Annotated in this window: 49 protein-coding genes and 1 pseudogene (2 of these 50 cut by a window edge); 18 read left to right on the plus strand and 32 right to left on the minus strand. The window is 66.8% G+C overall.

What is annotated here, in order from left to right:
• Positions 1–1,000, plus strand: the 3' end of a protein-coding gene (locus QSJ18_RS00240; RefSeq protein ID WP_286324162.1) for a M13 family metallopeptidase. It extends 1,007 nt beyond the left edge of the window; only the last 1,000 of its 2,007 coding nucleotides appear in the window; its start codon lies off the left edge, out of view; it ends in the stop codon at positions 998–1,000.
• Between the two features lie 9 nt (positions 1,001–1,009).
• The gene (locus QSJ18_RS00245) at positions 1,010–1,564 is read left to right on the plus strand and encodes a potassium channel family protein (protein WP_286324163.1); all 555 of its coding nucleotides are present in this window, start codon (positions 1,010–1,012) and stop codon (positions 1,562–1,564) included.
• Positions 1,565–1,594: 30 nt separating this feature from the next.
• On the opposite strand, the gene QSJ18_RS00250 is transcribed toward QSJ18_RS00245, so the two are convergent.
• Positions 1,595–2,722 (minus strand): NDMA-dependent alcohol dehydrogenase, encoded by a 1,128-nt coding sequence (locus tag QSJ18_RS00250; protein WP_286324164.1) that lies wholly within the window; start codon positions 2,720–2,722, stop codon positions 1,595–1,597.
• Positions 2,723–2,886: 164 nt separating this feature from the next.
• Here QSJ18_RS00250 and QSJ18_RS00255 point away from each other — a divergent pair, with 164 nt between their 5' ends.
• From QSJ18_RS00255 to QSJ18_RS00265, 3 genes are all read left to right on the plus strand, one after another.
• The gene (locus QSJ18_RS00255; RefSeq protein ID WP_462475949.1) at positions 2,887–5,079 is read left to right on the plus strand and encodes an MMPL family transporter; all 2,193 of its coding nucleotides are present in this window, start codon (positions 2,887–2,889) and stop codon (positions 5,077–5,079) included.
• 85 nt (positions 5,080–5,164) lie between these two features.
• The gene (locus QSJ18_RS00260; RefSeq protein ID WP_286324165.1) at positions 5,165–6,115 is read left to right on the plus strand and encodes a R2-like ligand-binding oxidase; all 951 of its coding nucleotides are present in this window, start codon (positions 5,165–5,167) and stop codon (positions 6,113–6,115) included.
• Between the two features lie 45 nt (positions 6,116–6,160).
• Entirely contained in the window at positions 6,161–7,018 is an 858-nt protein-coding gene (locus QSJ18_RS00265; RefSeq protein WP_286324166.1) for an alpha/beta fold hydrolase, read from the plus strand.
• A 77-nt stretch (positions 7,019–7,095) separates the two neighbouring features.
• On the opposite strand, the gene QSJ18_RS00270 is transcribed toward QSJ18_RS00265, so the two are convergent.
• From QSJ18_RS00270 to QSJ18_RS00295, 6 genes and pseudogenes are all read right to left on the minus strand, one after another.
• Complete coding sequence (locus QSJ18_RS00270; protein WP_286324167.1) at positions 7,096–7,776, minus strand: slipin family protein; 681 nt, start codon at positions 7,774–7,776, stop codon at positions 7,096–7,098.
• A gap of 502 nt (positions 7,777–8,278) precedes the next feature.
• Positions 8,279–8,773: a hypothetical protein gene (locus tag QSJ18_RS00275; RefSeq protein WP_286324168.1), complete on the minus strand. Its 495-nt coding sequence runs from the start codon at positions 8,771–8,773 to the stop codon at positions 8,279–8,281.
• Between the two features lie 76 nt (positions 8,774–8,849).
• Complete coding sequence (locus tag QSJ18_RS00280; protein WP_286324169.1) at positions 8,850–10,373, minus strand: HNH endonuclease signature motif containing protein; 1,524 nt, start codon at positions 10,371–10,373, stop codon at positions 8,850–8,852.
• 311 nt (positions 10,374–10,684) lie between these two features.
• Positions 10,685–10,962: pseudogene (locus tag QSJ18_RS00285) on the minus strand (transposase); the annotation flags it as partial.
• A 198-nt stretch (positions 10,963–11,160) separates the two neighbouring features.
• Positions 11,161–13,362, minus strand: coding sequence for a 3-hydroxyacyl-CoA dehydrogenase NAD-binding domain-containing protein (locus QSJ18_RS00290; protein WP_286324171.1), 2,202 nt, complete (start codon positions 13,360–13,362; stop codon positions 11,161–11,163).
• Positions 13,363–13,399: 37 nt separating this feature from the next.
• Positions 13,400–14,611, minus strand: a complete 1,212-nt coding sequence (locus QSJ18_RS00295) for an acetyl-CoA C-acetyltransferase (protein ID WP_286324172.1) — start codon at positions 14,609–14,611, stop codon at positions 13,400–13,402.
• A 129-nt stretch (positions 14,612–14,740) separates the two neighbouring features.
• Between QSJ18_RS00295 and QSJ18_RS00300 the strand changes: the two genes are divergently transcribed.
• Positions 14,741–15,916 (plus strand): TetR/AcrR family transcriptional regulator, encoded by a 1,176-nt coding sequence (locus QSJ18_RS00300; protein ID WP_286324173.1) that lies wholly within the window; start codon positions 14,741–14,743, stop codon positions 15,914–15,916.
• A complete protein-coding gene (locus tag QSJ18_RS00305) occupies positions 15,909–16,850 on the plus strand; it encodes an adenylate/guanylate cyclase domain-containing protein (protein WP_286324174.1) in 942 nt (313 codons plus the stop codon). Before QSJ18_RS00300 ends, QSJ18_RS00305 begins: the two co-directional genes overlap by 8 nt.
• Before the next feature lie 63 nt (positions 16,851–16,913).
• Here the strand turns inward: QSJ18_RS00305 and QSJ18_RS00310 are convergent, their stop codons facing one another.
• From QSJ18_RS00310 to QSJ18_RS00325, 4 genes are read right to left on the minus strand one after another with little or no spacing between them, the layout of a single operon-like run.
• The gene (locus tag QSJ18_RS00310; RefSeq protein ID WP_286324175.1) at positions 16,914–18,014 is read right to left on the minus strand and encodes a sulfate/molybdate ABC transporter ATP-binding protein; all 1,101 of its coding nucleotides are present in this window, start codon (positions 18,012–18,014) and stop codon (positions 16,914–16,916) included.
• Positions 18,011–18,793 carry an ABC transporter permease gene (locus QSJ18_RS00315; protein ID WP_286324176.1) on the minus strand — a complete coding sequence of 261 codons (783 nt, stop codon included), beginning with the start codon at positions 18,791–18,793 and terminating at the stop codon, positions 18,011–18,013. Before QSJ18_RS00315 ends, QSJ18_RS00310 begins: the two co-directional genes overlap by 4 nt.
• Before the next feature lie 10 nt (positions 18,794–18,803).
• Positions 18,804–19,559, minus strand: a complete 756-nt coding sequence (gene modA / locus QSJ18_RS00320) for a molybdate ABC transporter substrate-binding protein (protein WP_286324447.1) — start codon at positions 19,557–19,559, stop codon at positions 18,804–18,806.
• Positions 19,560–19,600: 41 nt separating this feature from the next.
• The gene (locus tag QSJ18_RS00325) at positions 19,601–20,002 is read right to left on the minus strand and encodes a TOBE domain-containing protein (RefSeq protein ID WP_286324177.1); all 402 of its coding nucleotides are present in this window, start codon (positions 20,000–20,002) and stop codon (positions 19,601–19,603) included.
• A 227-nt stretch (positions 20,003–20,229) separates the two neighbouring features.
• On the opposite strand from QSJ18_RS00325, the gene QSJ18_RS00330 reads away from it, so the two are divergent.
• Together QSJ18_RS00330 and QSJ18_RS00335 are read left to right on the plus strand one after the other, a co-directional pair.
• Positions 20,230–21,306 carry an ATP-binding cassette domain-containing protein gene (locus QSJ18_RS00330; RefSeq protein WP_286324178.1) on the plus strand — a complete coding sequence of 359 codons (1,077 nt, stop codon included), beginning with the start codon at positions 20,230–20,232 and terminating at the stop codon, positions 21,304–21,306.
• A complete protein-coding gene (locus tag QSJ18_RS00335; RefSeq protein WP_286324179.1) occupies positions 21,303–22,145 on the plus strand; it encodes an ABC transporter permease in 843 nt (280 codons plus the stop codon). The genes QSJ18_RS00330 and QSJ18_RS00335 overlap by 4 nt, the downstream gene beginning before the upstream one ends.
• 8 nt (positions 22,146–22,153) lie before the next feature.
• Here the strand turns inward: QSJ18_RS00335 and QSJ18_RS00340 are convergent, their stop codons facing one another.
• Positions 22,154–23,332 (minus strand): ROK family transcriptional regulator, encoded by a 1,179-nt coding sequence (locus QSJ18_RS00340; protein WP_286324448.1) that lies wholly within the window; start codon positions 23,330–23,332, stop codon positions 22,154–22,156.
• Positions 23,333–24,005: 673 nt separating this feature from the next.
• Here QSJ18_RS00340 and QSJ18_RS00345 point away from each other — a divergent pair.
• Positions 24,006–25,052: a sigma-70 family RNA polymerase sigma factor gene (locus QSJ18_RS00345; protein ID WP_286324180.1), complete on the plus strand. Its 1,047-nt coding sequence runs from the start codon at positions 24,006–24,008 to the stop codon at positions 25,050–25,052.
• On the opposite strand, the gene QSJ18_RS00350 is transcribed toward QSJ18_RS00345, so the two are convergent.
• Positions 25,022–25,456, minus strand: a complete 435-nt coding sequence (locus QSJ18_RS00350; protein WP_286324181.1) for a VOC family protein — start codon at positions 25,454–25,456, stop codon at positions 25,022–25,024. The two genes, QSJ18_RS00345 and QSJ18_RS00350, sit on opposite strands and share 31 nt — an antisense overlap.
• A 92-nt stretch (positions 25,457–25,548) precedes the next feature.
• Between QSJ18_RS00350 and QSJ18_RS00355 the strand changes: the two genes are divergently transcribed.
• Positions 25,549–26,244: a histidine phosphatase family protein gene (locus QSJ18_RS00355; protein WP_286324182.1), complete on the plus strand. Its 696-nt coding sequence runs from the start codon at positions 25,549–25,551 to the stop codon at positions 26,242–26,244.
• A 27-nt stretch (positions 26,245–26,271) separates the two neighbouring features.
• Here the strand turns inward: QSJ18_RS00355 and QSJ18_RS00360 are convergent, their stop codons facing one another.
• The 5 genes from QSJ18_RS00360 to QSJ18_RS00380 form a co-directional block, all read right to left on the minus strand.
• Entirely contained in the window at positions 26,272–27,015 is a 744-nt protein-coding gene (locus tag QSJ18_RS00360; RefSeq protein WP_286324183.1) for an SDR family NAD(P)-dependent oxidoreductase, read from the minus strand.
• A gap of 2 nt (positions 27,016–27,017) precedes the next feature.
• Entirely contained in the window at positions 27,018–28,058 is a 1,041-nt protein-coding gene (locus QSJ18_RS00365; RefSeq protein ID WP_286324184.1) for a phosphotransferase family protein, read from the minus strand.
• Positions 28,055–29,287, minus strand: coding sequence for an acyl-CoA dehydrogenase family protein (locus QSJ18_RS00370; protein ID WP_286324185.1), 1,233 nt, complete (start codon positions 29,285–29,287; stop codon positions 28,055–28,057). Before QSJ18_RS00370 ends, QSJ18_RS00365 begins: the two co-directional genes overlap by 4 nt.
• A gap of 155 nt (positions 29,288–29,442) precedes the next feature.
• On the minus strand, positions 29,443–30,135 hold the full coding sequence (locus QSJ18_RS00375) for a TetR/AcrR family transcriptional regulator (protein WP_286324187.1): 693 nt from the start codon (positions 30,133–30,135) through the stop codon (positions 29,443–29,445).
• A 19-nt stretch (positions 30,136–30,154) separates the two neighbouring features.
• Positions 30,155–30,889, minus strand: a complete 735-nt coding sequence (locus QSJ18_RS00380; protein ID WP_286324188.1) for a TetR/AcrR family transcriptional regulator — start codon at positions 30,887–30,889, stop codon at positions 30,155–30,157.
• Between the two features lie 162 nt (positions 30,890–31,051).
• Here QSJ18_RS00380 and QSJ18_RS00385 point away from each other — a divergent pair, with 162 nt between their 5' ends.
• Entirely contained in the window at positions 31,052–31,963 is a 912-nt protein-coding gene (locus tag QSJ18_RS00385; protein WP_286324449.1) for an oxygenase MpaB family protein, read from the plus strand.
• 18 nt (positions 31,964–31,981) lie between these two features.
• On the opposite strand, the gene QSJ18_RS00390 is transcribed toward QSJ18_RS00385, so the two are convergent.
• Entirely contained in the window at positions 31,982–33,265 is a 1,284-nt protein-coding gene (locus QSJ18_RS00390) for an alpha-hydroxy-acid oxidizing protein (RefSeq protein ID WP_286324189.1), read from the minus strand.
• 42 nt (positions 33,266–33,307) lie between these two features.
• Positions 33,308–33,922 carry a LysE/ArgO family amino acid transporter gene (locus QSJ18_RS00395; protein ID WP_286324190.1) on the minus strand — a complete coding sequence of 205 codons (615 nt, stop codon included), beginning with the start codon at positions 33,920–33,922 and terminating at the stop codon, positions 33,308–33,310.
• 70 nt (positions 33,923–33,992) lie between these two features.
• On the opposite strand from QSJ18_RS00395, the gene QSJ18_RS00400 reads away from it, so the two are divergent.
• Positions 33,993–34,901 carry a LysR family transcriptional regulator ArgP gene (locus tag QSJ18_RS00400; RefSeq protein ID WP_286324191.1) on the plus strand — a complete coding sequence of 303 codons (909 nt, stop codon included), beginning with the start codon at positions 33,993–33,995 and terminating at the stop codon, positions 34,899–34,901.
• On the opposite strand, the gene QSJ18_RS00405 is transcribed toward QSJ18_RS00400, so the two are convergent.
• Positions 34,839–36,251 (minus strand): MFS transporter, encoded by a 1,413-nt coding sequence (locus QSJ18_RS00405; protein WP_286324192.1) that lies wholly within the window; start codon positions 36,249–36,251, stop codon positions 34,839–34,841. The genes QSJ18_RS00400 and QSJ18_RS00405 overlap by 63 nt on opposite strands.
• A 106-nt stretch (positions 36,252–36,357) precedes the next feature.
• A complete protein-coding gene (ku, locus tag QSJ18_RS00410; RefSeq protein WP_462475950.1) occupies positions 36,358–37,374 on the minus strand; it encodes a non-homologous end joining protein Ku in 1,017 nt (338 codons plus the stop codon).
• Positions 37,375–37,444: 70 nt separating this feature from the next.
• Between ku and QSJ18_RS00415 the strand changes: the two genes are divergently transcribed.
• The 3 genes from QSJ18_RS00415 (at position 37,445) to QSJ18_RS00425 (ending at position 41,519) form a co-directional block, all read left to right on the plus strand.
• Positions 37,445–39,895, plus strand: coding sequence for an ATP-dependent DNA ligase (locus tag QSJ18_RS00415; protein WP_286324195.1), 2,451 nt, complete (start codon positions 37,445–37,447; stop codon positions 39,893–39,895).
• Between the two features lie 28 nt (positions 39,896–39,923).
• Positions 39,924–40,688 (plus strand): dienelactone hydrolase family protein, encoded by a 765-nt coding sequence (locus QSJ18_RS00420; RefSeq protein WP_286324196.1) that lies wholly within the window; start codon positions 39,924–39,926, stop codon positions 40,686–40,688.
• Positions 40,689–40,781: 93 nt separating this feature from the next.
• Complete coding sequence (locus tag QSJ18_RS00425; protein ID WP_286324197.1) at positions 40,782–41,519, plus strand: metallophosphoesterase; 738 nt, start codon at positions 40,782–40,784, stop codon at positions 41,517–41,519.
• 105 nt (positions 41,520–41,624) lie between these two features.
• On the opposite strand, the gene QSJ18_RS00430 is transcribed toward QSJ18_RS00425, so the two are convergent.
• On the minus strand, positions 41,625–43,868 hold the full coding sequence (locus QSJ18_RS00430; protein WP_286324199.1) for a bifunctional SulP family inorganic anion transporter/carbonic anhydrase: 2,244 nt from the start codon (positions 43,866–43,868) through the stop codon (positions 41,625–41,627).
• A 224-nt stretch (positions 43,869–44,092) separates the two neighbouring features.
• Here QSJ18_RS00430 and QSJ18_RS00435 point away from each other — a divergent pair, with 224 nt between their 5' ends.
• Positions 44,093–45,010 (plus strand): alpha/beta hydrolase, encoded by a 918-nt coding sequence (locus QSJ18_RS00435; RefSeq protein WP_462475951.1) that lies wholly within the window; start codon positions 44,093–44,095, stop codon positions 45,008–45,010.
• A 17-nt stretch (positions 45,011–45,027) separates the two neighbouring features.
• Here the strand turns inward: QSJ18_RS00435 and QSJ18_RS00440 are convergent, their stop codons facing one another.
• Positions 45,028–46,017: a YdcF family protein gene (locus tag QSJ18_RS00440; RefSeq protein ID WP_286324451.1), complete on the minus strand. Its 990-nt coding sequence runs from the start codon at positions 46,015–46,017 to the stop codon at positions 45,028–45,030.
• Between the two features lie 128 nt (positions 46,018–46,145).
• The gene (locus QSJ18_RS00445; protein WP_286324200.1) at positions 46,146–46,709 is read right to left on the minus strand and encodes a TetR/AcrR family transcriptional regulator; all 564 of its coding nucleotides are present in this window, start codon (positions 46,707–46,709) and stop codon (positions 46,146–46,148) included.
• 93 nt (positions 46,710–46,802) lie between these two features.
• Between QSJ18_RS00445 and QSJ18_RS00450 the strand changes: the two genes are divergently transcribed.
• Entirely contained in the window at positions 46,803–48,245 is a 1,443-nt protein-coding gene (locus QSJ18_RS00450) for a carotenoid oxygenase family protein (protein ID WP_286324202.1), read from the plus strand.
• A 101-nt stretch (positions 48,246–48,346) separates the two neighbouring features.
• On the opposite strand, the gene QSJ18_RS00455 is transcribed toward QSJ18_RS00450, so the two are convergent.
• From QSJ18_RS00455 to QSJ18_RS00485, 7 genes are all read right to left on the minus strand, one after another.
• On the minus strand, positions 48,347–49,861 hold the full coding sequence (locus tag QSJ18_RS00455) for an NAD(P)(+) transhydrogenase (Re/Si-specific) subunit beta (RefSeq protein WP_286324203.1): 1,515 nt from the start codon (positions 49,859–49,861) through the stop codon (positions 48,347–48,349).
• Positions 49,858–50,163: an NAD(P) transhydrogenase subunit alpha part 2 gene (locus tag QSJ18_RS00460; protein WP_286324204.1), complete on the minus strand. Its 306-nt coding sequence runs from the start codon at positions 50,161–50,163 to the stop codon at positions 49,858–49,860. Before QSJ18_RS00460 ends, QSJ18_RS00455 begins: the two co-directional genes overlap by 4 nt.
• Positions 50,163–51,269 (minus strand): Re/Si-specific NAD(P)(+) transhydrogenase subunit alpha, encoded by a 1,107-nt coding sequence (locus QSJ18_RS00465; RefSeq protein ID WP_286324205.1) that lies wholly within the window; start codon positions 51,267–51,269, stop codon positions 50,163–50,165. Before QSJ18_RS00465 ends, QSJ18_RS00460 begins: the two co-directional genes overlap by 1 nt.
• Before the next feature lie 240 nt (positions 51,270–51,509).
• Positions 51,510–53,036, minus strand: coding sequence for a cutinase family protein (locus tag QSJ18_RS00470; protein WP_286324207.1), 1,527 nt, complete (start codon positions 53,034–53,036; stop codon positions 51,510–51,512).
• Positions 53,037–53,156: 120 nt separating this feature from the next.
• The gene (locus tag QSJ18_RS00475) at positions 53,157–54,758 is read right to left on the minus strand and encodes a molybdopterin-dependent oxidoreductase (RefSeq protein ID WP_286324209.1); all 1,602 of its coding nucleotides are present in this window, start codon (positions 54,756–54,758) and stop codon (positions 53,157–53,159) included.
• 142 nt (positions 54,759–54,900) lie between these two features.
• Positions 54,901–56,373 (minus strand): FAD-binding protein, encoded by a 1,473-nt coding sequence (locus tag QSJ18_RS00480; RefSeq protein WP_286324210.1) that lies wholly within the window; start codon positions 56,371–56,373, stop codon positions 54,901–54,903.
• A gap of 134 nt (positions 56,374–56,507) precedes the next feature.
• Positions 56,508–57,671, minus strand: partial view of a heavy metal translocating P-type ATPase gene (locus tag QSJ18_RS00485; protein ID WP_286324212.1) — the 3' portion only. 1,128 nt of this gene lie beyond the right edge of the window; the window shows 1,164 of its 2,292 coding nt (coding positions 1,129–2,292); its start codon lies beyond the right edge, outside the window — the gene reads right to left on this strand; the stop codon is at positions 56,508–56,510.

Consider the following 57,671-nt stretch of genomic DNA (forward strand, 5'->3'; position numbering starts at 1 on the left):
AGGCGTCTCCTTCGTCGAGGGAGCTGCGGGTTTCGCGGTCGGCAAACTCTATGTCGCCCAACATTTTCCCCCCGAGGCAAAAGCCCGGATGGACGAGCTGATCGCCAATCTGGTCAAGGCCTACCGGCGCAACATCTCCGAGCTGGAGTGGATGACCGAGGAGACCCGACGCAAGGCGCTGCTCAAGCTGGACAAGTTCACCCCGAAGATCGGCTACCCGGCGTCGTGGCGTGACTATTCGGCGCTAACCGTCGACCGGGGCGACCTGATCGGCAACGTGGCACGCGCGTCCTCCTTCGAGCAGGACCGTGAGTTCGCGAAGATCGGCGGTCCAGTGGACCGCGACGAGTGGTTCATGACCCCACAGACGGTCAACGCCTACTACAACCCGGGCATGAACGAGATCGTCTTTCCGGCGGCGATCCTGCAGCCGCCGTTCTTCGATCCCGAGGCCGACGACGCCGCGAACTACGGCGGCATCGGGGCGGTCATCGGGCACGAGATCGGACACGGATTCGACGATCAGGGCGCCAAATACGACGGCGACGGCAACCTGGTGAACTGGTGGACAGAGTCCGACAAGTCCGAATTCTCCACCCGTACACGCAAACTCATCGACCAGTACAGCGAGTTCACCCCGGAGGGGCTGGACCCGGAGTACAAGGTCAACGGCGACTTCACCATCGGTGAGAACATCGGCGATCTCGGCGGGCTGTCAATCGCGCTGGTCGCCTACCGGATCGCCACCGAGGGCACCGAGCCGCCGGTGATCGACGGCCTCACCGGGGAGCAGCGAGTCTTCTTCAGCTGGGCGATCGTGTGGCGCACCAAGACTCGTACCGCCGAGGCGATCAAACGGTTGTCGGTCGACCCGCATTCGCCGCCGGAATTCCGGTGCAACGGGGTCGTCCGCAACATCGATTCCTTCTACGAGGCCTTCGACATCCAGCCGGGTGACGGCCTGTATCTCGACCCCGCCGACCGCGTCCGGATCTGGTAGCGGCCCACGATGACCAGGCCGGGCCGGAACTCGATTCCACCGTTGACGCGGACGCAGATGATCGAGGCACTGGCCCGGCCGATCCTCGCGGCGACGATCCTGCTGGTCGGCTATTTCCTGCTGCCGATCAACAAGGACAGCGATGCCAACCTCATCGGGCTGGCGGTCGGCGCGATTGCGCTCGGCGGCTTCTGCGTCTGGGAGGTCCGACGCTTCGCCCGCTCACATCGTCCGGTCGCCGACGCGATCGAGATGTTGGTTGCGGTGGCCGCCTTCTATATCGTCACGTTCTCGGCGATCTACTTCATCTTCTCCGAATACACCCACAACGCCTTCAACGAGCCGCTGACCAGGGTGGACGCCCTCTACTTCTGCCTGACCGTGTTCACCACCACCGGCTTCGGCGACATCGCGGCCGACTCCCAGCCTGCGCGGGTGGTCGTCTCGATCCAGATGGCCAGCACCCTCGTCCTCCTCGGACTCGGGCTGCGTTTCCTCAACATCCTCGTCGACTTCCGGGTCCGGGGCCGCGATCTCCCCGACGATCCGCCGGTGGCGGAGTGATCTCGATGAGCTCGCGACCCCCGACCGGCCTCAGTAGTCGTCGTCGCCGTAGACGACCATGCCGCGAATGTTGCGCCCTTCGAGCATGTCGTCGTAGGCCTCGTTGATCTGCTCGAGGCGGTAGGTCTTGGTGACCAGGTCGGCGAGATTGAGTTTGCCCGAACGGAATTCGTTGAGCAGAGTCGGCACCTGGGTGCGTGGGCTCGCGCCGCCGAAGATCGCGCCCTGGATCCGCTTCTGCAGCAGGGTCAGTTCGAACAGGTTGACCTGGGCGTCCATCGCCGCGAAGTTGCCCATACCGGTGACGATCACCTGACCGCCCTTGCCGGTGAGCGCGAGCGCGGGGGCGAGCATCGAACCGTCGATCTCGCCGACGGTCAGGATGGTGGTGTTGGCCATCTTGCCCCAACTGATCTCGCCGACCGCGGGAAGAGCCTCCTCCATCGACGAGAAGGTGTGCGTCGCACCGAGTTTCTCGGCCATCTGGAGTTTGAACGGCACCGGGTCGACCGCGACGACGATCCGCGCACCTGCGGCCGCCGCACCCTGTACCGCGTTGATGCCGACGCCACCGATCCCGACGACCACGACCACGTCGCCCGCGTGGGTGCCGCCGATCTCCACCGCCGAGCCCCAGCCGGTGGCGACGCCACAACCGAGCAACGCTGCCTGCTGCAGCGGGATGTCGTCCTCGATCTTGACCAGCGACGCCTCGTTGACGGTGATGTAGGGCGCGAAGGTCCCGAGTAGGCACATCTGCGCGAGGGGCAGCCCGTCGGAGGTGTGCGCCCGGTTGGTGCTGTCGGAGATCGATAGGCCGGTGAGAAGACCGGCCCCTTCGTCGCAAAAGTTCTGGTCGCCGCGCGAACACGGGTCGCACACACCACAGGCCGGGATGAAGGCGGTGACGACGTGGTCGCCCTCCTTCAGCCGGGTCACTCCCGGACCGACCTTGGTCACGACACCGGCACCCTCATGTCCGCCGAGGACGGGCAGGGGCGCGGGCGAGTCACCGGTGCGGAGGTGATGGTCGGAATGACACAACCCCGAGCTGACGAGTTTGACCTGCACCTCGCCGGCCACCGGGTCACCGAGCTCGAATTCCTCGATCTGCCAAGGCTTTCCGGCCTCGCGCAAGATTGCACCCTTGACCAGCATATCGTTACCTCCACGTGTTCGGCCCGCGCCGGGATCAGTTGCCCCCAGATATTGCCGCACGCTAATGCGACACAGATCACATCCTGACTCAACCCCAGATCCCGCGCAGCGGTTTCCGGCTATTGCCCGCACTGCCGAATCGGCGGCCATGGCACGATGGCGACATGGCCGCCACCACGCCGGAGACCGCTCCCGAACCTGACGACCAGAGGCCCATTCCGACGCCCGGCCGCCGCCGGATGCGGTGGCTGATCCCCGCGCTGGTGCTGCTCTCCTGGCTGGTGATCGCCGGGCTCACCGGCCCGTACGCGGGCAAGCTGTCGTCGGTGTCGACCAACGACAGCTCCGCCTTCCTACCGGCCTCCGCCGAGTCGACACGGGCCGACGAACTGCGGGCCGAGTTCGAGGACACCGGTTTCTTCCCGGCCATCGTCGTGGCCGAACGCGAATCCGGTCTGACCGCAGCCGACCGTGCGTTCCTCGAACGGGCGACCGCACCGCTGGCCGATACCGCAGGCTTCGGTCCCGCATTCTCTCCGCCGATCCCGTCCCGCGACGCGCAGGCGCTGCAGATGTTCGTGCCGGTCGCCACCGAGGGCGAACCCGCCGACGCCGTCGAGTTGCTGCGCGCCGCGCTGGCCGACCCCCCGGACGGCCTGACCGTCAAGGTGACCGGACCCGCCGGACAGGTCGCCGATCTCGGCGAGGCGTTCAAGGGCATCGACGGTTTGCTTCTGCTCGTCGCCGGGCTCGTGGTGCTGCTGATTCTGTTCGTCGTCTATCGCAGCCCGATCCTGCCCTTCGTGGTGATCATCTCGGCGGTGTTCGCGCTGGCCCTCGCGTCGGGGGCGGTGTATTTCCTGACCAAACAGGGTTGGCTCGACCTGAACGGGCAGAGCCAGGGCATCCTGTTCATCCTGGTATTCGGTGCCGCGACCGACTACGCGCTGCTGCTGGTGTCGCGGTTTCGTGAGGAACTGGTCGTCGTCGAGGACACCTCGGCGGCCCTGCGACGGGCGTGGTCGGGCACCATCGAACCGGTCGCCGCATCGGCTGGCACGGTCATCGCCGGGGTGTTGTGTCTGCTGCTCAGCGACCTGAACTCCAATCGCAGCCTGGGGCCGGTGGCCGCGATCGGGATCGTCGGGTCGTTCCTGGCCTCGATGACCTTCCTACCCGCAGTGCTCGCGCTGCTCGGACGGTCTGCCTTCTGGCCGTTGCGTCCGGTCTATGCACCGGACACCGACGTGGAATCCGGGGCCACCCACCGCTTCTGGCGCCGGATCGCCGATCGGATCGCGGGCGCACCCCGCGCGATCTGGGCGGGCACGCTGATCGTGCTGGTCGTCGGCGCCGCCTTCGCCCCGATGTTCCGTTCCGACGGCATCGCTTCCACCGACTTCTTCCTCGGGTCGGTCGACTCGGTGGCCGGCGCCCAGATCCAGGCGCGCCACTTCGACGCCGGCAGTGGGTCGCCGACCTGGGTCATCGCCGACGAGGGCAGCATTGACGCGGTGCTCGACGCGGTGCGTTCGGTGGACGGGGTGGCGAGCGCGACCGTCGTCACCGACGGACCCGGGCCGATGGTGCGCGACGGCCGGGTGGCCGTCACCGCGACGCTCACCGACAATGCCGAGTCGTTGTCCGCACAGAACACCGTGGAACGTATCCGGGCCGTAGTTCATCCCATCGCCGGAGCGGATGCGCTGGTCGGCGGTACGTCGGCCATCGATCTGGACACCCGCACCACGGCCACCCGCGACCGCAATCTGATCATCCCGGTGGTTCTGGTGATAGTCCTGGCGATCCTGATCCTGTTGTTGCGCAGTCTGCTCGCACCGGTGTTGCTGCTGGCGACCACGGTGTTGTCCTTCGCCGCGACGCTGGGCGTCGCCGCACTGCTCTTCAACGGACCGTTCGGCTTCCCGGGGGCCGATCCGGTGGTGCCGCTGTTCGCCTTCGTCTTCTTGGTGGCGCTCGGTATCGACTACAACATCTTCCTGATGACGAGGGTCCGCGAGGAGGCGCGGCGCCATGGGACCCGGCTGGGCATGATCCGCGGTCTGACGACGACCGGCGGGGTGATCACCTCGGCCGGCGTCGTCCTGGCCGCCACGTTCGCGGCGCTGGCCGTTCTGCCACTGCTGTTCCTGGCACAGGTCGCCTTCCTGGTTTCCTTCGGCGTGCTCGTCGATGCCCTGATTGTCCGAACCCTCCTCGTACCCGCACTGACCCTCGATATCGGCGACCGGATCTGGTGGCCGGGACAGCTGACCCGACGTCGTAACGATGAACGGAAATCCACTGTGGGACAAGATCTTCAAAGACCAACGTCGAGCATCACAGACGAATCCTGAGAGTTCCCCGAAAGCAGGGGTATTCGTCGGCGTGCCGGGCTAGCGTCGGGGCATCGGATGTCGGTGAGTGTCGAGTTGGTGGCCCATGAGTATCGTCGAAGAAAGTGATACCGACGGCCACGACAGGTTTTCCTCGTTGCGCCTCGGTGGGCTGGACTGGGATCGATTTCCGTTGCGGCTCTTCATGGTGGGCAATGCACGCTTCTGGGATCCGCAGGCGATCGACTACTCGGCCGACGCCGCCGACTGGGCCGACGCCGAGCGGCGCGCCGCAACGCACCTCATCGCCCGGTCTTGCGCCGACGAAGAAGCCGCGATCGGCACCGTCCGCCCGTTTCACGCCACCATGACGGCCGAGGGTCGCTTCGGCGACGAGATGTACCTTTCCCAGCTCTCCTTCGAGAAGGCCAAACACACCGAGGGACTGCGATTGTGGATGGACTCCGTCGGCCTGACCGAGGATCTCAATCCACTGGTGACCACCAACCCGCACCAGCGCCGCCTCGTCGGAGAGGAACTGCCCACGACGCTCGACGCGATGCTCGCCGACCGGTCGCCGGAGACCCAGATCCGCGCCCTGGTCACCACATTCCTCGTCGTCCAGGGCGCACTGGCGGTGACCGGACATCTGAGTAGGCAGTACATGTGTATGACCTTCGGAATCATGCCGGGCATGCGTAGCCTGAGCCGATTCATCGCCGACGACGAGCGTCGGCACCAGGCGTGGGCCGCCTTCAGCTGCCGCCGACTCCTGGCCGCCGATCCCGCGCTCTGGTCGGTGATCGGCGATGAGATGAACAGCCGGATGCCGACCGCCTTGGACCTGGTCGGATGGACCTGCGCGCAGGCCGAGATGGCCGCACTGCACTTCGACGCCGCCGCTGCCGTGCGCTACACCGCCGACTGCGCACAGCGCCGCCTCGAGGTGATCGGTGCCGCCCGCGACGATCGCCCCGACCACATCGAATACGACCCGTCACCGTTGATGGTGGAGGATTCGATCGGCGAGGACGACAACACATTCTTCGACGGCTGAGTATCCGGTAGTGACAAAAATTAGAACACGTTCTACTGTCGTGTCGTGGATGTGAGCTTCGAGGCGACCAAACGGGAACTGACCACCGCGCAGGGCACGCTGCGCTATCACGAGGCAGGCGCGGCCGACGCGCCGCCGCTGATCCTGCTGCACGGCTCGGGACCCGGCGTCACCGGCTGGCGCAACTACCGCGGCAATCTGGGATTCTTCGCCCAGACCCACCACACCTATGTACTCGAGTTCCCCGGTTTCGGGGTCAGCGATCCGTGGGAGGGCATGCCGGTGCTGACCGCCGGCAAGTCGGTCGTCGCATTCATGGACGCACTCGGCATCGACTCCGCGCCGATGATCGGCAACTCCATGGGTGGTGTCGTCGGCATCAACCTGGCGATCAAGAAGCCCGATCGGGTGGCAAAACTCGTCACCATCGGCGGCGTCGGCCCCAACCTGCTGAGCCCGTCCCCCAGTGAGGGACTGCGTCTGTTGCAGGAGTTCGCCGACGACCCGAACCGCGACAAACTGGTCCGCTGGCTCAACGGCATGGTCTATGACCGCGCGCTGGTCACCGACGAACTGATCGAGGAGCGGTGGGAGGCGGCGATGAATCCCGACGCCCTCAAGACCGGCCGCGCGATGTACGGGTCGGCCGCCTTCGAGATGCAGCAGAAGTTCATGGCCGACGCCGACATCGCACCGTACTGGGCGATGATGCACAAGGTGAAATGCCCGACGCTGCTCACCTGGGGTCGCGACGACCGTGTCAGTCCGCCCGATATGGCACTCGCCCCGATGCGGTTGATTCCCGACGCCGAACTACACATCTTCCCCAAGTGCGGCCACTGGGTGATGATCGAGGCCAAGGACGCCTTCGAATCGGCGGTCGCAGCGTTCTTGGCGCGCTGACGGTCGACGACGTCCGCCCCTGCCCACCGGACATCGTGGGCAGGGGCGGATGTGGTTGGGTGCGTACCGACGTGGAGTCAGTCCGCCGCCACGGTGGGCGACGTGTCGACGCCGAGCAAGATCCGCGACCCGTACGGCGCTTCCTGCACCAGCCGCAGTTGCGCCAGCGCCGGGTACTGTTCCAGCACTCGACCGGCGTTTGCGAGCGCGCGCAGCGACGCAGTCTCGGCCCGGGCCGTTTCCAGCTTGGCCAGGCCGCGCGCCTTGGCGGTGACCAGGTCGAGCGCACTCGAACGGATCTCCTGCGGCACGATGACGTCGCGCACCGCGATGGATACCACCTCGATGCCGACCGGCTCGGCGGCCGTTGCCGCCGCGACCCTGATCGCGTCCGCGTCAAAGGCACTGGTGCGCCGGGTCAGTTCCGTCGCCTCGACGCCGGCGCAGACCTCGCGCAAGGCGACCTGGGCGGCGAGGTAGACGGTGGCGACTGGGTCGGCGGCAATCTCGATGAAGGCGACCGGATCGGTCACCCGCAACTGAATCGTCAGCGATACCCGCACGCCGATTCCGTCGGCGGTCGGTACCTCCTGAGGCGCCACCGGCACGAGTCGGGTCCGCATGTCGACGGTGACATATGTTGCCGCCCGACGCCGCCGGTACGTACCGGCGGTCAGGATGCGCTGCCGGTCGCCCTCTCGGTATTCGAGTGCGACCTGTCCCGCGTCGACGACGAGGGGATTGGTGAACATTGACATGGTGCGCCTCCTTTCTGGCGGTTCGTGTCACTCATGTCTGGCGTAGTCGTGTAGTTGCCTCCGGCACCCGACACCGCCCGCGGGCAGGCACAACGGCGGGCTTGCCGATGACGACCATGATCGTCATCGACAAACGCAGGACCATCGCATCCTGTTGTCCCGGGGGCGGTATGAAAAGGACTCGAACCTTTGGGGTGGGTCACCCGTGCCATGGGAGTGCATCGGATCTCGAACGCGCAGAACATGATTCCGGTACCCCGGTCTCGGCTGCTCCCCGATGCCCGCACAACTATCCATGCCGCACGGCAATGGTGCAAGTGATTTTCACACCGGGCCGTCACCCCGCGGTCCACCCCGCAGCCTGGGCGGGCAATCGTTCTCGAGCCGGGCCGTCAGCCCGCGGTCCACCCCGCAGCCTGGGCGCACAATCGTTCTCGAGCCGGGCCGTCAGCCTGCGGTCCACCCCGCAGCCTGGGCGCACAATCGTTCTCGAGCCGGGCCGTCAGCCTGCGAGGACCCGCTTCACCGCGACCGCTGTTCGGGAGGTGCTCGGTACGTGGAGGGAGCGAAATCGGTTCTGGCGGAACAGCTCGGCAACCTGCGCTACCCGATGCTGTGCCGCCTGCCATCCGCGGACGTACTGTTTGTCGACCATGGTGCCGTCGAGTCGGACATCGATACGGCTCCGGATGACGCCGATGACCCGCAACGCCAGGATGATCGGGGTGCAGATCAGCGCACCGATCCAGGAGAGCGCATAGATGATGCCCTCGACGATCGCGTCGGCGATCTTCACTCCCGTGTCGTAGAGCCAGATGAAGGGCGCGAGGAACGCCGGCTCCGCCGGTTCACCGCTCGGGAGGCCACGCCCCGAATGGGGGTACATCGGGCGAGCGGTCTGATCGATGGGGTGAATGACCTCGATGACATGCCCGAAGCGAGGTCGCCACGCCAGGACCCGACGATCGGCCGACCACTGTTGTCCCGCATACGTCATCCCCTGCATGGTCGCAGCCTAGCCCGACCGGCGAGGTCCCCCGCTCGGCCGAATGACGATCCCCCGAATGACCGCCTCAGTACGGTGGTTCGCCGGGGTCGGTGCGACCGGATTGGGCGCGGTGGCCTTCCCGTTCGGCCCGGTTGCGGCGTCGCAACGCCCGCCGCCGGGCATGTTTGTCCGCCGTCCGCGGCCGACGCCGTCGCGGTACCTCACCGCCACCCAGAACCCTCGGCGATGGTGGCGGCTGGGCCACCGCGAACCGCACCCGCTGGAGCCCGGGGAACAGGTCCAGATTGTTTTCCGCCGGACCATCCACCACCACACCTTCCGGGGTGATCACCTCGATCCGGGTATGCCCGTCCGCATCCAGATACTGATCATCAACCCAATCGCCGAACGTCTTGAGCAGATGATGAAACCGGCACTTGACATTCATGCCTTCCGGGCTGGTCCGCCCACCCGCAGCCGGATCATCATGGTCATATTCGGTGACGTGATCACCATCAGCCCTCCACGCCGACCGCGTACAGCCAGGCACCGTGCAAAAACCGTCCCGAATCTTGAGGAACGTGTCCAACGCCGTCGACGGCCGATACGGATCCGAGCGCAGATGCGGCGGAAGCGGATGGTCGGCGTCATCTCCACCCAACGGCCGCAGCACAGTGTCGTCGCGGGCCACGATCTGCTGGACGTGTTCCCCCGAGATCACCCCCACCCCGTCCACAAAACCAGGACGGTTCGCCTCCCCGGCGACGGTGCCCGCATCGGCCACCACATGCACCACCACCCGCGCATGAACACCCCGATAGTGCACCGGCTCAGGAATCTGGGCATCACAGTCGGCGCGATCACACTCACAGACGAATGGTTCACCGGAGAGCAGGGCGAACATCGCATCCGACTCCCGGGCCGGCTTACGCCGACGGTCGAACCGGCAGGCGGTGGCCGCCAACCGCACGACAGCGTCATGGGAGATGCGGGCATTCTCCGCCGACATCGACACCCCCACATGTGCCATCCCACCCTCAACCGCGGTGATCCACGTACCCCGATCGGCCAGGGCGGCGTCACGTTTGCGGCGGACCGCGTCCGGATCATGGCGGAACACAATCCGATCCACCATCGTCCGCAACCCCGCCACCGACCAGCCCCCACGTGCGCGACGTAGCCGGTCGGCGATCCCCGCATCCACCACCGACATATGCTCGCCATCGACCAGATCGGTGCGGGTCACGATCGCCGCGAACTGATAGCCGCCGATCAGGCCATCCCGCAAACACGCCCCCACCGCCGGGAGACGATCACGCATCGCCAACCCGGCCGCCAACAACCGTTCCGCCGCGCACTGGGTGACATGACGACTGACCGCGATACGTGCCGCGACCTGAATAGTGGTGTCCAACAAACGCATATCCGCATCGACGTCGACCCCGACAGCCATCTCGTCGGCCAACACCGCATCATGCAGCTCACCGATCAGCCGATACGACATCCACTGCGCGAACGCCTCGGCCTGCGCACACACCGACAAACCCGCCACACCCGCCGCCGCCGAGTCGGCCGGCACCATCACCGCCTTGGTCACCGCCGGCGCCACACACGCCCACCGCACCACCCCCGACTCAACAGCACCCGACTCAACAGCACCCGACTCAACAGCACCCGACTCGACTGATTCGACTTCCGACATCAACACCCACCCCCCACGATCCGATCGAACGTATGTGCTAACACTAGCCCGCACATCCGACAAGCTCGGGGCCACAACCGAACCTGTGGACAGACGGTCACCGATCGCGCTTGTGTACAGGGATAGCTCCCCCGCTGTGTGGTGGACTTCGGATCAGCGTGAACTCCGCGTGGTGATCAACGAGTCATGAAGGATGTTAGGCGATCTGGCGTGGGCGCAGACCGCTTCGGCGGCCTGGAGTTCAACCGCCCGATCGGGCTGTTCGACCAGATCTTCTGCCAGCGCCGCTTTCCGGAACGCGGCGAGGCGAGCACGTTGGTTTGGCCTCGGCCATCATCGCCGCCACTTTCGGAAACGTTGATTCAAGGGTGTCGGCGACCCGATCCCATTGCGCAGCGACAGCGGCCGGCTCGGTGTGGGCGAAAATCGTTGTGACTGCTGGCGGCGGCCGCCTGCGCTTGCTTGCCCGAGGCGCGCCGTGCAGGTTTCGCATGAATGCGCCCGCGATCCGGCCCTCGACTTGGGATCTCCGAAATCCCATCAGCACAGGGGACTTACTCTGCACCCCGGGTGGCTGCCCAAACCCACCGAACCCCCTGCGCCGCATCACAAAACAGCCCCGGTGAGGATGATCCTCACCGGGGCTGTCGTCGCGACGTTCAGGTCATGTCCCGACCTGATCGATCACTTCACTTCACTTCTTGACGAGGTTCTCATTCGTCAGGGTGCTCACACCGGCAGCAGCCTTCTCGACCAGCGAAGCCGGCGGCTCGAAGTGGCTGCCGTACTTGGCGGCCAGGTCCTTGGCGCGCGCGACGAAGCCCGCGACGCCACCCTCATAGCCGTTGATGTACTGCACGACGCCGCCGGTCCAGGCCGGGAAGCCGATGCCGAAGATCGAGCCGATGTTGGCGTCCTCGACGGAGGTGAGTACACCTTCGTCGAAGCACTTCACGGTCTCCAGCGCCTCGGCGAAGAGCATGCGCTCCTTCATGTCCTCGAACGGGATCTCGTTGGTGCCCGACTTGAACTGCTCACGCAGACCCGGCCAGAGCTGGGTGCGCTTGCCTGCCTCGTCGTAGTCGTAGAAGCCGGCGCCGTCCTTGCGACCGGTGCGACCGTTGTCGACCAGCCAGTCGCTGACCGCGAACGAGCCGTGCTGCGGGAACTCGACACCGGCGGCCTTGGCGGCGGCCTCGGACTCCTTGCGGATCTTCTGCGGCAGGGTCAGGGTCAGCTCGTCCATCAGCTGCAGCGGCGGGGCCGGGTAGCCGGCCTGCGAACCCGCCTGCTCGATGACGGACGGCTCGACGCCCTCGCCGACGGCCGCGATGGCCTCGTTGACGAAGGTGCCGATGACGCGGCTGGTGAAGAAGCCACGGCTGTCGTTGACGACGATCGGCGTCTTGCGGATCTGCAGGGTGTAGTCGATGACCTTGGCCAGCACCGCATCCGAGGTCTTCTCACCCTTGATGATCTCGACCAGCGGCATCTTGTCGACCGGCGAGAAGAAGTGGATTCCGATGAAGTCTTCCTGACGCTTCACACCCTCCGCCAGGATGGTGATCGGCAGGGTCGAGGTGTTGGAGCCCAGGATGGCGTCGGGTTCGACGATGTCCTCGATCTCCTGGAAGACCTTGTTCTTCACCTCGACGGACTCGAAGGCGGCCTCGATGACGAGGTCGACACCCTTGAAGTCGGCGGGATCGACGGTCGGCGTGATGCGGGCGAGCAGGGCGTCGCTCTTCTCCTGCGTCGTCTTACCCTTGGCCAGCGCCTTCTCTTCGAGCTTGACCGAGTAGTCCTTGCCACGCTTGGCGGCGTCGATGTCGATGTCCTTGAGGACGACCTCGATGCCGGCCTTGGCCGAGACGTAGGCGATAGCCGCACCCATCATGCCGGCGCCGATGACACCGACCTTCTTGGCGGTGTACTTGTCGTAGCCCTCAGGCCGCGAGCCGCCGCCGTTGATGTGCTGCAGATCGAAGAAGAACGCCTTGATCATGTTCTGCGCGACCTGACCGGTCACCAAGTCCACGAAGTAGCGGGTCTCGATGACGTCGGCGGTGTCGACGTCGACGTAGGCACCTTCGACGGCTGCGGCCAGGATGTTGCGCGGAGCCGGCATGTTCGCACCCTTGATCTGCTTGCGCAGCAGCGAGGGCAGCGCAGGCAGGTTCGCGGCGAAGGCCGGGTTCTTCGGGTCGCCACCGGGGAGTTTGTATCCCTTGACGTCGAAGGGCTGCACGGCTTCAGGGTTGGCTGCGATCCATGCCTTGGCGGCCGGGATCAGTTCCTCGACGGAACCGACAACCTCGTTGACCAGGCCGATTTCCTTGGCCTTGGTCGGGTTGAAGCGGGTGCCCTGCAGCAGGACGCCCATCAGGGCGTTCTGGATGCCCAGCAGACGCACGGTGCGGACCACGCCGCCGCCACCGGGCAGCAGGCCGAGGGTGACCTCGGGCAGGCCGATGACGTTGCCCTTCACATCCGCGGCGACGCGGTAGTGGGTGTGCAGCGCGATCTCCAGGCCACCGCCGAGAGCGGCGCCGTTGATGGCGGCGACGACGGGCTTGCCGAGGGTCTCCAGCTGACGCAGCACGGCCTTCATGCCGTTGGTGCTGTTGGTGATCTCGGTGGCGATCTCCGCCTTGGTGCGATCGCCGCGACCGGCGGTCATGTCCTTGAGATCGCCACCGGCGAAGAAGGTCTTCTTGGCCGAGGTGAGGACGACACCGGTGATGTCATCCTTCTCCGCCACCAGACGCTCGACGGTCGCGGCCATCGACGACTGGTACAGGGCGTTCATCGTGTTGGCGCCCTGGTTGGGGTCGTCCATGGTCAGGATGACGACGCCATCGGCGTCCTTCTCCCAGTTGATCATGTTGTCACTCATGGTTTTTCAGAGATCTTTCTGTTGAGAGAGGCCGGTATCAGACGCGCTCGATGACGGTCGCGATGCCCATGCCGCCGCCGATGCAGAGGGTGACCAGGCCGTAGCGGCCGCCGGTGCGCTCCAGCTCGTCGAGGCAGGTGCCGAGGATCATCGCGCCGGTCGCACCGAGCGGGTGACCCATGGCGATGGCGCCACCGTTGACGTTGACCTTCTCGTGAGGAACCTTGAGGTCCTTCATCCACTTCATGACCACCGAGGCGAACGCTTCGTTCAGCTCGAAGACGTCGATGTCGTCGACGGTCAGGCCGGCGCGCTTGAGGGCCAGCTCGGTCGCCGGGGTCGGGCCGGTGAGCATGATCGAGGGCTCGGAGCCGACCTGGGCGAACGACACGAAGCGACCGCGCGGGGTCAGCCCGTTGCGCTTGCCCGCTTCCTCGCTACCGATCAGGACGGCGGCGGCACCGTCGACGATGCCCGAGCTGTTACCACCGGTGTGGACGTGGTTGACGGCCTCGACGGCGGGGTACTTCTGCAGGATCGCGTCGTCGAATCCGGCCATCGCGGCCAGGCCGACGAAGGCGGGCTTCAGCTTGCCGAGACCCTCGACGGTGCTGCCCGGACGACGGTGCTCGTCCTCTTCGAGGAGGATGACGCCGTTCATGTCGCGAACCGGAACGACCGACTTGGCGAAGTAGCCACTGGTCCATGCCTTTTCGGCACGGGCCTGGGACTCGGCGGCGTAGGCGTCGACATCCTCGCGCGAGAAGCCCTCGATGGTGGCGATCAGATCGGCGCCGATGCCCTGCGGGACGATGTTGTTGGTGTACGCGGTCCACGGGTCGGTAAAGAGCGCACCGCCGTCGCTGCCCATCGGCACGCGCGACATCGACTCGACACCGCCGGCGAGGACCAGGTCGTCGAAGCCCGACGCGACCTTGGCCGCGGCGAGGTTGGTGGCCTCCAGGCCCGACGCGCAGAAGCGGTCGATCTGGGTTCCGGGGACGTTCTCGGGCAGGCCGCTGTTGAGTGCCGCGGTGCGGGCGATGACGCCGCCCTGCTCGCCGACCGGGGACACGACACCGAGGATGACGTCGTTGATCTCCGACGGGTCCAGGCTGCCGTGACGGGCGAGGACCTCGTTGATGATGCCGCTGGCCAGGTCGACCGGCTTCACGCTGTGCAGCGAACCGCCGCGCTGCTTGCCACGAGGCGTGCGAAGTGCCTCGTAGATGAATGCTTGATCAGGCACGAAAGTGTTCCTTTCACACGAACCACCAGTTGGTTACCCCATGAGGCTAACGCGGAATAACCAATTTGGCTATACCTGGTGGTCAACCCCATAGGACAACCTCAAGATGTGCGCTAAGGTCGGTTCACCATGCCTACCCAGAAACCGGACTCACGCGCAGGTCGACCGGACCGCAAGCGCCAGCTCGTCGAACATGCCGCCGAGCTGTTCCTGCTGCGTGGGTACGCGCAGGTGTCCGTCGCGGACGTCGCCCGCGCGGCCGGTGTCACCGCCCCGTCGGTCTATCGCCACTTCGACGACAAGCAGTCGTTGCTCGTGGCCGCGGTTATGGCCGGCGTCGACGAACTCGTCGACTGCACCGATCGCGCCCTCGCCGCACCCGACCGCACCATCGACGACCTGATCACCGCCGCCTGCCGGCTGGGTGTCACCCGGCCGGGCGCGGCATCGCTGTGGCGCTGGACGAGCAACTATCTGACCGACGAGCAGAATGTGCTGGTCGCCCGACGGACCCGCGACGTCGTCGGCCGGTGGGCCGCCTGCGTGGCCGCCGACCGGCCCGACCTGTCCGAGCGGGAGTCCGTCCAACTCGCCTCGGCGGTCCTCAGCATCTGCGGCAGCCTGTCGGTGCATCATTCGCGGATGTCGGAGGCGCGTGCGCGCGCCGAACTGAGCATCCTGGTCCATCGGGTCATCGCCCTGCATCCGGCGTCGGCGCCACCGCTGCCGCCGGTCGCCCCGCTGACCGACCCCACCATCACCCGACGAGACCAGATCCTCGACGCCGCAGCCGATCTCTTCGCCGATCGCGGCTACTCCAATGTCGGGGTGGACGATATCGGTGCCGCGGTCGGCATCACCGGACCCAGTGTCTACAAACATTTCTCGTCGAAACTCGCCATCCTGGTCGCCATCGGGCAGCGCAGTGCGATGCGTTTGGAGGCAGGCGTTCTGGCCGCCTTCTCGGCCACCTCCGATCCGGCCAAGCTCCTCGGTCTGCTGGTGGATTCCTATGTCTCGGTGATCACTTCGACACCGGACCTCTCGGTCGCGTTCAACTCGGCGGCGATCCTGGCCGGGAAGCCGCCCGCGGTGGAACTGCTCGACATCCAGCGCCGCTACGTGGCCCGGTGGACCGATCTGCTCTTGGCCGTCGACAACGGACTCAAACGCGATCAGGCCACCGTGGCCGTCCATGCCGCCCTGTCGATCATCAACGACGCGGTCCGGATGCGCCGCGGTGTCGGCCGCCCCGAATTCGCCGCCCGCATGGCATATCTGATGAAGGGGGTGCTGGATGTCTGAACCGCGTTACTCCCGTAGCGAACTCATCGACGCACTCGGTGTCACCCCGGATTACGCAGACCGGATCTGGAACGCCTTCGGCTTCCCGTGGCAGATGACCGACGACAAGATCTTCACCGAGGAGGAGGTCGCGGCGCTGCGGGTCTTCGCCGCCGCGGAGCTGACCACCCCTACCTCGGCCCAGGTCGCGACCGCACGCGCGGTCGGGCAGTCGTTGGCCCGGCTGGCCGACTGGCAGGCCGACCAGTTACGGGAGCTGGACCGAGATCCCGACGTACCGTGGACGATCGAGCAGATGACCGACTCGCTGAGCGCACTCCAGGGACTGGTCTGGCGTAAGCATCTGGCGCTCGCGCTCGAACGCAGCTCCGGGCGGACGCCGGAGCGCGATCCCGAAGGCCCGGCCGAGAACGCCGACGAACCGGTCGACGCGGTCGTCGGATTCGCCGATATCGTCGGCTACACCAGCCTGTCGCGCCGGCTGGATCTGACCGAACTGGAGGAACTTCTCGAATCCTTCGAGGAACGCACCCACGAAGTCGTCTCCGCACACGGCGGGCATGTGATCAAGACACTCGGCGACGCGGTCATGTTCACCTTCGACGATCCGGCCGCCGCCGCCGCGGCCGCCATCGCCATCCATCGACTCAGCGATTCCGAACCGATCCCACCGCTGCGGGTGGGATTGGCGCTCGGCCATCTGCTGCGGCGCCTCGGGGACGTCTTCGGCGAGCCGGTGAACATCGCCGCCCGCCTGTGCGGATCGGCCCGTCCGGGTACCACGCTCGTCGGCGACGACATGGCCGATGCACTCGCCGACGACGATCGGTTCTATCTCAAGTCGATCCCGCCGCTGAGTGTTCGGGGCTACCGCAGACTGCGTGCGCGGCTTCTGGAGGCGAACCGCTATCACGGCACCGACCGGCACCGATAACCGCAGACTCTCCTGGGCCGTCGGTCGGCGCGGCGTCGACATCACCGGCCGCGACGGGGTCGGCTAACCCGGCGTCGCGGCCACCGGATAGATCCGCACCTCGGTCGCCTTGATCGACAGGGTCACCGGGGAATTCGCTCCCAGCCGGAGCTCGGCCACCGCCGCCCAGGTCACCTCGGCGGCGATGATCTGCGCGCCGCAGGCGACCCGCAGCATCGCGTGGTCACCGCGCGCGGACACCTCGACGACGACACCGTCCAGCGTGTTGCGTGGACTACCGTGCGGTGCCTGGGTGTACACGGCAACCGCACGCGGCGAGAAGGCGGCCGCCACCGTCGATCCCGACACCGGGACCGCTTCCCCGGCCACCGGAACACCGACGACACGCAGTCCGTCGCCGGTGCGCACCGCATCGTCGTCAACGGTGCCGAACACCAGATTGGTACCGGCCAGAGCCGCGACGAACGGCGTGGTCGGGGTGCGCAACACCTGTGTGGTCGGGCCGGACTCACTCACTCGCCCCGCCTCCAGCACCACCAGCTGGTCCGCGAGGCCCACCGCGTCGAGCAGATCGTGGGTGACCACGACGGTAACACCGTCGCGCCGTGCCACCAGCTCGCGCACCAGTGACCGGATCTCCTGTGCCACCGTGATATCGAGTGCCGAGAACGGCTCGTCGAGCAGCAAGACGTCGGGTTCGGCGGCCAGCGCACGCGCCAGCGCGACGCGTTGGGTCTGTCCACCGGACAACTGCGACGGCCGACGGTCGGCGAGTGCGACGACCCCCGCCGCCGCCATCCACCGCTCGACCCGTTCGTCGACCTCGCGACGGGACAGCCCCGACGATCTTGGCCCGAAGGCGACGTTGGCCCGCACCGACAGATGCGGGAACAGTCCGGCATGCTGGGCCATCAACACCACCGGCCGCCGATGCGGCGGCAGATGCGCGCGGCGATCGGCAATCACCTGTTCGCGGTAGGTGATCCGGGAGCCCTCCGCCCTGCGCACCCCGGCCAGTATCGACAGCACGGTCGACTTGCCCGCACCGTTGGGTCCGAGGATTGCGGCCGTGGAGCCGTCGGAAATCCGCAAATCGACTGCGATATCCGGTTGCGCGCAACGAATCTGCGCGTCCAGACCCCCGGCCGGACGATTGCCGTTCACGTCACCACCCGCCCCGGCCCGCGCAGGTGGACACCGACCACGACGACGAGTGCGATACACATCAGCACCACCGACAGCGGCAGCGCCTGCTCAGGATCGGTGATCGAATCCAGATAGATCTTGAGCGGGGCGGTCTGTGTCGTCCCCGGCAGATTGCCGGCGAAGGTGATGGTGGCTCCGAACTCCCCCAGTGCCCGCGCGAAGGCGAGTACCGTGCCTGCCAGGATTGCCGGAAAGACCAGCGGCAGGGTGACTTTCCACAGCGTGCGGGTGGGGCCCGCACCCAGGGTCGCCGCCGTCAGCTCATGTTCGGGACCGACCGAACGCAGCGCCCCCTCCACGCTGATCACCAGAAAGGGCAGTGCCACAAAGGTTTGTGCGATCACCACCGCCGTGGTGGTGAAGGCGATCGAGATTCCGGCCGTCTCCAGATATTGCCCGACCAAGCCCCGGCGCCCGAGCGCGTACAGCAGTGCCACCCCGCCGACCACCGGCGGGAGGACGAGCGGCAGCAATACCAGGGCCCGCAGCACGCGGATGAGCATGCCCGCAGTCCGGGCGAACACCATTGCCATCGGGATGCCCAAGAGCAGGCACACCGCCGTGCTGGCCGCGGCGGTCCGCAGACCAAGGGACAGTGCCTGCAGCGATTCCGACGATGTCACCGATGTCCAGAACTCCGCCCAGGGAGTCCGGGCGAGCAGGGCGATCGGACCGATCAGGATGAAGGCGGTACCGATCACGGCCGGAAGGTAGATCCACCTCGGGATGGTTCGCACGCGAAATCGCCTACGGCGTACCGAATCCGGCAGTGCTCAGAACCTCTTCACCGGTCTGACCGAGCACCAGCCCGACGAACATCGCCGCGTCCTCACCGTGCGCGGAACCCTTGATCGTGGCGATCGGGTACTTGTTCACGACCTTCGCGAACGCCGGATCGACGACGGTGGTCACCTTGCCCCCGGCACCGCGTGCGTCGGTTACGTAGACGAGGCCGGCATCGGCCTGCCCGCTGGTCACCTTGGTGAGCACCGCGGTCACCGACGCCTCCTCGCTCACCGGCGAGATGTCGATCCCGGTGTTGTGCTCCACCTCCGCGGTGGCCGCACCACAGGGAACCGTCACCGCACAGACGACGGTGGTGACGTCACCGCGCTTGAGGTCGGCGAAGGTGTTGATGCGCTTCGGATTTCCCGGCGCGGTGACGATGACCAGGGTGTTGGAGGCGAAGATCTGCGGGTTGACCGCACGGTCGCCGAGTTTAGCCATCGTCTCCTCGTCGGCGGTGGCGATCACATCCGCGTCCGCACCCTGTTCGATCTGCGTCACCAGGGCCGAGGAGCCCGCGGTGACCACCTTGACGTCGACGTCGGGATGGGCCTTCTCGTAGAACTGCTCGAGCTGGGCGAAACTCGACTTCAACGACGCCGCGGCGAAGACGTTCAGCACCGTCTTACCGTCCGACCCGCCGTCGTCGCTGCCGCACGCGGTCAGTACCGTCGCGGCCAGAGCCAACGCCCCGAGTCCCGCACCGAGCTTGCGCATCATCCTGGATACCTTTCCTAGTTTCCGCTCCCGGCGTGTACTCACGCCGGGCGTTCCACGATCACGGTGGTCGCCTTGACGACCGCGGTCGCCACCACACCCGGTTCGAGGGCGAGTTCCCGCGCCGCGTCCGCACTCATCAGCGATGTCACCTCGAACTGACCGCACTGCATCGTCACCTGCGCCATCACGCCGTCGATGACCGTGTCGGTGACCAGTCCGGTGAAGCGGTTGCGCGCCGACCGCAGAACACCGGCGCCGTCGTCGGCTTGCCTTCCGGCACGGTCGCGCGCCAGCGCGGCGAGCTCCGCACCGTCGAGCATCGTCACACCCGGTTCGTCGGCACCGCTCGCCGACAACCGGCCGGCGGCGATCCAGCGACGAACGGTGTCGTCACTGACGCCGAGGAGCATGGCGGCATCGCGCACCTTGATCGCAGTCACCCGCAAATCCTAGTACGCATTCACGGAAAATTTCTCGACGAGATCCCGCAGGTGCGGGCCACAACGAGACTTGACCTCAAGTTCGGTTGAACTTCTACCGTGGAGATGCCGCACCGATGAGTTTCGGCGCCGGGGCGGGTCAACCCCCTTGTCACCGGCCGACGCCCGCCCGGTGCTCGCCGAAAATGCTTCGACCATCGCGCTCGCCGCCCGTACCCTGGAGAAACATGACCTCAATCACCACCTCGGCCCCCGTGGCCACCGGACACGAATCTGGTTCAGATATCGCGATCGAGGCGATTGACCTCGTGAAACGGTTCGGCGACTTCACCGCCGTCGACGGTGTCAGCTTTCAGGTTCCCCGCGGCAAGGTCCTCGGCCTGCTCGGCCCCAACGGCGCCGGTAAGACGACGACCGTCCGGATGATGACGACGCTGTCCCCGCCGACCTCCGGGACCGCCATCATCGCCGGCCACGACGTCACCGCCGAACCCGACGCGGTCCGCAGCAGCATGGGTCTGACCGGCCAGGCCGCCACCGTCGACGAGATCCTCACCGGCCGCGAGAATCTCCGCATGATCGGCGGCCTGTTCGGCATCCGCCGAAAGGCGCTGAACCGCCGGTCCGATCTACTGCTCGAGCAGTTCTCGATCACCGAGGCCGCCGACAAGCCGGTGAAGTCGTATTCCGGCGGCATGCGACGCCGACTCGATCTGGCCGTCAGCCTGCTCGCCGCGCCGCCGGTGCTGTTCCTCGACGAGCCCACCACCGGACTCGACCCCCGCAGCCGATCGGAACTGTGGGATGTCTTGCGCGAGTTGGTTACCCAGGGCACCACCCTGTTGCTCACCACCCAGTATCTGGAGGAGGCCGATCAACTCGCCGACGATATCGTGGTGATCGATCGCGGCAAGGTGATAGCCCACGGCACCCCGCTGGAACTCAAACATCAGGCCGGGGCGGCCAGCCTCGTACTCACCGTCTCGCGGGCCGAGGATCTACCGAGCGCGCAGACGTTGCTGGCCAAGACCGGCGCCGAGGTGTTCGTCGACGTCGCCGCCCGGCGGCTCACCACCCCCGCCGACGGTCTGGCCGACCTCAACCGCGTGGCCGGCTGGTTCGACGAAAGCGGAATCGCCGTCGACGATCTCGGCCTCGCCCGCCCCAGCCTGGACGATGTGTTCCTGTCGCTGACCGGACATCGCGCCGAAGACACCACCGCCCAGGACGACCCCGACCCCGATCCCGATGCATCGGCCCCCACGGCCGGTTCCGACGCGAACACCAGGAAGGCCTCCCGATGAGTACCCTCACCACCGGCACCGCGATTACCGAGCGTCCGGCGATCCGGCGTACCAGCCTGTGGCAACAGGCCTGGATCATGGTCAAACGCAACATGATCCACACCAAACGTATGCCCGAGATGCTGTCCGACGTGACCGTGCAACCGGTCATGTTCGTCCTGCTGTTCGCTTATGTGTTCGGTGCGTCGATCCAGACCGGAGACGTGTCCTACAAGGAATACCTGCTGCCGGGTATCTTCGCCCAGACGATCGTGTTCACCGCCTTCATCGTCGCGACCGGCATCACCGCCGATCTCGAGAAGGGCATCATCGATCGTTTCCGCTCGCTGCCCATCCGGCGGTCGTCGGTGCTGATCGGCCGTAGCGTGGCCAGCGTCCTGCACTCGTCGATCGGCATCGTGGTGATGGCGGTGACCGGCCTGGCCATCGGCTGGCGAATCCGTGGGACCATCCCCGAGGCTGTCCTCGCATTCGCGCTGCTGATCCTGTTCGGATTCGCGATGATCTGGTTCGGCATCCTGATCGGTTCATGGCTGCGATCGGTCGAGGCGGTGAACGGATTCATGTTCGCGACGCTGTTCCCGATCACCTTCCTGTCCAACGCCTTCGTGCCCACCGCCCCGATGCCCGGCTGGCTCCAGACGATCGCCGAATGGAATCCGATGTCCGCGCTGGTGCAGGCCATGCGCGTGCTGTGGGGCAACGGCCCAGAATTCGGTGACGACGCCGCGTTGCCCCTGCAATACCCGGTGACGGCCACCCTGCTCTGGATCCTGGCCCTCACACTGGTGTTCGGGCCGTTCGCGCTGCGCGCCTACTACCGCCGCACCGCCGACTGAGCCGACGCTCAGGCGGTCAGGGCGACAGCTTCCAGCGGATCGGAGTACACCGCGTCCAAGGACACCGCACCGGCCGCCTGTTGCTGCACGGTCGCACCCGAATGCGAGACCCGCACATCACGTTTCGCCGCGACCGAGGTGGCGCGGACAGCCTTGGCGACGACCGGCAGCGCGGTCGGGTAATCGGTGAACGCCTGGCCACCCAGGATGATGTGGTCTGGGTTGAAGATGTCGGCGACCAGTCCGATCGTGCGGCCCAAGATGGTGGCCCGCTCGGTCAGGATCTCACGGGCGGTCTCGTCACCGGAGCGGGCCAGCTCGTGCACATCGTCGATCTCGTTGACCGAAAGTCCCTGCGCGCGAGCCGCTTCGACGATGCCGGTGTCACTGACCGTCGGCTCCAGCCGGCCGGTGCCGCTGGGATCGAGCAGCGTCGTCGCGCCGACCGGGAAGTGGCCGACGACGGGCGGGCCTGCGGTCGGGGTGTGCACGGTGCCGCCGACGCTGAAGGCGATGCCGACCATCTCACGGGCATAGAAGTAGAGGAAGCTCGACTTGGACTCGTCGGTGGTAGACCCCTGCGGATCGACGACCAGCTCTGCGGCGGCCATCGCCTCCACATGAGAGGCGACCGACACGGGCAGGCCGAGGCTCTCCGCGATGATCCGGCCGACGGGAGCCTGCTCCCAGCCCAGACGGGGGTGATCGACGAGACCACCGGTGGCCACCCGGCCGCCGATCGCGACACCGGCCCACAGTACGCGGCGACCGGTCCAGCGGGCGGCGAAGCGCCGGGCCGACGAACCGATGGCGGCGAGCGTCTTCTCCGGGGTGTCCGCGACCGGGGTCGGGATCTGGATCGCGCCGACGACGCGATGCAGCAGGTCGTGGGTGGTGATCGAGGTGACCTTGTATCCGATGTGGATGCCCACGGTCAGGAAGTCGGTCACATTGATCTCGAACGGCAGCCGCGGCCGGCCGATGGCACCGGCGGGGGCGAGATCGGCGCGCTCACGGATCAGTCCGGCACGCAGCAGCGCACCGACCTGACGATTGACGGTCGAGATCGAGAGCCCGGTGGCCTCGGCCGCATCGTCACGGAACAACGGCCCCGACAGTCGAGCGGCGCGCAACACCAGGGCGGCCGGTTTCGTCGACAGCTCCAGATGCGGTGTGGCGACATGCACCGACGAGGCTCCCTTCGCCGTCAGACCGGAAACGCGGCGTCGCTGAAGGTCGGTGACCATGCGGGAGCCGTAGGCCAACGGTACGGCCTGGGGTGAGCGGGCGGCACCTCGAGGCGACGTACGGAGGGCGGTGGGACGGACAGGAGCAGTGGCAGTGCGTGCGGGCAGGATGGCAGTCATGGCGAGGTCCTCGTCGAATGTGCCGCGTCCGGCGTCGGACAGGCGGCAGGAATGGGCCGGAAAAGAAGGAGAGACCGACCCGGGAGAGAACCGAATCGGCGATCAGCGCATTCGACAACAACAGAGGACACGCGCGAGCGGCAGACGACAGCCCAACGCGGTGGTCACATAGGTGACCTCCAGGTGGCTACCGCGGGTGCTCGACATGCCGATCAAGCTAGCAACCCCAGCGCCGCGATGGCAACATGTTCCGATCGCGTCGAAGCCGCCTCCGGACGCACCGGATACGCAGGTCAGGGGCGTTCACCGGCGAGAATAGGCCCGGATGCGGCAGTGTGCGCCGGTTATGCGCACGGTGGGTCTAACCCCGGCGGCGCGACCTGGGAGTTGACCGCGATCGCGCACCCACGGATCACGACCGGCCGCCCACAGTGGAGGACCAGGCGCCGCGGACGGCTCGATCCTGTCGGTACCCGGTACTAGATTTGTGACCATGACCACATCTCCCACCACCATCGGCGACGCGACCACAGACGATTCCGAGTTCTTGCAGGTCAGCGAGCCATTTCGGCGTGAGATCATCGCGCACTGCTACCGGATGACCGGCTCCCATCACGACGCGGAGGATCTGACCCAGGAGACCTACCTGCGTGCCTGGCGCGGATACGGGAAATTCGACCATCGGGCATCGGTTCGCACCTGGCTGCACAAGATTGCGACCAACACCTGCCTCACCGCGTTGAGCAGCAACCAACGGCGACCGCTCCCCTCCGGGCTGGGCGGGGACTCGTTCGATCCCACCGACACCCTTCTGCAAGATCACGAGGTGCCGTGGCTGGAGCCGTTCGCCGGCACCGTCGACGACATCTCTCCCGGCGAGGATGCCGACCCGGCTTTCGTCGTCGGCGCCCGGGAATCGGTGCGGCTGGCATTCATCGCCGCGTTACAGCATCTGCCCGAACGGCAACGCGCCGTGCTGATCCTGCGTGACGTTCTGGGCTGGCGGGCCGCCGAGGTGGCCGACACCGTCGGCGTCACCACAGCGACCGTCAACAGTCTTTTGCAGCGTGCCCGCGAACAGCTCAAGACCGCACGCCCACACCGGGATGCGCCCGCCGCCCTCGCCGACGACACCCAACGTGAGCTGCTGGCCAAATACGTCTCCGCCTTCGAGCGCTATGACGTCGACGCCATCGTCGATCTGTTCACCGACACCGCGATCTGGGAGATGCCGCCCTTCACCGGCTGGTATCAGGGTCCGGAGACGATCGGGACACTCATTCGCACGAACTGCCCCGCCGAACGCGACGGCGATCAGATCCTGCTGCCCACGGTGGCCAATTCGCAGCCCGCCTTCGGTCTCTACATGCGCGGCCCGGACGGGGTGCATCGGCCCTTTCATCTCCAGGTCCTCGACGTGGGGGCCGACGCGAAGGTCGCTGGGGTCGTCGCCTTCTTCAGCGACACGATGACCGAGGATTTCGCGCGATTCGGATTGCCCGCCCTCCCCTACGACCAGTCACCTCCGGATCGCGAATAGTCCGCGCGCACCGCGTCGGGATCGAGCCACACCACCTCCCACGCGTGCCCGTCCGGGTCGCAGAAGCTGCGGCTGTACATGAAGCCGAGGTCGTTGGGCATACGCAACGCCGATCCGCCGCAGGCCAACGCGGCGTCGGCGAAGCCGTCGACCTCGGCACGCGAGGTGGCCGAGATGGCCAGCATCGTCTCCCGCCCGCTACCCGGTGGGGCCATCGGTCCGGCGGCATACCCCTCGAACCGCCCGCGCCGATGCAGCATCACCATGGCCGCATCGTTGATGATCAGGCATGCGGTACCGGCGTCGCCGACCATGTCGTCGAAACGCAGTCCGAGCCCGCGGAAGAACCGGCGTGAGCGTGCCGGGTCCTCGACGGGCAGGCTGATGAACAGCATCGGCGCCACGGATGACCTCCCTACGTGGTTTTCCGGTCTTCTCACGAGGTCTGACCAGCCCACGCGTCACGACTCATCGTGGCGGCGCATACGCTCACCGCATGGGTGTGATCTATCTGGTGCGACATGGTCAGGCGAATCCCTTCGCATACGGTGTCGCCGACGCCGACGCGGACATCACCAACGGCCCCGGCGGGCTCACCCGGGTCGGTGATGTGCAGGCCACGCTGACCGGCACCACCCTGGCCGGACAGGTCACCGGATTCACCGCGGCGATCAGCGGCGACCTGCCCCGTCAGACGCAAACACTGGCCGGAGTGCTCTCGGCCTTCGACGATCCGCCGACGCCGATCGTGGACGCGGACTGGAATGAATACGCGCTGCCCGCGCTCGTCGGCTCGGCCAGCGCCGAGCAGTATCACGACGGTGCCGCCTACCAGCGTCGGCTCGACGCCGGGCTCGCCGACTGGATCGCGGCCGGCGATGCTCATGCTGCGGACGGCCCCACCGAAACCCATCCCCAGTTCACCGGGCGGGTGGCCGCGGCCGCCGACCGCGCGGCAGCACTGGCCGGATCCGGACAGACCGTGCTGGTGGTGTCGTCCGCGGGGTCGATCACCCAGTGGATCGCCGCGCTGTGGGATATCCCGGCACCGCGCTGGCCGACGCTGGCACGCACGATGGTCAACGCGTCGGTGACCAAGTTGATCGTCGGCCGCAGTGGGGTGTCGGTCGTCTCCTACAACGAGCACGCCCACCTGGCCGACCGGGAAGGTGGGGTCGCCACCTTCCGGTGAGCCAGGCGGGCTGTCGGTGAACGTCGATCAAGCGCGGTGCAGATTGCTCCCCGGTCGGGTGAGCACGACATTCGGCAGGACCGCGAACCGCGACAGTTGGCTCACCGAATACGCGATGGTCGCCACGTCGTCGACGGTGATCATCTCGTCGCCGGGAATGGTGTCCTTGAGCCAGTCCGACATGTCGGTGTCGACGTAGCCGGGTGCGATCGTCGTCGCGCTCACCCCGTTCTCGGACTCTTCGAGGTTGAAGGTCTCGCACAGGGAGATGAGTGCCGCCTTGGTGGCGCCATAGGCGGACAGCAGCGGCTCGGGGTAGACACCGGTGATCGATGCCACCGCAATCACTTTCGCGGTGTCCCGCTCGCCCGCGGTAGACCGCAGGGTCGGCAGCAGCGACTGCAGCAGGATGTACGGGGCGCGCACGTTGACCGAGTAGAGCCGGTCGAAGCGGCGTACCGGAAGATCGGCGACCGCCCCCTTCTGGCCCATCCCCGCGTTGATGACCAGCGCGTCGCACCGCCCGAACGCCTCGGCGTGCGCGGCGGCCAGACCCGTGACAGCCTCCTCGTCGGTCATATCCGCCGGGATGACCTCGACCCGGCCGGCACCGCGCGCGCGGAGTTCCTCGGCGCGAGCCTCCAGTGCGTCGCGGCCACGGGAGCTGATACTCAGGTCCCAGCCGTCGGCGGCGTACCGCGCCGCGATGGCCGCGCCGATGCCGCGCGAGGCACCGGTGACCAGCGCGACCCGAGGTTGCGTTGCACTCATGACTACTTGTCCCCCTTGGTTGTCGAGCGGCTCAGCTGACGCAGACCGGCCGCGATGAATTCGCCGGTGGCCTGCGCGGCGTTCTCCGCACCGTCCCCCGACGATGCGCCTGCCAGGGCGCGGTGTGTGATCCCCTCGGCGATGACGCCGAGTTTGAGGTTTGCTAGTCCGAGGTAGAAGTCCCAGTCCCCCAGGTCCGATCCGGTCGCCGTCGCATAGCGCTGGGCCAGGTCGTCGGCGTTCGGGTAGCGATCGCTGGTCCACGCGGCGGAGAAGCCGAGCACCGTGTCGAACACCGGCGCGCGGTAGACGCACATGAGGGCGACATCGGTCAGCGGATCGCCCAGCGTGGACATCTCCCAGTCGACGACGGCGGTGATCCGGCCCGGATCGTCGGCGGCGATGATCGTGTTGTCGACGCGATAGTCGCCGTGTACCACCGATTCTCGCGATTCGGCAGGCACCCGTTCGGATAGCTCGCTGACCAGTTTGTCGACGTCGGGTAATTCGCGGGTCTTCACGTGGCCCCACTGCCGGGCCCACAGCTTGACCTGGCGGGCGGCGAATCCCGCGGGGCGTCCGAACTCGCCGAGCCCGACCGCGCGGAAGTCGACGGCATGCAGGTCGGCGAGCGTGCGCACCAGTGCGTCGACATTGCGTTCGACCCCGTCGTCCGACAGCGCGGCCAGGTCGTCGGCGGTGCGGATGACGGTTCCGTCGACGAATTCGACGACGGTGCAGGGTGCGCCGATCGTCGAACCGTCCTCGTCGAAGGCGACCGTGGTGGCCACCGGGACGGTGGTGTCCTGCAATGCACTGGTGACCGCCCACTCGCGGCCCATATCGTGGGCCGACGGGGTCAGCCCGCTGGTCGGCGGCCGGCGCACCACCCAGCGGGTGATGCCGTCGGTCACCGCGAAGGTGAGATTCGACTTCCCGCCACTGATGAGGTCGACGCTGAGGTCACCGGCCACCGCGACACCGTTGTCGGTGAGGAAGCCGCGCAGGACGTTCGCGTCGAGGGCCGATGTCAGATCGCTCATCGGGCACCGCCGGCGGTCGCCGCTTCGAGGGCGGCCTGTGCCTTACGGGCGCGACCCACCACCCGCCGGGCGATCGCCCAGCGGTGAACCTCGGAGGGCCCGTCGTAGATGCGGAATGGCCGTAGTTCCTGCGAAAGTCGGGCGATCGGCAGGTCTGCCGACACACCCAGCCCGCCGCACATCTGGATACTACGATCGGCGACACGCGAGTACGCCTCGGCAGCAAAGGTTTTGGCGATCGATGTCTCATTGGAGGCATGCCCGCCGAGGTCGAGCTCATGGCATGCCTTCAGCAGTAGGGCACGCGCGGCGGCCAGGTCGATCTCATTGTCGGCGACCATCTGCTGGATCATCCCGAGATCGCCGAGTCGGCCACCGAATCCCGCACGCCGGGCCACGTAGTCGACGGCGACGTCATGACAGCGGGTGGCAGCGCCGAGCCAGCGCATGACGTGTGTCATCCGGGCCGGGCCGAGACGGACCTGGGCGTAGCGGTAGCCCTCGTCCACGCCACCGAGCACATCGGCGTCGGGGACGAAGACGTCGACGAAGTCGACCTCGCAGTGGCCGCCGATCATGGCCTTGTCGATGGTGTCGATATGCCTGCGCACCGTGATACCGGGCGTATCGGCGGGTGCCAGGAACATCGTCGCACCGCCGCGATCGCCCGGCTGTCCGGTGGTCCGGGCCATGACGATATAGAACCCGGCCCCCTCGGCTCCGGTGATGAATCGCTTCTCGCCGTTGATCTTCCAGCCGCCGTCGACCTTGGTGGCCATGGTGCGCAACGCATCCGGGTCGGCACCGGCCCCCGGCGACGGTTCAGTCATCGCGAAGGCCGACCGCACCTCACCGGTGGCCAGTGGTGCCAGGTACTTATGGCGTTGCTCCTCGCTCGCGATGCGTTCGAGCATGTGCACATTGCCCTCGTCGGGAGCGCCGATGTGCAGTGCGACAGGCCCGAAGGTCGAGTAGCCCGCCGCCTCGAAGACCGGCGCGCGATCGCACATGTTCAGACCCTGCCCGCCGAATTCGACCGGCGCATGCGGGGCGAAGACACCGGCTTCCTTGGCCTTGGCGTTCATCTCCCGACGCAGATCATCGCCACCGGCCGCGGTGATGTCACCTCGGTTGGCGTCTTCGAGGGGCAGGACGTAGTCGCGAACGAATGTGGTGGTCTTGTCGACGAGGTCGACGACCTCGGGATCGTGGCGCAGGTCAATGGGCATCGCTGATTCTCCTCACGGTGCTGGCCGATCCGTACGCGGCGACACCGCGAGACGTAGATCAGGAAGTCGCCGACCGAGCGATCGTTCGGCAGGCCATACGATGCCAGCAGAAGTGACGCTGGTCAAGTAATCGTGAGCAGGCGCGTCCGATGCCGCTACCGCGCCACATGCCCGACGAGGGCCCGGGCCAGCTGCAGATTGCGGGCGATCAGCTCGTCGGGGCCGAGAATGCCGTCGAGTTTGAACCAGGTCGAGACACCGACGCACATGGTGGCGACTGCCCGGCTGGCATCCTTCGGGTATTCGGTGGTGAACTCACCCGCGGCGACACCGGCGAAGACGATCTCGTCGACCATCCGTTGTTGCCGGTCACGATGCCCGATGTAGTGGTCGCGATAACTGTCGTCGAGACTGCGGATCTCGGTCGACCCGACGAAGGCCTGCTCGCGCCGATACATGTGGAACCGCAACAGGGATTCGACCACCGCGTCGAACTGGGCCAGCGGATCCGGCCCGGCTTCGGCGATCGCCGCCTCCGAACGGGCCAGCAGATCGGTCATCGTGCGTTCGAGCAGCCCTTGCAGCAACGACTGCTTGGACGGGTAGTGGTGGTAGAGCCCGGGCACGGACAGATTGGCGCGCGCGGCGATCTCGCGAACCGAGGTGCCGTGATAGCCGTGTTCGGCGAATGCCGCGAGTGCCGCAGCGAGCGGGACGGGCAGTTCAGGCGCCCCGTAGTCGCGCCAGTGGCCACGGGGTTTGTCGCCCACGGCTCCCGCAACCGACGATTCCGGTGCCGACACGCCCGCATCCACCTCCTCAGCCTGACCAGTCGGAGAATCCGACATAGCTGCCTCCAACATAGCGTCAACCCTCGACGCCGGTGCGACCGCCACTCGCCGAGGGGCCACCGGTGATCAGCTCACCCGCCCCGAAGATGTCGGCCGGGGCGAGCAGCAGCCGAACACTGAGCTCGACGATCTCGTCGCGCGACATCGCCACCGAGCCCTCCACCCACGCCGCGAACAGACGGGTCAGCCCGCCGACCTGATAGTGCGCGACGGCGATAGCGGCCCCCGCTCCCAGCTCGCCGTCGAGTTCGATCACCCCCGACGCACTCTGCAGCGTCAGACCGGCGAACAACGTCGACGATTCGGCACGCTTGGTGGCGATCACCGGGCTCAGCAAGAATTCCGAGAACAGCAGCCGCCCCTTACGACGGTCCCCGTCGATGATGTCGACCATGGCCGCGACCGCACCCTTGACCTTGTCCGTCACGTCCTCGCCACGGTCGAAACCATCGAGCGCCGCCTCGGCGATCTCGTTGATCACCTCGTCGTAGACGACCGCGACCAGATCGTCGACCGATTCGAAACTCTCGTAGAAGTATCTGGCCGTCAGCTCCGCGCGGCGACACACACCGCGGACGGTGACCGGCGTCGGGTCGGCAGCGCCGAGCAGATCGAGTCCGGCATCGATCAGTGCGGCCCGGCGCCGGGCGATGCGGGCGTCGCCGCCCTCACCACCGTAGGCACGCAACTGGGCGCTCGTCTCGGCCGATGGGGACGTGTCATTCGTGGTCGTCGGGGTGTCGCTTCCCATACCCCTATCTTGACACTCTGCTGCTCAGCACGTTGTATGAAACAGGAAACGGACGTTCTCACAATTTTGTCTCAGGAGTACTCGGTGACTGATCAGGCCCTCACCAGCGACGACACTGCCAGCGTGGCGATCGACGACACCGCGGCCCCCACCAACGGGGCCATGCGGCCGGTCTCCCCGATCGGTACCGACGCCGTTCCCGCCGCCTTCGCCGCCGAGCGTCCCGATACCGAATATCTTCCGCCGGCCGCCCGGATGAGCCGGGCCGACCTCGACGCCCTGCCGCAGTACACCGAGATGATCGGTGTCGGGGTCCTGGCCGGCGCCGCGAACGTCATCATGCAGCTCGCCGTCCCGGCCGTCGGCTACGGCGTCTACGAGTCGAAGGTCGACAGCGGCAACCTGTTCAAACACCCGATCAAACGCACCCGCACCACGCTGAGCTACCTGGCCGTCGCCGCTCTGGGCAGCCCCAAGGACCGCAAGGCCTACCGCAAGGCAGTCGGCAAGGCCCACGCGAAGGTCCGCTCCGATTCCAACAGTCCGGTCGAGTACAACGCCTTCGACCCCAAACTGCAGCTGTGGGTCGCGGCCTGCCTCTACAAGGGAACCGAGGACGTCCTGCGGACCTACGGCAGCGAGCACCTCATCACCGAGGACCTCTACCAGTCGGGTGCCGTCTTGGGCACCACCCTGCAGATGCCGCGTGAGATGTGGCCGGCCACCCGCGCCGACTTCGAGGACTATTGGCACGACACCGTCGCAGGCTTGGAGATCGACCCGGTCATCCGGGATCACCTGATGTCGATCGCGCGGGTGGAGTTCGCCGGTCCGATCGTCTCGAAGCTGCTCGGCTGGTGGTTCGAGATCTTCGCGCTCGGATTCTTGCCACCGGAGTTCCGCGCCAAGATGAACGCGCCCTTCTCGCGTCGCCAACAGCGCATCTTCGACGGCAGCAACGCGGTGTTGCGGGCCATCATCAAGCGCCTGCCCGGTCCGCTGCGCACGTTCCCGTACAACCTGCTGCTCGCCGACGTCCGGTGGCGCATCCGCACCGGCCGACCGCTGGTCTGAGATTCTCGGACCACAGCGCTACGACAGTCGGCGTAGTGCCTCGCGGTCGAGGTCGGCGACGTCGGTGTGGCCGGATAGCCCGAGGGTCAGATCGAATTCGGCGATGATGTTCGCCACCGCGTCGCGCGCACCGTCGGCGCCCGCCAGCGCCAGCCCGTACATATGCGGGCGACCGATGCACGCCGCGTCGGCGCCGAGCGCGATCGCCTTGAAAACATCTGCGCCAGTATAGATTCCGGAGTCGATGAGCACCTTTATGCGGCCCTCGACGACCGGCGCGATGGCATCGAGTGCGTCGATCGAGGAGATCGCACCGTCGACCTGCCTGCCACCATGGTTGGAGACGATGATGCCGTCCACCCCGGCGTCGACCGCACGCCGCGCGTCGTCGGGGTGCAGGATCCCTTTGAGGACGATCGGCAAAGACGTTCGCCCGCGCAGGGATTCGATATCCGACCAGTTCAGCGACGGCCGCGAGTAGGTGTCCAGGAAGGTCTGCACGCCCGCCCGCGGCCGCTCGTCGACGAGGTTGCGCAGCAATGCCCCCGGAGTGTTGCGGGCGATCGAGAACAGGGTGGCGATAGCCCCGACGGAGATCTCCGGCCGCTCCCCGACCGCCGTCGCGATCCGGTTCGCGACCATCTCGGTGAACCGGCGATCCGAGGTGTACTGCGCGATTCCCTCGCCGCGCGCGAAGGGCAGCGACCCGAGGTTGAGATCCTGTGGCCGCCAGCCGAGCATCGTGGTGTCGAGGGTGACCACGATCGCCCCCGCACCCATCTGCTCGGCACGACCGATCAGACTGTCGACCAGTTCCTCGTCGACCGACCAGTACAGCTGAAACCACCGCGGCGCCCCGGATCGCACCCGATCCATCTCGGCGGCAACATCTTCCATCGGCACGCTGCCCTGGTTGGAGAAGATGTAGGGCACCCCGAGTTCGGCCGCCGCATGTCCGATGTGCCGGTCGGCATCGGGAGCGGCCAGCGCCCCCGCGCCGACGGGGGCGAACAGCACCGGCGCCGGCAGCCGGTGGCCGAACAGTTCGATACCCAGCTCGCGCCGGGATACGTCCCGGAGCACCCGGGGCACGATCGCCCACCGATCCAAGCTCTGACGGTTCGCCGCCATCGTGCGGCCCTCCCCGGCCCCGCCACCGATGTAGGCCCAGGCGCGCCGCGACATCGTCGCCCGGGCGTGGCGCTCGAGTTCGGCGAAGTCGGTCGGTACGCGTGGTGTGCGGCGATGGATGCCCGCGGAGTAGATCTCGTTCTGGCGTGCCCGTCCGTAACCCTGCGTCATACCCGGGATTCTGACACGGTTGTCACCGGATGGGTCCAGACCTCAGATGCTGAGGATCAGGGCGGCCCCGAGCGCGATCATGATCACCGCGACGACGGCGTCCAGCGCCCGCCAGGCCCGCGGGCTGGAGAAGAACCCCGACAGTCGGCCTGCGCCGTGCCCGAGCGCGGCGAACCACAGCACACTCGCCAGGCCCGCCCCCGCCGCGAAGGCCCACCGGCCGTCCCCATGACCGCTCGCGATCGCACCGAGGGTGAGCACGGTGTCGAGGTAGACATGCGGGTTGAGCCAGGTCAGCACCAGCGCGGTGCCGATCGCCGTCCACCGGCTCATCGGTTGGGCGGCCGCCGCCTCGATCGCCGCCGCTCCACGCGACGACCGCCGCGCCGCGAGTACACCGAGGACGATGACATACGCGCCGCCGAGCAGCTTCGCGGCGGTGACCAGATCGGGATGTGCGGCGACCAGGGCACCCAGCCCCGCGACACCGGCGATGATGAGCGCGAGATCGCTGATCGCGCAGACCGCGACGATCGCGGCGGTATGTGTGCGCCGCACCCCCTGCTGCAGGACGTAGACGTTCTGCGGCCCGATCGCCACGATCAGTCCGGCGCCGGTACCGAGTCCGGCGGCCGCGGCACCCAGGAATGTAGTCATGAACTCACCGTAGGAACAGCGCATTCATCAGTACAGCGAATGTTTCTTACCAATCATTAGACTGTCTTAGGTGGAGATCGGACTGGACGGCCTGCGCACCCTCACCGCAGTTCTCCGGGAGGGGACATTCGATGCGGCCGCGGCCTCGCTGCACATCACCCCGTCGGCGGTCAGCCAGCGCATCAAGGCGCTGGAGCTCCAGGTGGGTCGTGTCCTGCTGCGCCGAACCAAACCGGCGACGGCGACCGCCGACGGCGAAGTCCTCATCCGACTCGCCGAGCAGTGGGAACTGCTCGCCGCCGAGGCCCGGGCCGAACTGGTCGGCGATCCGGGCCCCGGCGGCGTCGATCGCCTCGACCGTCCCCGCATTCACCTACCGATCGCGTCCAACGCCGATTCGCTGGCCACCTGGCTGCTCCCGGTGATCGCCCAACTGCATCGCGATCACCCGGTCACCGTGGAGGTCCTGCGCGATGACGAGACCCGCAGCGCGACGTTGCTCCGGTCGGGTGATGTCCTCGGCGCGGTCACCTCCGAGCCGGCCGGCATCCGGGGTTGTGAACTGCGACCCCTCGGTGCGATGCGCTATCTGCCGGTGGCGACCCCCGAGTTCATCGACACGTGGCTACCCGATGGCCCCCAGACCTCCTCGCTCGCCCGGGCGCCGATGGTCATGTTCGATCGCAACGACCACCTCCAGCACCAGGTCGCCGCCACCATCGCGGGTGCACCGTTGAACCCGCCGACCACCTACGTACCGGCATCGGCCGAATACCACCGAGCGATCGAACTCGGGGTCGGCTGGGGTGCGGTGCCGGAGAGTCAGATCCGCGACGCGCTGGCCGCGGGCCGCGTCCACCGGATCAGCGACACTCACCACGACGTCCCGCTCTACTGGCAGTACTGGCGACTGAGTTCACCTCTCCTGCAACGACTCACCGAACTCATCGTCGACGCGGCCCGCGGACATCTCGTCTGAGGGGTCCGGCTCGGTTCCGTGCGCGCGGCGCGCCCGTGCGACATCGAGATCGATGATCTCGCCGGCATCACGCAGCGGATGTTCGATCTCGTCCTGCCACAACCGGGCCGCCAGGTAGCAGACGACCGCGACCGGCACCGGGAACAAGCCCGCGATGACGAACGTCGCCGTCAGCCCGATCACCTCCGAAACCGGGGCCACGATCGCCATCGAAACCGGCATCAGCGCAACCGAGACGAAGAAGTCAAGGCTCGCCATCCGACCGAGCATCGCAGGCGGCACCCGACGTTGAAGTAGCGTGCCCCACAACACCATCGGCCCGTCGAACAACACGCCGCAGGTAAAACCGGCGACCACAAACACCCAGGTCGACTCGGCGAAACCCATGATGATCAACGGTAGGCTCGACGCACCGAACAGCGCGAACATGACCGTCAGATAGCGACGTGGCATCGGCAGCGATGCGAAGACCAGCGACGAGAGCGCCGCTCCGACACCGAATCCCGCCAACACCAGCGAATGCTGCGAGGCGCCCGCCCCGGCTCGTTCACGGAGCGCGAAGGGCACCAGCACCTCGGTCGGCCCCATGACCGCGAGGACCAGCACGCAGGCGAAACCCAAGGTGGACCACAGCCACGGGGTGCGCCACAAGTAGCCGAACCCCTCCGCGATGTCGGTGATGGCACCACGAATCGGGCTGTCACGCATGCCGATATCGGCAATCCGCGGGTCACTCGGAGCCATCGACAGGTAGCACAGTCCCGAGATCACCGAGGCCACCGCGGCCAGCAACACGGCCGCCCCCGGATCGACGGCGGCGATCAGGGCACCCGCGATCATCGGACCGAGTGCCTGCAAGATGACCGGCCGCAGGATGCCCTCGACTCCGTTGGCCGCCTGGAGCTCCGACGGCGCGACCAGCTTGGGCAGCAGCGCGGAATAGGCCGGGTAGTACATGCCGACGGTGACCCCGCCGAGCAGGGAGGCCACCACGACATGCCACAACTGGAGTATCCCGGCGATCGCGGCGACACCCACCGCCGCGAAGACCGCCATCTTGGTGATCTCCAGCGCGATCATGATCTTGCGCTGCGAGACCCGGTCGGCGAGGACGCCACCGGCCAGCGTCGACACCAGCATGCCGACGGCTGCGGCGATCGTCGCGAACGACACCTGCGACGGACCGCCGCCGAGGTCGATGATCTGCCAGATCAGCGCGATCGCCCAGACGCCGTCGGCGAACATCGCGGCGATGAGTCCACCGAGCAGCAGCCGATACTGGCGATGCACGAACGGCATCAGCGCGCGCGGCAGGCCACGGCGCACAGATCGGTCCTCGGAAAAGCTCATCGGTCCAGCTTGCGCTCACGAGCGGGTCCGGAGCCAGCGAATTTCGCACACGGCGGGCGATGTCGACCGCAGCGTGACGGGCTCGGCCGACCCGCGACCGGGTGGCTCAGCTGGCCTTGCGCGTCGCCTTCTTGGCCGGGGCCTTCTTCGGCGTATCGGTAGAACCCGCAGTCTTCTTGGCCGGGGACTTCTTCGCGACCGCCTTTTTCGCGGGAGCCTTCTTCGCCGTAGTTTTTGTCGCCGCAGTTTTTGTCGCCGCAGTTTTTGTCGCCGGGGCTTTCTTCGCCGAGGCCTTCTTGGCCGGCGACGTTGGGGCCGAACCCGAATCCTCGGTCGACGCATCGCCGCCACGGTCCTTGACCGAAGCACGGAGCGCGGCGAGCAGGTCGGCTACCTCCGAGTCCTCGTCGACGCTCTCCTCTTCATCGACATCCGGGAATGCCTGCGACCCGTCGGATTTGGCCTCGATCAGCTTGGCCAGTTCCTCTTGGTAGGTGTCGGAGAACTCGGTCGGGTCGTAGTCGGCGGCCATCGTCTCGATCAACGACGCAGCCATCTGCAACTCCTGGTCACGGATGGTGACCTCCTCATCGAGGAACCCGAAGTCGGGTTTACGAACCTCGTCCGGCCACAACAGTGTCTGCAGGGTCATCACCCCGTCCACGACACGCAGCGCCGTCATCCGGGTGCGGTTTCGCAGGGTGAACGACGCGATCGCCAGCCGATCGGTCTCCTCGAGTGCCTTCGCGAGCAGCACATACGCCTTCGGCGACTTCGACGCCGGTTCGAGGTAGTAGGGCTTGTCGAAATAGATCGGGTCGACCTGGTCGGACGGCACGAACTCCAGGATCGAGATCTCCGGACTCTTCTGCACGGGCAGCGAGGACAGATCGTCCTTGGTGAGGATCACCGTGTCGCCGGATTCGGTCTCGTAGGCATTGGCGATGTCGGCGAACTCGACCTCGGTGTCGGTGCCCTCGCGAACGCGCCGATAGCGGATCCGGGTTCCGTCGGCAGAATCGACCTGGAACGACTTGCGGTCGTGACTCTCCGTCGCGGAATACACCTTGACGGGCACATTCACCAGGCCAAAGCTGAGATCGCCCTTCCAGATCGAGCGCATGCGCACCATTGTGCCATCCGCTGGTGTCACTCGTCGGCCGCAACGCAAGTAACTGTGGACAATGGGTGTCATGGCACCCGGCGACCCATCCGGCGGAAATCATCTCGACGTCGACGGTCACCGTGTGGCCGTCACGAACCTCGCCAAGGTGCTCTATCCCGCGACCGGCACGCGGAAGTTCGAGGTCATCGACTACTACACGCGGATCGCCGACGTCGCGCTGCCACACCTGCGCGGTCGCCTGATCACGCGCAAACGCTGGCCCAACGGCGTGACGTCGACGCCGTTCTTCGAGAAGGACCTCCCGGCAGGCACACCGGACTGGGTCGCCCGGCACGGAATCGAGCACGCCGAGCGGGTCATCACCTACGCCGTCGCCGATTCCCGGGCGACGCTGATCTGGCTCGCGCAGATGGCCGCTCTCGAACTGCACACCCCGCAGTGGCGGTTGCCGATCGGTCCGCAGGGTCCGCAGGCCAACCGGCTCGTCCTCGACCTGGACCCGGGCCCCGGCGTCCCGCTCACCGAATGCGCACAGGTCGCCTTCCTGATCCGCGATCTGCTCGCCGCCACCGGCCTCGACGCCTATCCGGTGACCAGCGGCGGCAAGGGCATCCACGTCTACGCACGTCTGCCCCGACCGGTCGCACCCGATTCCGCGCGCACCCTCGCCCGCGAGATCGCCAACCGGCTGGCCGACGAACATCCCGACACGATCACCGCCGTGATGGCCAAAACCGTCCGCGAGCAGCGGGTGTTCATCGATTGGAGTCAGAACAGCGCGTCCAAGACCACACTCGCTCCGTACTCGCTACGCGGGCGCGAACAGCCGTGGGTGGCCGCACCGCGCACCTGGGACGAACTGTCCGACGCCGACCTCGCGCAGCTGCTCTACACCGACGTCCTCGAACGCGTTGCCACCGACGGCGACCTCCTCGCCGGCCTCGATGACGACGTCCCCGGCGTCGAGACGACCGGCGGTGGACTACCCGGCGCGGACATACCCGGCGGCGAGGCCTCCGGACAGGTCGTCAACCTGCGCGCCTACCGGCGCAAGCGCAACGCCAACCGGACGCCCGAGCCCTTCGGTGACGAGAATCATCGTCGCCGGCTCGCCGAGATGCAGATGTCCGACCCCGACGACCCCCGGTCAGAAGCCCCAGACAGCCCAGACCCAGACAGCCCAGACCCAGACACTCGCGCCGATCCGATCTTCGTCATCCAGGAACACCGGGCCCGGCGGCTGCACTACGACTTCCGACTCGAACACGACGGTGTACTGGTCTCGTGGGCGATCCCCAAGAACCTGCCCACCGACCCCGACCAGAATCGGCTGGCGGTGCAGACCGAAGACCACCCGATGGATTACGCCGACTTCGAAGGTGAGATCCCGGCAGGCGAATACGGCGGCGGTCAGGTGCGGATCTGGGATCGCGGCACCTTCACCGTCGAGAAGTGGCGCGACAAGGAGATCATCGTCCGACTCTCCGGCGGGCGCATCCAGGGCCGGTATGCGCTGATCCGGACCGGCGAGCAGAACTGGCTCGCCCACCTGATGTCCGACGAGGTGCGACCGATCCTGCCGGACAGCCTCACCCGACCGCGTCCGATGCTGGCCACCGATGATCCGATCGACAAACTCGGCGACCGCGACTGGGCCTTCGAAGGAAAGTGGGATGGGTACCGAATACTGTTGCGCCACATCGGCGGGACGCTCACCCTCACCTCACGCAGCGGGATCGACATGACCGCCGACTTCCCGGAATTGCAGTCGGTCACCGAGAATCTCGGGCTCCTCGACGTCATCCTCGACGGCGAGGTGGTCGCGGTGGATTCGTCGGGGCGCACCAATTTCACGTTGTTGGCCTCGCGCAACAACACCCACGAGACGTACGCGCTCAAGCTGTATCTGTTCGACATCCTCTATCTGAACGGGTCACCGCTGCTGAACAAGCCGTGGTCGCAGCGACGGACGCTGCTGGAGGAACTGGCTCCGGCCTTCCGACAGTCGCCCTATGTCGAGGTGCCGCCACTGCTACCCGGGCCGGGTGCGGCGGCCGTCGCCCACAGCCTCGAACACAATATGGAGGGCGTCGTCGCGAAGCGACGCTCGTCGGTGTACCGGCAGGGTCATCGGTCGTCGTCCTGGCTGAAACAGAAGAACTGGAGCGACATCGAGGTCGTGATCGGCGGTTGGCGACCGGGGCGGGGCAACCGCGCGAACACGATCGGCTCGCTGCTGGTCGGGCTGCCCGAGGAGACCGGTCTGCGCTACGTCGGCCGCGTCGGCACCGGTTTCACCGACGCCGCATTGGCCACTCTCGCCGACGAGCTGAAACCGTTGCAGATCTCGCGGTCCCCCTTCCTCGACGTCATCGACCGGCCCGTCGCCTCAACCGCGTTCTGGGTGCTGCCCAAGATCGTCGGCGAGGTGCGTTTCATGGACTGGACCAGCAACGGCCACCTGCGTCACCCGACCTGGCGCGGGATCCGGCGCGACAAACTGCCCGGCGACCTGTAGCCGACACCGACCGACCGGGAGTATGACCATGACCGCTGACACCATCGTCGTCGAGACCCCCGACGGGCGGGCCGAAGCCTATGTGGCCCGGCCGGACTCACCCGACAGCGCCGATCTCCCCGGCGTCCTGTTCCTCACCGACGCGATCGGCCTGCGCCCCCAGACCCGCGCGATGGCCGACCGGATCGCCGGCTGGGGATATGTGGTGCTGGTGCCGAATCTCTTCTACCGGCACGGCTCCGCCGCCGAGGTGGCCCCGGCACATGACCTGCTCCTGCCGGAGGACCGATCGGCCTTTTTCGCCGCCGCCAAACCACGCATGCGCGCCCTGGCCGACGACCGCGGTGCCGTCGACCTGGAGTGCTACCTCGATGCGCTGCACACGTTGCCGGGCGTCGACGCCGGGCCGGTCGGGATAACCGGCTACTGCATGGGTGGCCGGCTCGCGCTGCTGGCGGCGCGTACCCGCCCGGATGCGGTCGCGGCGGTCGGTGTCTTTCATGCGGGCGGACTGGTCACCGACGATCCGGGTAGCCCGCATCTGCATCTGTCCCCGATCACCGCCTTCGTCCTGGCCATCCACGCCGACCAGGACGCATCACTACCTGCGGTCGCGGTCGCACGTTTCGAGCACGCACTGACGACAAGCGGGGTGACCCATCACGCGACTGTGTATCCAGGCGCCGCGCATGGGTACACCATGGCCGACACCGCGTCCTTTCACTACGAGGCGTCCGAACATCATTTCGCCGAGCTGGACGCTCTGTTCGATCGCACACTGCGGCACCATTGAGGTGCCGCAGAACACGCCGGGAACCCCCTCACCTGACCGGCGAGGCCAGCCGAGACTAACCTCGGGTGTGTCCGTGATCGTTCAGGAGTCTCCGTGTTCGTAGTCGCCCACATCAGCGACCTGCATTTCAACGGCACGCGGTTCAACCGCAGCCGGATCGAGTCGACGCTGGACTACGTCAACTCCTGCGCCGACGGCATCGACGCCCTGCTGATCACCGGCGACATCACCGACGAGGGTCGTCCCAGTGAGTATGTCGAGGCCGCACGCGTCCTGCACAGTCCGCTGCCGATCCTGCTGACCGCAGGCAATCACGACGTGCGCGAGCCGCTGAGCGCAACCCTGCTCGGTGCCGAGACCTCCGAACCGATCAACCAGTCACGGATGATCGCCGACGTGCTGTTCCTGGTAGTCGACTCATCGGTGCCCGGCCGCAACGACGGCTTCCTCACCGACGACACGCTCGCGTGGATGTCCGCGGAGATCGCCGCACACCCGGCAGACACCGACGTCCTGGTGTCCTTCCACCACCCACCGGTGGTGCTGCACATGCCGTTCATGGATTCGATCCGCCAGACCGGCGAAGACCGGCTGGCCGCACTGGTGGACAAACATCCGAATATCGTCGGTTTCCTCTGCGGCCACGCTCACACGCCCGCCGTGACCACCTTCGCCGGCCGTCCGCTGTGTATCGCCCCCGGGGTCTCGTCGACGCTGAATCTCCCGTTCGAGGGGACCGACGTCGTCAACACCGGTCAGCCACCGGGCATCGCCTTCCACATTCTCGACCAGGGCAAGCTGGTCACCCACTTCCGATCGGTACCCCAATAGCGCTGTGCTCCAAGAGAAGCCGCACCCTTCGGCCCAATGGCGCGCCAGTGTGCCGAGGGGGCCGACACGCGCCGTCACGGTGACGGGACGTATCGGCCCCACACGTCAGCGGGACACCGGCTCGGTGGGCTGCTCGACCACTCGCCCAACCGGACGGATCGTGGTCGTCGTCACCTCGTATACGCGGGCGGTGACGATGTCGAAGAACAGTCCGACAATCCGCACACGCGCCTCGGCCGCGGCGGGACCGACGAGCCGATGGCGGCCGAGATACTCCACCTGCTTGGCCACGTTGACCACCGCCAGCTGATCTACCCGACCGAAACCCAGTGCGGCAGCGGCGCGCCCGGCCGCATGCCCCTGCCTGAACGCGGCCAGCGAACCGACCCCGTGGCGCAGCCAGTTGCCGACGGCACCGTCGGGCAGACCGGCTTCCTCACTCGCGATCAGTGCGTTCATCGCCCCGCAGGACGAGTGGCCACAGATCACGATCGAACCGACGCCGAGTTCGGTGAGCGCGTATTCGATTGCCGCATCTACGGATTCCTCACCCGACTCGACGGCCGGTACCAGGTTCCCGACGTTGCGCACGGTGAACAGGTCACCCGGTCCGCTTGCCGTGATCACATTCGGCAGGAGTCGGGAATCTGCGCAGGTCAGGAACAGTGAGTCCGGATCCTGCCGTTCGGTGATATCAGCCATCGTCGCCGCGAGCGCGTCGGCATGTTCGGCATGATAGGCGTCCACGCCGCCGATGATCGAGCGCAACGACGCCGGATGCCGGTGCACATCGGCGGATTCGGCTCGGGATGAATGACGCCACGGCGTCAGCCCGACCAGCCCGGTGGTGTGCCTGCGCGGAGGACGCCGCGGAGCGTCCGCCAATCGCGCCTTTCCCTTCTCGACGACCAGCACCGTGCCGCCTCCCGACTCGTGTGCCCACCGGAAGTCCTCGAGCATCTCCGACGATGCGTGATCGAGGAAGTCGGTATCGAGTTCGAGGGTTAAGTGGGCCGCCTCGGGGACCCGCCCCAACGCCTTGTTCAGTTTGGGTAGCGACAGGAAGCTCAACGATCCGCGGATGGTCACCCGCCATTGTCGAGAACCCTCGGTGCCCAACGGTTCCGACGTGATCTCGGCGCGCACCACCCGGGCGACCACCATCGCCACCGCGACAGCCAACCCGATGGCGACCCCCTCCAGCAGATTGAGGAAGACCACCGCGGTGACGGTCACCGCATAGACCCACACATCACCGGTTCGCAACGCGCTCCGCATATGTGCGAGCTTGACCAGTTGCATCCCGATGACGACGAGCAGACCGGCCAGCGCCGCCCGTGGAATCTGTTCGACCAGCCCGGTCAGCACCACCGCGAACAACAGCACCCAGACGCCGTGCAGAATCGCCGATGCTCGGGTACGCGCCCCGGACGCCACATTGGTCGAACTACGCACGATGACGCCGGTCACCGGCAGTCCGCCCAGCATCCCGGACGCGACATTGGCGCTGCCCTGGCCGATGAGCTCACGATTCAGGTCGCTGCGCGGGCCGGTGTGCATCTTGTCCACCGCGACAGCCGACAGCAGCGACTCGACGCTGGCGATCAGGGCGACGGTCAGTACACCCATTGCGAAGGCGGCCCAATTCCCGGATGGCAGTTCCGGTAAGGCCAGGGCCTCGAAGAAGTTGCCGTCGATGGTGATCCGCTCGACGTCGAGCCGCAGAAGCAGCGTCATCGCGGTGGCCGCGACGATCGCGGCCAGCGGGCCCGGCACCTTACGTACCGATGCCGGCAGCGACGGCCAGAGCAGCATCACGGCCACGACCAGTCCCCCGACGAGAGCTTCGGACCATCCGATGTCGGCGAGTTGATTGGGTAGACCGACCAGGTTCTGCCAGGCGCTACTCGCCGAGTCGCCACCGAGCAGAACATGAATCTGTTGAAGCGCGATGGTGATGCCGATCCCGGCCAGCATCGCGTGCACCACAACGGGCGCAATCGCGAGCGCTGCGGTGGCCACCCGGCTCAGCCCGAATCCGATCTGTAGCACGCCGGCGCCGACGGTGATCGCACATGTTGTCAGCCAACCGAATTCGGCCACGAGCTCGGCGACCACGACCGTCAGACCGGCTGCCGGCCCCGATACCTGCAACGGACTGCCGCCCATCGCTCCGGCGACGATCCCACCGACGACCGCGGCGATGAGGCCGGCCAGTACCGGCGCACCCGACGCGATCGCGATACCCAATGACAATGGCAGGGCGACCAGAAAGACCACGAGTGAAGCCGGCAGATCGTAGCGCAGCGTCTCGCGGAAGTTCAGGGGCCCGACTCCCCTTTTCTCCATGACCCAACCGTACGGGCGTTTCGTTAACGCGAGAAGAACAGACAAATCGGACAGGGTGTGAGATATGTTTCACCCCTCCCCGAGACCTCGCATGCGCCACACCCACGAATCGACCCGACCTGGCCGCAAATCCTCAACACCGCCAATCCCCAACCTCGACAGAGCTTTACGTAGCCTCAGTAGCGAACCCATCGCGCGAATCGCACTGACGCTAAGGTTGGTCGGTGACCATGCGCGCTGACGATTTCGTCGACGAGTCCCTGCTACCGCATATCGATCAGGCACGCGCCTTCTACGCGACACGGCCCACAATGCGCGGACCGCAGAGCTTTGCGGAGTTGTTGGAAGTCCGGGCACAACGCGCAACTCGTATCGCCTCGCACGACCCCCATGCCGTGACCGGCATGGCCGAGGTGGATGGGCACGCGGTGCCTATCCGCATCCTGACGCCACGGGCCAACCGTCCACGCGGCGTCTACCTCGATCTCCACGGCGGCGGCTTCTACGTAGGCGCCGCAGCCGACGGCGATGATGGCGCGCGAGCGCTCGCCGAGGTACATCAACTCGTCGTGGTCGGCGTCGACTACCGGCTGGCTCCCGAACATCCGTGGCCGGCCGCGACTGAGGACTGCGCGACGGTCGCTCGATGGCTACTCGGCCATGCGCAGGCGCGCTTCGGCTGTTCCCGCATCGTGGTCGGCGGCTCCTCGGCCGGCGCGACCCTCGCGATGACCACCCTCCTCCGCCTACGCGCGCGAGGTCTCACGGCCCAGATCGCCGGGGCAGCACTTCAGTTCGGCACCTATGACCTCAGTGGCACCACCCCCGCGGGCCGTCTGATCGCGGATGAGTATTTTCTCCAGGCATATCTCGGCGACACCGAGGATCGGACCGTCGCCGACATCTCCCCGGTCTTCGCGGAACTGAGCGGACTGCCACCGACCCTCCTGTCCGTCGGTGCGGACGATGTCCTACTGCAGGACAACCTCGCGATGGCAGAGCGACTGGCCGAGGCAGGCAATGACGTGACGATGCGCGTCTATCCGGCGTCGCCTCATGGTTTCACCGGTCATCCGACGGCGATGGCTGCCGCGGCGCGCCAGCACATCGAGGCATGGATCGGTGCGCGCATCGGCGACTGAGTGTCGCCCACGCCGGATCAGTTCGACGATCCGGTTCCGAGAATTTCGATCAGCTTGCTGCCGATCTCCGGAATGAGACCCGGACCGGGATCGGGCAGATTCTGCGGCAGCGGTATCCCCGCTGTGCGGGTGGCCGGGATTCGTGCGGTCCTGGTCGCCTCCAGGCGAATCCCCGACTGACGCTCCTTCGGCAGTGGCGCGGCGTACTTCGACAGTTCGGTGGGTGTGGTCACCGTCTGCACCACCCGAAGGCCGGTGGCCGCGAAATCGGCTGCCGCGCGGCGGATGTGGTTGGGCGAGGTGACCAGGACGATGTCGCGGATGCCTCGGCCGGCGAGGATCGCGGCAGTGTTCTGCGCATTGGCCACCGTCGACCCCGACTTGTCCTCCACCAGGATCCGGCTGTCCGCGACGTCGTGTTCGACGAGCCACTTGCGCATCGCCGCGGCCTCGGTCACGCCCTTTTTCGGTGCCCCACCGGTGACGACGACCGGTGCCGCACTGGTCAACTCGGCCTGCGCGCGACCGGCCGTCACACGCCGGACCAGTTCGTTGGCCATCGTGCCGTTGCCGTTGAGCCCGTAACCGAGAACGACGATGGCGACGTTGCCCGACACCGCCTTCGGCGACACATCCGGTACGATCGCGGCCGCGTTCGCAACACCATCGACGATGTTGCGGGCCGTCGTCGCCAGTGCCGGATTCATCAACGACAGCCTGCGTAGCGCCGACCGACCGGTCGCCGCATCGCCGGCCTGATCCGCCCAGACCACCTGCAGGGCAAGGGCTTGCGCATCGGCCGGCGCCACGTCGATGGCCTTCTTGAGCGAGGCGAGGCCACCGGGTACGTCACCCGCCGCGAACTTCGCCTGCGCCTCGTTGTAGAGCGCCGTCGAATCGAGCGCATCGGCCGCGCGCACGACATCCGGTCCGGCGGAGGTCAGCGCAGGCATGGTGCCGATGACACCGCCGCCGATCGCCGCGGCGCCGATGGTCGCGGCCGCCATCCACTTGAATCGCCTCACACGAGCCACAGGAGTCACTTGCGTAACAGTAGATTGTAATGACAACACCTCGGCCGCCGTCCGATTTCAACTACGTAACGTCGATTCGGATAAGCAGATTCGAGTCGCCCTCAGTCGGTGGACCGATGGCCCACGATGGCGTCGGCGATGTACGTGGCGAGTTGTGCGTGCGAGACATACTTCGCCGGGGACAGCATGTCGGCATAGACGGCACTCACCATGAATTCGACCGCGGTCTTCGAATCCGGTCTCAGCGTGGTCTCCAGCGGCGAGTCCTCGACGTAACCGAGCGCGCGAGCGGTGACGATGTCGACGAGCGTGACACCGTCCCCGCGGCGGATGAGCCACGGCAGCAGGAGGGCGCCGTCGATCTTGAGCGCGGACTGTAGCGCGTCGTTGCCCGCCAGATGGTGTAGCACCTCACGGACCAGCATCACCACCGTCTCATGCGGGTCGTCGGAGAAGCGGAGCCGTTCCAGCACAACACGTTCGAGGGCATCGAGCTCGTCGGCCACCAGCGCGTCGATCAGGTGCTGCCGGGACGAGAACCGGCGGTAGATGGTGGCCCGGCTGATGCCGGCCTCCTGCGCAACCCGGGCCAGGGTCAGCGCGCCGACACCGACCTTGCGAATGACCGCACGAGCGGCTGCAGCCAAGTCTTCATCGCGCGCCATGGAGGACAGATTATCGCGAGCGGACAGTCACTTCGCAGTGAGGCTATTGAGACAATACTGCCTCTACTGTCTCAACTGTGCGACAGTAGGGCGATGAGCGTCGCAGAACAGTCAGCCTCGACCGTCGCAGATACCGGCGGCGCGTCACCCTGGGATTCACAGCCGGAGGAGTACGACTACACCGTCGACGACATCGAGGGCGCCGTCCCCGACGGCCTCCGCGGCGTCCTGTATCGCATCGGTCCAGGACGATTCCACGTCGGCGGCCATCCGATCGGGCACATCTTCGATGGTGACGGCATGGTGTCGCGGATTGAGTTCACCGACGATTCGGTGACCTTCCGCAATCGCTACGTCCGCACCCGGAGTTACCTGAAGGCCAACGACACCGGCTGTCCGCCACGTGGATTCGGCACCCAACGCGCGGGAGGAGCACTCGCCAACGCGCTCCGCTTCCCGGCGAACATGGCCAACACCAATGTGCTGGTCCACGCCGAGAAGCTCTACAGTCTCTGGGAGGGTGGCCGGCCGCATCGACTGGACGCGGCCACCCTGGCCACCGACGGACCCGAATCCTTCGGTGGCGCACTGAAACGACTCGGCGCGTTCTCCGCCCACCCGAAGACCGACCCGTCGACCGGCGACGTGTTCAACTTCGGTCTCGACTTCTTTCCCCGGCCGATGATCCGCTGCTACCGGCTCGACGCCCGGCGCACCCTGCACAGCGTCGCCACCTTCCCGCTCCCCCACCTCGGCTTCATCCACGATTTCGCGCTGACCACCGACCACATGGTGTTCGTCCTCGGACCGCTCGTCGTCCACCGCCCCATTCCGGTCGCACTGGGGCTCAGGCCCTTTGACGATGCACTCACCTACCGCCCGGAGCTCGGCACGCGGATAGTCCTCGTCCCGCGCGATGGTCGTCCGCCGGTGACGCTGGAATACGACGCGCTGTTCCACTTCCACGTCACCAACGCCTACGAGCGCCCCGCGGACCGCGAGACCGTGGTCGAGATCGTCAAACACGATCCGAGCCGCGGCTGGCCGGCATGGAACAGGCATCTGCACGATTACCGGGACAATGCGGGTCCGGCCTTCGGCGGCACCCTGACACGGCTACGGATCAACACCCGCACCGGACGGATCACCGAGGAACCACTCAACGATCGCGGGTGCGAGTTCCCGCAACTCGATCCCCGGCACGCCACCCGCGGACACGCGGTCACGTATCTCGCGGAGGCGTCCCGACCCGGCGGTGATCCGGATTCGATCGCCACCGTCGACCATCGCAGCGGCCGCATCAACCGCTACGTCGCGGCCGAAGGAGATACGATCTGCGAACCGCTGTTCGCGCCGGATCCGGAATCCGTCGACGAAGGTCGGGGCTGGTTGCTGTCCATCGAACACCAGTCACACCGGGCACGCTCACGGGTGATCGTGCTGCGCGCCGACGATCCGGCCGCCGGTCCGGTCGCGGTGGCGAACCTGCGCCACCATGTGCCGATGACCTTCCACGGCGCCTTCGCATCTCGCTGACCGCCACCACCCCGACGACGACTGCGGACCCCAACGACGACTGCGGGCCGCCGACCATGACGGTCGGCGGCCCGAGTTGTCGTTACCCGTGTGTTCCGCGACTACAACGCCTTGAGTTCCTCGACGACGGCGTCGACGGACTTCTTCGCATCACCGAACAGCATCGAGGTGGTATCACCGAAGAACAACGGGTTCTCGATGCCTGCGTAACCCGACGACATCGACCGCTTCAGCACGATCACCGAACGCGCCTCGTCGACGTTGAGGATCGGCATACCGTGAATCGGCGAGGACGGATCGTTACGCGCGGCCGGATTCGTGACGTCGTTGGCGCCGATCACGATGGCGACATCGGTCCGGCTGAACTCGCCGTTGATGTCATCCATCTCCTTCATCGCGTCATATGGCACATCCGCCTCGGCCAGCAGCACGTTCATATGGCCGGGCATACGACCGGCGACCGGGTGAATCGCGTACTTGACCTCGACACCCTTGTCCTCCAGCAACGAGGCCATCTCCTTGACCACATGCTGGGCCTGCGCCACGGCCAACCCGTATCCGGGCACCACGATCACCTGGTTGGCGTACGCCATCTGGATCGCGGCGTCGGCGGCCGAGGTGGCCTTCACCGTGCCGCCGGCACCGCCGGGTCCACCGGCCGCGACGTCATCGCCGCCACCGAAGGAACCGAATACGATCGCCGGAATCGACCGGTTCATCGCCTTGGCCATCAGGTTGGTCAGGATCGAGCCCGACGCACCCACGATCATGCCGGCCACGATCATGGCCTGATTGTTGAGCGCCAGACCGGCCGCCGCCGCAGACAGACCCGTGAGAGCGTTCAGCAGCGAGATGACCACCGGCATATCCGCGCCGCCGATCGGGAACACCACGAACAAGCCCATCAGACCTGCGATCACCAGCAACGCCACAATCGCCCACCACGGCGTGGCCTCGGTCGAGTCGGCGTTGAGTCCGATGTAGACCGCGATCGCGACCGCCGCGATCGCCAGGATGATGTTGGCCAGCTGGAACAGCTTGGCCGCCTTGACGAACGCCTTCTCCAGGTTCTTGTTCAGCAGTTCCTGCAGCTTGGCGAACGCCACCAGCGAACCCCAGAACGACACCGAACCGACGATCGCCGCGAACAGCGACCCGACGATCACATGCACATCGGGCTGCTCGTGCAGCGCGGTGAACCCGTCGGACTCGATGTACTCCGCCCACGCGATCAGCGCGACCGTGCCACCACCGACACCGTTGAACAACGCCACCAGCTGAGGCATCGCGGTCATCTTGGTCTTCAGGGCCGGCGGGATACCCAGCACGACACCGATGAGCAGACCGGCCGCGATCAGCACCCAGTTGATGGTCGGAACGCCATCGGCGTCCGGCGGGTTGTTGTACACCGACAGCAGCGTCGCCACGATCGCCAACCCCATACCGGCGGCCGCGATCCAGTTGCCCCGCACCGCGGTCTTGGGCCCGGTCAGACCCATCAGACCGTAGATGAACAGCGAGAACGCCACGATGTAGAGCACAGTGACGCCGTAACCGAGCGCCTCGGACTCCTGCCCCGACGAGGTCAGGGCCAGATTGAGCACAGCGCCGTTCACTTCACGGCCTCCTTCTTACCCTTGAACATGCCGAGCATGCGATCGGTGACCGCGAAACCACCCACGACGTTGAGCGTTCCGAAGATCAACGCGATGAACCCGATGATCCGCACACCCCAGGACGCGTCCGAGGGCAGCGAACCCAGCACCACCAGCGCACCGAGCACGACGATGCCGTGGATGGCATTCGTCCCCGACATCAGCGGGGTGTGCAAGGTGTTGGGAACCTTGGAAATGACCGCGAAACCCACGAACCCGGCCAGCACCAGGATCGCCACATTCGCCAACAGACCCGTATACATCAGGCTCCACCTTCCTCACCGGCACGCTGGTCGTCCACGCTGCGCGTGACGCAGGCAGCGGCGATCACCTCATCGTCGAAGTCGGGGATGATCTCCCCGTTCTCGCCGAGCATCAACTCGATCAGCGCATACAGGTTCTTCGCGTACAGCTCGCTGGAATGCTCCGGCATCGTGGCCGGCAGGTTCAGCGGCGAGGTGACCGTCACGTCGTGGACGACGATGGTCTGCCCCGGCTCGGTCAACTCACAGTTGCCGCCCGTCTCACCGGCCAGGTCGACAACCACACTGCCCGGCTTCATACCCTCGACCGCGGCCGCGGTCACCAGACGCGGCGCCGGACGCCCCGGCACCAACGCGGTCGTGATGACCACATCGAAACCCTTGATGGCCTCTTCCAGCGCCTGCTGCTGCTGCGCGCGCTCGGCATCGGTGAGCTCACGTGCGTACCCACCCTCACCGGCAGCGTCGATACCCAGATCCAGCCACTGCGCGCCGACCGAACGCACCTGCTCGGCAACCTCGGGCCGAACGTCGTAACCGGTCGTCCGCGCACCGAGCCGCTTCGCGGTCGCCAGCGCCTGCAACCCGGCCACACCGACACCGAGCACCAGCACCGTCGCCGGCTTCACCGTGCCCGCCGCAGTCGTCAGCATCGGGAAGAACCGCGTCGACAGATCCGCAGCCACGACGACCGACTTGTAGCCAGAGACGTTGCCCTGGGAACTCAGCGCATCCATCACCTGAGCACGCGAAATACGGGGAATGGCCTCTACCGCGAACGCCTCGACACCGGCATCGGCCAACGCGCCGATCTTGTTGTCGGCATTACGCGGGGCAAGGAAACCGATCAGCTTCTGCCCGCGGCGCAGCTTCGCGATCTCCTCATCCGACGGCGGCGCGACACGCAGCACCACATCCGCGGCATAGGGATCACCGATCGTCGCACCCGCTTCGGTGTATGCCCGATCGGGGATCAACGCCCCCAAACCGGCACCCGACTCGACCGTGACGGCCACGCCCTTGCCAACAAGTGTGGCGACCACCTTCGGCACGAGCGCAACACGCCGCTCACCCGGGGCCGCCTCACGCACGACACCCACACTCATTTTTCTCACCTTGTCCTGGTTGCAGCACGGCCCGCGTCACCTGGCCGGGGAGGCCGGGGTTCACGGGCCGCGTCACGCCGCGCCGGGCAGCAGTTTGTCGCCCGGGTCACAAAAACGTCCGACGAACATAGCATGACCTCAGAAGCCATAACCGACCCTGTCGGGTTGGTCACGTTTCCCTTGACCCCTAGGAAATCATCAGATTGGACAGTTGTCCAGTCAGTTGTCCAATCGGCTGGGTCAGTCGCTGTCCGACGAGTCGCCCCCGTCACCATCGCTGCCATCTCCACCGTCGGCGTCGGTGTCGGCACCCGATCCGGCGCGGTGACCGGTACCGGCATCAGCATCCGCCGGGCCAGGGTTCGATTCGGTGGGGTTGGTTTCGGTGGGGTTGCTTTCGGTGGGGTTGCTTTCGGTGGGGTTTGCGTCGGTGGGGTCCGAGTCGAGGGCGCGTTCGGAGTCGGCGCCGTCCCCGGATTCGGATTCGACGTCAGGCTCGGCCTCAGCGTCGGGCGAGTCGGCCGGGTCTGTTTCGGTGGCGCCGCCGCCATCAGATGCGGCCGGATCGGGCGGCGTCGCTTCGGCGACCGGTGTCGAACGGCCGGCGATAACCGCGACACCCGGCCCTGGTTCGGTGGCCGGGATCGAGTCGTCTGGGGTGTGTTCGTCGGCCATCGATGCGCGGGTATCGGAGTCGACGTCGGGGTCGGTGACCGGTACCCGCGCACCGAATACCGCGTAGAGCGCCACCTGAAGTTCACGCGGCGTCGGAACCGGATGCCCGGCGATCGTCGCCTGCTCCCCCGGCATCGGCACCGGAATGAGGGCGTCGACGATATCGTCCACCTCCTCGGGAACCGGAATCCCCAGGTCCCGCAACATCATTCCCCACGGGTTGCCGCCGTCGTACACGACGTAGTGGGTGCTGCCGTCATCCCATTCGCGCACGATCTCGTATTCGTTGATCTGGTCGTTGAGGCTGCCGTGCAAGTAGAAACCGGGGAGTAGATAGAAGATCGTCGCGACCGGGTGGACCAGCGGATTGCCGATGCCACAAGCGGAGTCACCGCGCACACAGTACGAATAGACCTGAATGCCATCCAGATCGGCCGCATCACGATCCCCGTTTGTGTAGAGCCCGGGGACGAAGCTCGGGAGGACGTTCTCCACCCCGGTATTCGGGAAGCGGGAGTCGGCACCGATCACCACGACGATTCGGTCGAGTGGGACGTTGCCCCGGTCCTTGATCATCAGCGCCGCGTTCATCGCGACCGGGGCGCTCTGCGAGTACCCGTTGATCACGATCTTCTGGTCCGGTTTCGTCGGGTCGTAGGCCGCCTCGACCGCGGCCACAGCCTTGCGCGTGCCGATGTCCACCGAATCGTTGTAGGTCCCCTCCCCGACGAGGTCGACGGGGAACCGCCCGATCCGAAAACCGAAGGCACCGGGGTAGTCGACGATCCGGATCGCCGGCCGGTCAGCGGGGTCGGTGCCGAACAGCCCGATGTCGCGCGTCCGGCCGAGTTGGTCGGCGCCGTCGTAGTCGGTCGTCCCGGGGATCAGGATCACCACATCGCCGTCGGCGTTGTGCAGGGGGAGCATCCACACCGGCGTCGCGGATACCGGCACCGATGACGCCGCGCTTGCCGCTACGCTCGGCGTCGCGATGACACCACCGTCGGCAGCGACCGCCCGGGCCGGTGTACTCGGCGCGACGAACAGTGCGCCGGCCAACGCCATCGCAGCGATCAGGACCAGACGACGCATGGGATACCACCTTCGACGCATACGGTCGTCGGCGGCCGGAGGGACCGACGGCTCGACGATGACGACATCATCGCCGGTCGCGGGCCACGCGGGCAGGGCGAACCGGCCGTTTTCGTCCGTTCAGGTGATCGTGTAGCTACGGCCGTCGAGGCCGGTCGCGCCGTCGGGCGCGGGCGCGGCGATGTCCTCGACCTGAGCGTGCCCGGCCTTGTCGATGGCTCGGCATTCCACGGTGTGGTCGCCCTTCGTCGCCGGCCAGACGTACCGCCATTGCCGCCAGGTGTCGTCGCTGTAGTCGACGGCCAGTTCGGCCTGCTGCCATGGGCCCTCATCGATACGAACCTCGACGCGCGCGATCCCGGTGTGCTGCGCCCACGCACTCCCGGCGACGACGACGTCCCCCGCCCGACGACTAGACCCGTTCCCCGGCCGATCGATCCGCGAGGCCAGCTTGATCGGCCCCAGTGCCGACCATCCGCGGGAGGTCCAGTAGGCCGACGACTCGCTGAACCGGGTGATCTCCCAATCGACAACCCATTTCGTCGCCGACACATAGCCGTAGAGACCCGGGATCACCTGACGGATCGGATATCCGTGCTCGATGGGCAGCGGTTCGCCGTTCATCCCGATCGCGAGCATGGCGTCCCGGCCGTCGATGATCGTCGACACCGGGGTACCGCAGGTCCAGCCGTCCGCACTGGTCGACAGGAGCATGTCGGCCCCGGGGCGAACCCCAGCCCGATCGAGCAAGACCTTCATCGGCACGCCGAGCCAGCGCGCGTTGCCGATCAGATCGCCACCGACCTCGTTGGACACACAGGTCAGCGTGACCAATCGTTCGACCATCGGCATGGCGACGAGTTCGTCCCACGTGACGGTGATCTCCTCGTCGACCATGCCGTGAATGCGCAGCGACCAGTCGCCGGTCGTCAGCTTCGGAACCTGGAGTGCGGTGTCGATGCGATAGAAGTCGGCGTTCGAGGTGACGAAGGAACTCGCGCCGTCGGCCGCGAGGTCGACACCCGGCGGGATCGGGGGCGCGGGCCGGGCCGGACGGGGCAGGACGAGGTGCGCACGATCGGCGAGAGTGCGCGAGGTGTCGGCGAGCAGACGCCGACCGATGCCGCCCAGCACCGCGGCGGCCGCCACCACGCCGCCGGCCGCCAGGACGAAGCGGCGCGGCACCACCACGCGGTGATCTTCGGGAGCCGGGTCGGACTCGACGTCGCCGTCCGGCCGGGTATCGCGCTCGTCCCTGGTGCGATCCGCGTGGGGAACGGGAAGCATCCCGACGAGCGTCTGCAGAACGACGATGCCGACGATGCCCGCGATCACCGACGGCACCGCGTAGGTCCATACCGCGGTCGGCCGGTTCAGTGCGGCGACCGCACCGACGACCGCGAATCCCCCGATCACCACCGACCCGGCCGGCGGACGACGCCACTGCGCCAGACCACTACCGACCGCGAGGAGGACGATCGCCACCCCCATACCGATGAACAGCGCGGCCTTGTCGTTGGTCCCGAACGTGGTGATGGCCCACTCCCGCACCCCATCCGGGGTCCGGTCCACGACCGCCGACCCGACCGCGAAATACGGCGACGCGTCGGGAGACACGGCGACCGCCGCCAGTTCCCCCGCGGCCAGCGCCGACCCCACCGCGATCACTCCGGCCGCACCCGCACACGCCGCGCGGATGGCGGTCGGTCCGGAGGTCTTCATCACTCCTTGATACGCCGAAATCCCTGGCCGTAGCCGTTCGCGCCGCGGATTCCGCCGAATGTCGGACACCGTCGGGGCCGGTCCCTCGTGACCCTGCTTCGACAACCGCCCGGGACGGGTGGGTACGTTCCGGCCCGAGCCGTCAGCTCGGCTGCGCGACCTTCGCGGCGGCGTGACGCCCGGCCCGGCGACCGAAGTACGACCCTTCGCCCAGCTGCACGCCACTCGCGTAGCCCTTGCAGTCCTGGGCGAGGTTCGCCGCACATGCACCCGCCGCGTACAGGCCCTCGATCACCGTGCCCGATTCGTTTCGTACCTGGGCGTCGACCGTGGTGGACAGTCCGCCCATGGTGAAGCCCGCGTAGATTGCCTTGCCCAGCGAAAGGTCATAGGCCGCCCACGGCCCGGTGTCCTGGGCCTGGAGGTAGTCGGTCGACTTGTGGAAGTCGGGATCCTCGCCGCGAGCAGCATTCTCGTTGTATCGGGCCAGTGTGGCGACCAGCTTGCCCTCGGGGATACCGAGGTCGCGCTCCATCTCCTCGATGGTTTCCCAGCCGTCGATCAGCGGCACCAGGTAGTTGCGTTCCGGACTCATATGGGCTTCGTCGACGATCAGATAGGCCGACGAATCCGTCTGCTCCAGAACGAATCCCGACGTGCGGGCATGGTAGGAGTCCTCGGTGACGAACCGCTCACCCTCCTTGTTCACGATCACGCCGGTGACCATGCTGGCCGGCGGGTAGATCGGGGCGGTGATGAATGCCTCGTTCATATGCTTGAGTTCACCGCCCACCGACCGGCCCATCCGCAGACCCAGTCCGTCGTCGTAGGTGTTGCCCAGCACGAACGGCTTCTCCGCCAGATGCGGCGTGTTCTCGGCGACCATCTCGGGATTCATCACGAAGCCACCGGCGGCGAGAATCACCGAGCGCGCCTTGATGACCCCCTCCTCACCGGGTCGCTTCCACACCACACCGGCGATGTTGCCGTCCGCATCGACGACGAGTTGGCGGGCTCCGGTGTCGTAGCGGACCTCGGCGCCGAGTTCGGCGAGCCGTTTCTCCAGCTTCTCGATCACCAGCGCGGCACCACCGGTATCGCCGGGAACGGGGACCTTGTGTCCACGAGGGGCGGGCGTGGCGATGTCCTTGAACGGCCACACCTTCTCGTTGCCGGTGAACATCAGGCATTCGGTGCCCGGGGAGATCACCGCCTTCTCGCCGTAGTAGCTGCGCTCGAACTGGAAGCCGAGAGCCTCGATCCAGTTGAAATGCTCGACGCTGTCGGCGCAGTAGGCGTGGATCTTCTCCGGTTCGGGATCCACCGACGTCGCCGTCAGATACTTCTCCATCTCCTCGACGCTGTCGGTGAAACCGGTCGCGGTCTGCACCGCCGTCCCACCACCCAGGTAGAAGAACCCGCCGGAGAGCGACGTCGTCCCGCCCGCGGCGGCCGCACGCTCGATGAGCAGGACTTTCGCGCCATGCGCGGCGGCCTCCGCGGCGGCGCATCCGCCCGCGATTCCGAAGCCGACGACGACCACGTCGACCTCGTCGGAGAATTCGGACACGGAATCGAGCGAGACGGTATCCGGGATGTCGGTACTGGGTGCCATAGGCCTCACGATAGCGAAAAACTAGAACGTGTTCTAGACATCTGTCCGACTTGCCTGCCGACCAGGGCCGATTGCACCGATCGGCCACCGTGGCTTCGATGCACGACGAGCTCGCTCCGCCCGCCGGCTACTCCTCAACCCGCCGCGGTCGAGGAGAAGCGGCGCAGCCGGAGGCTGTTGCCGACGACGAAGACCGACGACAACGCCATCGCCGCTCCCGCGATCATCGGGTTGAGCATGCCGGCAGCCGCGAGCGGGATCGCCGCGACGTTGTAGCCGAAGGCCCAGAACAGATTCCCGCGAATCGTGCCCAGCGTCCTACGCGCCAGCCGGATCGCGTCGCCGACCACGCGCAGGTCGCCACTGACGACGGTCAGGTCACTCGCCGCGATCGCCACATCGGTACCGGTGCCCATCGCCAGACCCAGATCGGCCTGCGCCAACGCAGCTGCGTCGTTGATGCCGTCGCCAACCATGGCGACCGAATGACCCTGCGCCTGCAGATCTTTGATGGTCTGCAACTTGGCCTCCGGGCTGACGCCCGCGGTCACGTCGTCGATACCGACCTGAGCCGCGACGTAGTGGGCGGCGCCTTCGTTATCACCGGTCAGCAACCTGGGCGTGAGACCCAACCGACGGAACTCGGCGATCGCCGATGCCGAGGACGGTTTGATCCGGTCGCCGACCACCAGCACTCCCACCGGGTCGTCGTCGACGGTGACGACGACAGCGGTGCCGCCCCGGTCCTGCGCGATCGCGACCTCCTCGGCGAGCTGCCCGGGCAGGTCGGTGTCGGCATGTGCGGGTGCGATCACGCGGACCCGACGCCCGAGCACCGAACCCGACACCCCGACGCCGCGCATCGCGGTGAAGTCGACGACGTCCGGTAGCACGCCTTCTCCGTCACGATCTGAAGCATCTTGGGCCGCACGAACGATCGCGGCACCGACGGGGTGCTCGGAGGCGCTCTCCACCGCTGCGGCCAGACGCAGGATCTCGTCGTCGCGGTGACCGTCGGCCGCATGGACCGCGGTGAGCGTCATGTCGCCGGTGGTGACCGTACCGGTCTTGTCCAGCACGATGACGTCTACACGACGTGTGGTCTCGAGGACTTCGGGACCCTTGAGCAGGATGCCCAGCTGCGCACCGCGACCGGTGCCGACCATCAGCGCGGTCGGCGTGGCCAGTCCGAGAGCACAGGGGCAGGCGATGATGAGTACTGCGACCGCCGCGGTGAACGCGAAGGTCACATCACCGCCGTCCATGCCGTTGCCCGCCGCCACACCCAGCCAGAAACC

The organism is Gordonia heveisoli, from assembly GCF_030315745.1.
GTDB lineage: Bacteria > Actinomycetota > Actinomycetes > Mycobacteriales > Mycobacteriaceae > Gordonia.

Bases quoted from the DNA above. Each gene is read 5' to 3' on its own strand.
- QSJ18_RS00245 (WP_286324163.1), top strand. From the start codon at position 1,010: ATGACCAGGCCGGGCCGGAACTCGATTCCACCGTTGACGCGGACGCAG.
- QSJ18_RS00250 (WP_286324164.1), bottom strand. From the start codon at position 2,722: ATGCTGGTCAAGGGTGCAATCTTGCGCGAGGCCGGAAAGCCTTGGCAG.
- QSJ18_RS00255 (WP_462475949.1), top strand. From the start codon at position 2,887: ATGGCCGCCACCACGCCGGAGACCGCTCCCGAACCTGACGACCAGAGG.
- QSJ18_RS00260 (WP_286324165.1), top strand. From the start codon at position 5,165: ATGAGTATCGTCGAAGAAAGTGATACCGACGGCCACGACAGGTTTTCC.
- QSJ18_RS00270 (WP_286324167.1), bottom strand. From the start codon at position 7,776: ATGTCAATGTTCACCAATCCCCTCGTCGTCGACGCGGGACAGGTCGCA.
- QSJ18_RS00275 (WP_286324168.1), bottom strand. From the start codon at position 8,773: ATGACGTATGCGGGACAACAGTGGTCGGCCGATCGTCGGGTCCTGGCG.
- QSJ18_RS00290 (WP_286324171.1), bottom strand. From the start codon at position 13,362: ATGAGTGACAACATGATCAACTGGGAGAAGGACGCCGATGGCGTCGTC.
- QSJ18_RS00300 (WP_286324173.1), top strand. From the start codon at position 14,741: ATGCCTACCCAGAAACCGGACTCACGCGCAGGTCGACCGGACCGCAAG.
- QSJ18_RS00305 (WP_286324174.1), top strand. From the start codon at position 15,909: ATGTCTGAACCGCGTTACTCCCGTAGCGAACTCATCGACGCACTCGGT.
- modA (WP_286324447.1), bottom strand. From the start codon at position 19,559: ATGCGCAAGCTCGGTGCGGGACTCGGGGCGTTGGCTCTGGCCGCGACG.
- QSJ18_RS00330 (WP_286324178.1), top strand. From the start codon at position 20,230: ATGACCTCAATCACCACCTCGGCCCCCGTGGCCACCGGACACGAATCT.
- QSJ18_RS00335 (WP_286324179.1), top strand. From the start codon at position 21,303: ATGAGTACCCTCACCACCGGCACCGCGATTACCGAGCGTCCGGCGATC.
- QSJ18_RS00345 (WP_286324180.1), top strand. From the start codon at position 24,006: ATGACCACATCTCCCACCACCATCGGCGACGCGACCACAGACGATTCC.
- QSJ18_RS00355 (WP_286324182.1), top strand. From the start codon at position 25,549: ATGGGTGTGATCTATCTGGTGCGACATGGTCAGGCGAATCCCTTCGCA.
- QSJ18_RS00360 (WP_286324183.1), bottom strand. From the start codon at position 27,015: ATGAGTGCAACGCAACCTCGGGTCGCGCTGGTCACCGGTGCCTCGCGC.
- QSJ18_RS00365 (WP_286324184.1), bottom strand. From the start codon at position 28,058: ATGAGCGATCTGACATCGGCCCTCGACGCGAACGTCCTGCGCGGCTTC.
- QSJ18_RS00370 (WP_286324185.1), bottom strand. From the start codon at position 29,287: ATGCCCATTGACCTGCGCCACGATCCCGAGGTCGTCGACCTCGTCGAC.
- QSJ18_RS00375 (WP_286324187.1), bottom strand. From the start codon at position 30,135: ATGTCGGATTCTCCGACTGGTCAGGCTGAGGAGGTGGATGCGGGCGTG.
- QSJ18_RS00380 (WP_286324188.1), bottom strand. From the start codon at position 30,889: ATGGGAAGCGACACCCCGACGACCACGAATGACACGTCCCCATCGGCC.
- QSJ18_RS00385 (WP_286324449.1), top strand. From the start codon at position 31,052: ATGCGGCCGGTCTCCCCGATCGGTACCGACGCCGTTCCCGCCGCCTTC.
- QSJ18_RS00390 (WP_286324189.1), bottom strand. From the start codon at position 33,265: ATGACGCAGGGTTACGGACGGGCACGCCAGAACGAGATCTACTCCGCG.
- QSJ18_RS00395 (WP_286324190.1), bottom strand. From the start codon at position 33,922: ATGACTACATTCCTGGGTGCCGCGGCCGCCGGACTCGGTACCGGCGCC.
- QSJ18_RS00405 (WP_286324192.1), bottom strand. From the start codon at position 36,251: ATGAGCTTTTCCGAGGACCGATCTGTGCGCCGTGGCCTGCCGCGCGCG.
- ku (WP_462475950.1), bottom strand. From the start codon at position 37,374: ATGCGCTCGATCTGGAAGGGCGATCTCAGCTTTGGCCTGGTGAATGTG.
- QSJ18_RS00415 (WP_286324195.1), top strand. From the start codon at position 37,445: ATGGCACCCGGCGACCCATCCGGCGGAAATCATCTCGACGTCGACGGT.
- QSJ18_RS00420 (WP_286324196.1), top strand. From the start codon at position 39,924: ATGACCGCTGACACCATCGTCGTCGAGACCCCCGACGGGCGGGCCGAA.
- QSJ18_RS00430 (WP_286324199.1), bottom strand. From the start codon at position 43,868: ATGGAGAAAAGGGGAGTCGGGCCCCTGAACTTCCGCGAGACGCTGCGC.
- QSJ18_RS00440 (WP_286324451.1), bottom strand. From the start codon at position 46,017: ATGGCGGCCGCGACCATCGGCGCCGCGGCGATCGGCGGCGGTGTCATC.
- QSJ18_RS00445 (WP_286324200.1), bottom strand. From the start codon at position 46,709: ATGGCGCGCGATGAAGACTTGGCTGCAGCCGCTCGTGCGGTCATTCGC.
- QSJ18_RS00450 (WP_286324202.1), top strand. From the start codon at position 46,803: ATGAGCGTCGCAGAACAGTCAGCCTCGACCGTCGCAGATACCGGCGGC.
- QSJ18_RS00460 (WP_286324204.1), bottom strand. From the start codon at position 50,163: ATGTATACGGGTCTGTTGGCGAATGTGGCGATCCTGGTGCTGGCCGGG.
- QSJ18_RS00465 (WP_286324205.1), bottom strand. From the start codon at position 51,269: ATGAGTGTGGGTGTCGTGCGTGAGGCGGCCCCGGGTGAGCGGCGTGTT.
- QSJ18_RS00470 (WP_286324207.1), bottom strand. From the start codon at position 53,036: ATGCGTCGTCTGGTCCTGATCGCTGCGATGGCGTTGGCCGGCGCACTG.
- QSJ18_RS00475 (WP_286324209.1), bottom strand. From the start codon at position 54,758: ATGAAGACCTCCGGACCGACCGCCATCCGCGCGGCGTGTGCGGGTGCG.
- QSJ18_RS00480 (WP_286324210.1), bottom strand. From the start codon at position 56,373: ATGGCACCCAGTACCGACATCCCGGATACCGTCTCGCTCGATTCCGTG.